Source organism: Paenibacillus sp. ACRRX (assembly GCF_022346885.1).
Taxonomy (GTDB): domain Bacteria; phylum Bacillota; class Bacilli; order Paenibacillales; family Paenibacillaceae; genus Paenibacillus_B.
The window spans coordinates 230,685-287,729 of sequence record NZ_JAKRNK010000007.1 but is presented as its reverse complement, the minus strand read 5'-3'; the positions used below and the strand labels follow the sequence as shown (position 1 = coordinate 287,729).

Annotated in this window: 58 protein-coding genes and 1 pseudogene (1 of these 59 cut by a window edge); 18 read left to right on the top strand and 41 right to left on the bottom strand. The window is 45.8% G+C overall.

Features of this window, described 5'->3' with window-relative positions:
* Positions 1–419 precede the first annotated feature (419 nt).
* A complete protein-coding gene (locus MH117_RS20465; RefSeq protein ID WP_239331877.1) occupies positions 420–1,334 on the bottom strand; it encodes a hypothetical protein in 915 nt (304 codons plus the stop codon).
* A gap of 164 nt (positions 1,335–1,498) precedes the next feature.
* Between MH117_RS20465 and MH117_RS20460 the strand changes: the two genes are divergently transcribed.
* Positions 1,499–1,954, top strand: coding sequence for a YgzB family protein (locus tag MH117_RS20460; protein ID WP_239331875.1), 456 nt, complete (start codon positions 1,499–1,501; stop codon positions 1,952–1,954).
* A gap of 205 nt (positions 1,955–2,159) precedes the next feature.
* Here MH117_RS20460 and MH117_RS20455 read toward each other — a convergent pair whose 3' ends face one another.
* From MH117_RS20455 to MH117_RS20380, 16 genes are all read right to left on the bottom strand, one after another.
* Entirely contained in the window at positions 2,160–3,866 is a 1,707-nt protein-coding gene (locus MH117_RS20455) for a glycosyl hydrolase family 18 protein (protein ID WP_239331873.1), read from the bottom strand.
* Between the two features lie 124 nt (positions 3,867–3,990).
* Complete coding sequence (gene perR / locus MH117_RS20450; protein ID WP_239331871.1) at positions 3,991–4,431, bottom strand: peroxide-responsive transcriptional repressor PerR; 441 nt, start codon at positions 4,429–4,431, stop codon at positions 3,991–3,993.
* Positions 4,432–4,581: 150 nt separating this feature from the next.
* Entirely contained in the window at positions 4,582–5,751 is a 1,170-nt protein-coding gene (locus tag MH117_RS20445) for a DUF4097 family beta strand repeat-containing protein (RefSeq protein ID WP_239331861.1), read from the bottom strand.
* Positions 5,752–5,787: 36 nt separating this feature from the next.
* Entirely contained in the window at positions 5,788–6,435 is a 648-nt protein-coding gene (locus tag MH117_RS20440) for a DUF6677 family protein (protein WP_239331859.1), read from the bottom strand.
* 24 nt (positions 6,436–6,459) lie between these two features.
* The gene (locus tag MH117_RS20435) at positions 6,460–7,074 is read right to left on the bottom strand and encodes an RNA polymerase sigma factor (RefSeq protein ID WP_239331857.1); all 615 of its coding nucleotides are present in this window, start codon (positions 7,072–7,074) and stop codon (positions 6,460–6,462) included.
* A gap of 150 nt (positions 7,075–7,224) precedes the next feature.
* Entirely contained in the window at positions 7,225–7,929 is a 705-nt protein-coding gene (locus MH117_RS20430) for an MgtC/SapB family protein (RefSeq protein WP_239331934.1), read from the bottom strand.
* Between the two features lie 66 nt (positions 7,930–7,995).
* Positions 7,996–8,463 carry a GNAT family N-acetyltransferase gene (locus MH117_RS20425; RefSeq protein ID WP_239331855.1) on the bottom strand — a complete coding sequence of 156 codons (468 nt, stop codon included), beginning with the start codon at positions 8,461–8,463 and terminating at the stop codon, positions 7,996–7,998.
* A gap of 146 nt (positions 8,464–8,609) precedes the next feature.
* Positions 8,610–10,052, bottom strand: coding sequence for an Asp-tRNA(Asn)/Glu-tRNA(Gln) amidotransferase subunit GatB (gene gatB, locus MH117_RS20420; protein WP_239331853.1), 1,443 nt, complete (start codon positions 10,050–10,052; stop codon positions 8,610–8,612).
* Positions 10,053–10,066: 14 nt separating this feature from the next.
* On the bottom strand, positions 10,067–11,524 hold the full coding sequence (gatA, locus tag MH117_RS20415; RefSeq protein WP_239331851.1) for an Asp-tRNA(Asn)/Glu-tRNA(Gln) amidotransferase subunit GatA: 1,458 nt from the start codon (positions 11,522–11,524) through the stop codon (positions 10,067–10,069).
* Between the two features lie 21 nt (positions 11,525–11,545).
* Positions 11,546–11,833, bottom strand: coding sequence for an Asp-tRNA(Asn)/Glu-tRNA(Gln) amidotransferase subunit GatC (gatC, locus tag MH117_RS20410; RefSeq protein ID WP_239331849.1), 288 nt, complete (start codon positions 11,831–11,833; stop codon positions 11,546–11,548).
* Between the two features lie 517 nt (positions 11,834–12,350).
* Entirely contained in the window at positions 12,351–12,788 is a 438-nt protein-coding gene (locus tag MH117_RS20405) for a threonine/serine exporter family protein (RefSeq protein ID WP_239331847.1), read from the bottom strand.
* On the bottom strand, positions 12,785–13,558 hold the full coding sequence (locus MH117_RS20400; RefSeq protein WP_239331845.1) for a threonine/serine exporter family protein: 774 nt from the start codon (positions 13,556–13,558) through the stop codon (positions 12,785–12,787). The genes MH117_RS20405 and MH117_RS20400 overlap by 4 nt, the downstream gene beginning before the upstream one ends.
* A 157-nt stretch (positions 13,559–13,715) precedes the next feature.
* Positions 13,716–14,099 (bottom strand): ATPase, encoded by a 384-nt coding sequence (locus MH117_RS20395; RefSeq protein WP_239331843.1) that lies wholly within the window; start codon positions 14,097–14,099, stop codon positions 13,716–13,718.
* A gap of 152 nt (positions 14,100–14,251) precedes the next feature.
* Positions 14,252–15,484, bottom strand: coding sequence for a M24 family metallopeptidase (locus MH117_RS20390; RefSeq protein WP_239331841.1), 1,233 nt, complete (start codon positions 15,482–15,484; stop codon positions 14,252–14,254).
* 51 nt (positions 15,485–15,535) lie between these two features.
* Positions 15,536–16,138: a TetR/AcrR family transcriptional regulator gene (locus MH117_RS20385; RefSeq protein WP_239331839.1), complete on the bottom strand. Its 603-nt coding sequence runs from the start codon at positions 16,136–16,138 to the stop codon at positions 15,536–15,538.
* A gap of 57 nt (positions 16,139–16,195) precedes the next feature.
* Complete coding sequence (locus MH117_RS20380) at positions 16,196–17,323, bottom strand: ABC transporter permease (RefSeq protein ID WP_239331837.1); 1,128 nt, start codon at positions 17,321–17,323, stop codon at positions 16,196–16,198.
* Between the two features lie 198 nt (positions 17,324–17,521).
* Here MH117_RS20380 and MH117_RS20375 point away from each other — a divergent pair, with 198 nt between their 5' ends.
* From MH117_RS20375 to MH117_RS20345, 7 genes are all read left to right on the top strand, one after another.
* Positions 17,522–18,685 carry a DUF418 domain-containing protein gene (locus MH117_RS20375; protein ID WP_239331835.1) on the top strand — a complete coding sequence of 388 codons (1,164 nt, stop codon included), beginning with the start codon at positions 17,522–17,524 and terminating at the stop codon, positions 18,683–18,685.
* A gap of 33 nt (positions 18,686–18,718) precedes the next feature.
* Positions 18,719–19,390, top strand: coding sequence for a response regulator transcription factor (locus MH117_RS20370; protein WP_275444744.1), 672 nt, complete (start codon positions 18,719–18,721; stop codon positions 19,388–19,390).
* Complete coding sequence (locus tag MH117_RS20365) at positions 19,387–20,751, top strand: HAMP domain-containing sensor histidine kinase (RefSeq protein WP_239331833.1); 1,365 nt, start codon at positions 19,387–19,389, stop codon at positions 20,749–20,751. Before MH117_RS20370 ends, MH117_RS20365 begins: the two co-directional genes overlap by 4 nt.
* 69 nt (positions 20,752–20,820) lie before the next feature.
* Positions 20,821–21,732, top strand: a complete 912-nt coding sequence (locus MH117_RS20360) for an ABC transporter ATP-binding protein (RefSeq protein ID WP_239331831.1) — start codon at positions 20,821–20,823, stop codon at positions 21,730–21,732.
* Positions 21,732–22,445, top strand: a complete 714-nt coding sequence (locus MH117_RS20355; RefSeq protein ID WP_239331829.1) for an ABC transporter permease — start codon at positions 21,732–21,734, stop codon at positions 22,443–22,445. The genes MH117_RS20360 and MH117_RS20355 overlap by 1 nt, the downstream gene beginning before the upstream one ends.
* Position 22,446: 1 nt before the next feature.
* On the top strand, positions 22,447–23,175 hold the full coding sequence (locus MH117_RS20350; RefSeq protein ID WP_239331827.1) for an ABC transporter permease: 729 nt from the start codon (positions 22,447–22,449) through the stop codon (positions 23,173–23,175).
* Between the two features lie 196 nt (positions 23,176–23,371).
* Entirely contained in the window at positions 23,372–23,587 is a 216-nt protein-coding gene (locus MH117_RS20345; protein WP_239331825.1) for a hypothetical protein, read from the top strand.
* An 803-nt stretch (positions 23,588–24,390) separates the two neighbouring features.
* On the opposite strand, the gene MH117_RS20340 is transcribed toward MH117_RS20345, so the two are convergent.
* The 3 genes from MH117_RS20340 to uptA form a co-directional block, all read right to left on the bottom strand.
* A complete protein-coding gene (locus tag MH117_RS20340) occupies positions 24,391–25,014 on the bottom strand; it encodes an MBL fold metallo-hydrolase (RefSeq protein ID WP_239331823.1) in 624 nt (207 codons plus the stop codon).
* Positions 25,015–25,150: 136 nt separating this feature from the next.
* Complete coding sequence (locus MH117_RS20335) at positions 25,151–25,717, bottom strand: thioredoxin family protein (RefSeq protein ID WP_239331821.1); 567 nt, start codon at positions 25,715–25,717, stop codon at positions 25,151–25,153.
* Positions 25,714–26,331: an undecaprenyl phosphate transporter UptA gene (gene uptA / locus MH117_RS20330; protein WP_239331930.1), complete on the bottom strand. Its 618-nt coding sequence runs from the start codon at positions 26,329–26,331 to the stop codon at positions 25,714–25,716. Before uptA ends, MH117_RS20335 begins: the two co-directional genes overlap by 4 nt.
* Before the next feature lie 173 nt (positions 26,332–26,504).
* Between uptA and MH117_RS20325 the strand changes: the two genes are divergently transcribed.
* Entirely contained in the window at positions 26,505–26,966 is a 462-nt protein-coding gene (locus MH117_RS20325) for a cupredoxin domain-containing protein (protein ID WP_239331819.1), read from the top strand.
* 185 nt (positions 26,967–27,151) lie between these two features.
* Complete coding sequence (locus MH117_RS20320; protein ID WP_239331817.1) at positions 27,152–27,463, top strand: dehydrogenase; 312 nt, start codon at positions 27,152–27,154, stop codon at positions 27,461–27,463.
* 75 nt (positions 27,464–27,538) lie between these two features.
* Here the strand turns inward: MH117_RS20320 and MH117_RS20315 are convergent, their stop codons facing one another.
* The 3 genes from MH117_RS20315 to MH117_RS20305 all read right to left on the bottom strand — a co-directional run bounded on the left by MH117_RS20315 (position 27,539) and on the right by MH117_RS20305 (position 31,936).
* The gene (locus tag MH117_RS20315; RefSeq protein WP_239331815.1) at positions 27,539–27,907 is read right to left on the bottom strand and encodes a hypothetical protein; all 369 of its coding nucleotides are present in this window, start codon (positions 27,905–27,907) and stop codon (positions 27,539–27,541) included.
* 80 nt (positions 27,908–27,987) lie between these two features.
* The gene (locus MH117_RS20310) at positions 27,988–30,108 is read right to left on the bottom strand and encodes an O-antigen ligase family protein (protein WP_239331813.1); all 2,121 of its coding nucleotides are present in this window, start codon (positions 30,106–30,108) and stop codon (positions 27,988–27,990) included.
* A 451-nt stretch (positions 30,109–30,559) separates the two neighbouring features.
* A complete protein-coding gene (locus MH117_RS20305; RefSeq protein WP_239331811.1) occupies positions 30,560–31,936 on the bottom strand; it encodes a hypothetical protein in 1,377 nt (458 codons plus the stop codon).
* A gap of 405 nt (positions 31,937–32,341) precedes the next feature.
* Between MH117_RS20305 and MH117_RS20300 the strand changes: the two genes are divergently transcribed.
* On the top strand, positions 32,342–32,794 hold the full coding sequence (locus tag MH117_RS20300) for a GNAT family N-acetyltransferase (protein ID WP_239331928.1): 453 nt from the start codon (positions 32,342–32,344) through the stop codon (positions 32,792–32,794).
* Positions 32,795–33,028: 234 nt separating this feature from the next.
* On the opposite strand, the gene MH117_RS20295 is transcribed toward MH117_RS20300, so the two are convergent.
* From MH117_RS20295 to yyaC, 5 genes are all read right to left on the bottom strand, one after another.
* On the bottom strand, positions 33,029–34,222 hold the full coding sequence (locus MH117_RS20295) for a class I SAM-dependent methyltransferase (protein WP_239331809.1): 1,194 nt from the start codon (positions 34,220–34,222) through the stop codon (positions 33,029–33,031).
* 57 nt (positions 34,223–34,279) lie between these two features.
* Positions 34,280–35,002 carry a DUF6483 family protein gene (locus MH117_RS20290; protein ID WP_239331807.1) on the bottom strand — a complete coding sequence of 241 codons (723 nt, stop codon included), beginning with the start codon at positions 35,000–35,002 and terminating at the stop codon, positions 34,280–34,282.
* A gap of 289 nt (positions 35,003–35,291) precedes the next feature.
* Complete coding sequence (locus MH117_RS20285; protein ID WP_239331926.1) at positions 35,292–35,567, bottom strand: autorepressor SdpR family transcription factor; 276 nt, start codon at positions 35,565–35,567, stop codon at positions 35,292–35,294.
* A gap of 105 nt (positions 35,568–35,672) precedes the next feature.
* Entirely contained in the window at positions 35,673–36,476 is an 804-nt protein-coding gene (locus tag MH117_RS20280) for an alpha/beta fold hydrolase (protein WP_239331805.1), read from the bottom strand.
* 457 nt (positions 36,477–36,933) lie between these two features.
* The gene (gene yyaC / locus MH117_RS20275; RefSeq protein ID WP_239331803.1) at positions 36,934–37,479 is read right to left on the bottom strand and encodes a spore protease YyaC; all 546 of its coding nucleotides are present in this window, start codon (positions 37,477–37,479) and stop codon (positions 36,934–36,936) included.
* 331 nt (positions 37,480–37,810) lie between these two features.
* On the opposite strand from yyaC, the gene MH117_RS20270 reads away from it, so the two are divergent.
* Positions 37,811–38,035, top strand: a complete 225-nt coding sequence (locus MH117_RS20270) for a DUF1128 family protein (protein ID WP_239331801.1) — start codon at positions 37,811–37,813, stop codon at positions 38,033–38,035.
* Between the two features lie 144 nt (positions 38,036–38,179).
* On the opposite strand, the gene MH117_RS20265 is transcribed toward MH117_RS20270, so the two are convergent.
* Both MH117_RS20265 and MH117_RS20260 read right to left on the bottom strand, forming a co-directional pair.
* Complete coding sequence (locus tag MH117_RS20265; protein ID WP_239331791.1) at positions 38,180–38,896, bottom strand: copper homeostasis protein CutC; 717 nt, start codon at positions 38,894–38,896, stop codon at positions 38,180–38,182.
* A 31-nt stretch (positions 38,897–38,927) separates the two neighbouring features.
* Complete coding sequence (locus MH117_RS20260) at positions 38,928–39,929, bottom strand: asparaginase (RefSeq protein ID WP_239331789.1); 1,002 nt, start codon at positions 39,927–39,929, stop codon at positions 38,928–38,930.
* 173 nt (positions 39,930–40,102) lie between these two features.
* On the opposite strand from MH117_RS20260, the gene MH117_RS20255 reads away from it, so the two are divergent.
* The 5 genes from MH117_RS20255 (at position 40,103) to MH117_RS20235 (ending at position 43,513) form a co-directional block, all read left to right on the top strand.
* Positions 40,103–40,774, top strand: coding sequence for a phosphatase PAP2 family protein (locus tag MH117_RS20255; RefSeq protein WP_239331787.1), 672 nt, complete (start codon positions 40,103–40,105; stop codon positions 40,772–40,774).
* A 113-nt stretch (positions 40,775–40,887) separates the two neighbouring features.
* The gene (locus MH117_RS20250; RefSeq protein WP_239331785.1) at positions 40,888–41,280 is read left to right on the top strand and encodes a YtxH domain-containing protein; all 393 of its coding nucleotides are present in this window, start codon (positions 40,888–40,890) and stop codon (positions 41,278–41,280) included.
* Positions 41,281–41,298: 18 nt separating this feature from the next.
* On the top strand, positions 41,299–41,772 hold the full coding sequence (locus tag MH117_RS20245; RefSeq protein WP_239331783.1) for a hypothetical protein: 474 nt from the start codon (positions 41,299–41,301) through the stop codon (positions 41,770–41,772).
* A 276-nt stretch (positions 41,773–42,048) separates the two neighbouring features.
* Positions 42,049–43,179, top strand: a complete 1,131-nt coding sequence (gene ald, locus MH117_RS20240; RefSeq protein WP_239331781.1) for an alanine dehydrogenase — start codon at positions 42,049–42,051, stop codon at positions 43,177–43,179.
* 142 nt (positions 43,180–43,321) lie between these two features.
* Complete coding sequence (locus tag MH117_RS20235; protein WP_239331779.1) at positions 43,322–43,513, top strand: hypothetical protein; 192 nt, start codon at positions 43,322–43,324, stop codon at positions 43,511–43,513.
* A 543-nt stretch (positions 43,514–44,056) separates the two neighbouring features.
* On the opposite strand, the gene MH117_RS20230 is transcribed toward MH117_RS20235, so the two are convergent.
* The 9 genes and pseudogenes from MH117_RS20230 to MH117_RS20190 all read right to left on the bottom strand — a co-directional run bounded on the left by MH117_RS20230 (position 44,057) and on the right by MH117_RS20190 (position 55,015).
* Positions 44,057–45,478 (bottom strand): amino acid permease, encoded by a 1,422-nt coding sequence (locus tag MH117_RS20230; RefSeq protein WP_239331778.1) that lies wholly within the window; start codon positions 45,476–45,478, stop codon positions 44,057–44,059.
* Positions 45,479–45,735: 257 nt separating this feature from the next.
* On the bottom strand, positions 45,736–46,497 hold the full coding sequence (locus MH117_RS20225; RefSeq protein WP_239331777.1) for a sigma-70 family RNA polymerase sigma factor: 762 nt from the start codon (positions 46,495–46,497) through the stop codon (positions 45,736–45,738).
* Positions 46,494–46,955 carry an anti-sigma B factor RsbW gene (gene rsbW / locus MH117_RS20220; protein WP_239331775.1) on the bottom strand — a complete coding sequence of 154 codons (462 nt, stop codon included), beginning with the start codon at positions 46,953–46,955 and terminating at the stop codon, positions 46,494–46,496. Before rsbW ends, MH117_RS20225 begins: the two co-directional genes overlap by 4 nt.
* Positions 46,956–46,989: 34 nt before the next feature.
* Positions 46,990–47,310 (bottom strand): STAS domain-containing protein, encoded by a 321-nt coding sequence (locus tag MH117_RS20215; RefSeq protein WP_239331772.1) that lies wholly within the window; start codon positions 47,308–47,310, stop codon positions 46,990–46,992.
* Between the two features lie 178 nt (positions 47,311–47,488).
* Positions 47,489–48,676 (bottom strand): annotated as a pseudogene (locus MH117_RS20210) (response regulator); the annotation flags it as partial.
* 17 nt (positions 48,677–48,693) lie between these two features.
* On the bottom strand, positions 48,694–49,530 hold the full coding sequence (locus MH117_RS20205) for a CheR family methyltransferase (RefSeq protein WP_481857289.1): 837 nt from the start codon (positions 49,528–49,530) through the stop codon (positions 48,694–48,696).
* A gap of 84 nt (positions 49,531–49,614) precedes the next feature.
* Positions 49,615–52,992, bottom strand: coding sequence for a response regulator (locus MH117_RS20200; protein WP_239331768.1), 3,378 nt, complete (start codon positions 52,990–52,992; stop codon positions 49,615–49,617).
* Positions 52,989–54,155 carry a SpoIIE family protein phosphatase gene (locus MH117_RS20195; RefSeq protein WP_239331766.1) on the bottom strand — a complete coding sequence of 389 codons (1,167 nt, stop codon included), beginning with the start codon at positions 54,153–54,155 and terminating at the stop codon, positions 52,989–52,991. The genes MH117_RS20200 and MH117_RS20195 overlap by 4 nt, the downstream gene beginning before the upstream one ends.
* Positions 54,156–54,340: 185 nt before the next feature.
* Positions 54,341–55,015, bottom strand: coding sequence for a DUF948 domain-containing protein (locus MH117_RS20190; protein WP_239331764.1), 675 nt, complete (start codon positions 55,013–55,015; stop codon positions 54,341–54,343).
* 353 nt (positions 55,016–55,368) lie between these two features.
* Here MH117_RS20190 and MH117_RS20185 point away from each other — a divergent pair, with 353 nt between their 5' ends.
* The gene (locus MH117_RS20185; protein WP_239331762.1) at positions 55,369–55,530 is read left to right on the top strand and encodes a DUF1328 domain-containing protein; all 162 of its coding nucleotides are present in this window, start codon (positions 55,369–55,371) and stop codon (positions 55,528–55,530) included.
* A 125-nt stretch (positions 55,531–55,655) separates the two neighbouring features.
* Here the strand turns inward: MH117_RS20185 and MH117_RS20180 are convergent, their stop codons facing one another.
* Positions 55,656–56,567, bottom strand: a complete 912-nt coding sequence (locus tag MH117_RS20180) for a DMT family transporter (RefSeq protein ID WP_239331760.1) — start codon at positions 56,565–56,567, stop codon at positions 55,656–55,658.
* An 18-nt stretch (positions 56,568–56,585) separates the two neighbouring features.
* Positions 56,586–57,045, bottom strand: partial view of a glycoside hydrolase family 2 TIM barrel-domain containing protein gene (locus tag MH117_RS20175; RefSeq protein ID WP_239331758.1) — the 3' end only. 2,882 nt of this gene lie beyond the right edge of the window; 460 of the gene's 3,342 nt are visible here — the last part of the coding sequence; its start codon lies beyond the right edge, outside the window — the gene reads right to left on this strand; its stop codon occupies positions 56,586–56,588.

Genomic DNA, 57,045 nt, shown 5'->3' with positions numbered 1-57,045 from the left:
TGTATTGCTGACGAGATAAATCTCGTGATTCTTAACATTCCCGTTCAATGCGCTTCATGATCAAGATCATGTCCTTCATTCAACGTTGCTCGTTGTTCAGTTTTCAAGGAACAATTGTAAGCTTAGTGATTGTTCATCACCTTCGCTTTAGTTCGTCGCATCGTTCAGCGGCGACTTTTATAATATATCATGTTAACCACTTTCGAGTCAAGCACTTTTTTTAAAAGTTTTTTCAGCCGTTTAGTTCAATAATTTGAACTGACGAACTATCAAAGCTTGTCTCGCATCCCCTATAAGAAGGACGAGTTCTAATTTATCATACCCTATGCGATCAAGTCAACACCTTATTTCAAGAAAATAATATAACAGCCTATTGCTTACTTCAGCCAAGTATACACTTGGCTGAACCACTATGGCAGTCAGCCGTGTACAACCTCGCGTTCTTCGTTCCAATGGTACACAGGAGCAAGACCAATCGATACCCACGCCTCTTCTGGCCGTGTTAATGTAGATTGGACGTAGCCCCTTCTCATCAACTTATCCATCAGCATCGGTAAGTGCTCCGCCACTACTTGCAGCTCAGCGAATTGCTCCATCTCCTGTAACGTAAGACCTTTCTCTGCCTGCTTAAGTATACGAATAAGAGGAGCCAAGCAAGTCTTCATCTTGGTTGTTATAGAAAACTCACAAGCAAGAAGCACTAGTTCAACACGTTGGTGTATCGTCTCTCCGCTAGTCGCCAATTCTTCATACAACTTATGAACACCCGGATTCAGTGACTTTACTTGGTGCCAAATATGAAGGTCCGGTACAAAGCCTTCCTCATATGCAGACAACTCCGCCCATTCCCTTAATGCTTTTGCAATTGAAGTCAATGCATCAAGCTCATGACCTGCATGCAGCATACGCTTGGCATTCAAATAGGCGTAAACGAATAATGTAAACTTGGAGAGCATCAATTGCTCTCGCTCACTATTAATACTGCGCAGCTTTTGCTGCAACGATTCAATATAACCGAATCGATCCCATTCAATGTTTCCCATAGCAATCACGCGCCTCATGTCATCATTTCTCATAGGGTCCCCCTCCATAAGCTCACTCGCAGACAAGCAAGTAATGATTATATGCTGGTTATCCTCATCAATTAACCGAATCGGACTCCGCGGAAGAGGCATAGAGGTGTTCTGAATCACAATCAGGTAATGATGCCACTCTACAAACTGGGGAATCTTAGATTCGACAGCTTCTCGGTCTATTGTAATGATACCGACAACTAATTCGTTATTTAGAAGATGATCTATTGGCAGTGAATACTTCCTAGTTCCTTTGTCCACACGTACCCCACACTTTTATTAGCGTTCTTCTTACTTTATCCAAAATTGTCGATTCAACATAATGGCTTTTCTTTACAGGTGATGATAGTTTATAATTCTACATAGATCGTCTCTTTCCTCCTAATTTGTATAAAACTATTCTATTCTTGATAGGAGTCGCTACCATGAACCATCTATCGAACAAACCTGTTCAACAGCCACGATTGTTCAAGTCCAGCAAGATTAATGAATTTAGACTATGGGGTTTAGTATTAACCATGGGCGGCATGGGGTTGATGGTATTAGGCACTGCCGGTATTCTCATGTGGGGATTGGCAGGCAGACCTTTTGCAGCGATATTTTTGATCATTGGGATGGTAGCTCTTTTAGGCAGCGTAGCTATTTACTTTTGGGCAGGAATGCTCTCTACCAGTGCTGTCATGCTTCAATGTCCTGAATGCGGAAAGCAAACCAAAATATTAGGAAGAACCGATCGTTGTATGTTCTGTCGCACCATACTGACACTTGATCCTGATCAGGCTACAGAGCATCCTTTATACGAGGATAAAGATTCCGATCATAGCGGCCACCTTCCAGTTTCAAGTCCAGCACAGGACACTTCAATCCCTAAATCTAACTAACCCACTAGCAGTAAGTCATGTTCCAACAGACGGAGTTTCTTCATCAACACTATTCCCTCTATAAAATTAAAAACAAAGAGCCGCTACGCTTTCTATCAGCTGAATGATGCTGACAAAGAAGATAACGGCTCTTTTTCTATAATAAAGTTATAAGTTCATGTCACAGGCTCGTGAATACATACGTTCATACTACCTTATATGCATCTTAGTAGTGAATGATTTTCCATATATCATCATCTCCTAATGCTCTTGCCCAGACCGCAACACCACCAAGGTTCAACTCTCTGGCCATCTTAATACGTGCTTTTATAGAAGTTTCATCTTCGATCCATACGCGCTGCTTCACACCTTTTTCTGTTACCTCGGCATAATGCTGTCCTTCTTGCTCTGAGAAAGTCGGTGTCAGCTTATATTTTTCCAGCCACTCCTTTATCGATCTCATCCCTACGGATTCAGACTTTACCTTTGTCTCGCCAGCCTCACTGGTCTCTGACCAAATTCGAGTGTACAACGGCATGCCAAGTACCATTTTATGTGCTGGAACGTTGTCTTCTTCTATAATACGAGCAACTGCACTTTTCGCCCATGGCAGTGATGACACAGAACCAGACTTCGGACTTGCTGCCCAATGTTCATCATACGCCATAACCATCATATAATCGACAGCAGTGCCAAGCGCTTTCCGATCGAGAAATTGTGACCACCTGCCACTGCTTGATTTGGCAGTTACATCAATAGAAACAACCAACCCTTTCATGTGGAACAAAGGTGTCAATTCACGAACGAATTGAGTCAGGTTATCCCGGTCCTCCACGTTTACGTTCTCATAGTCAATATTTATACCATCGAGCTTATACTGTTCTGCATATGCAAGGAGTTGGCGGATAGATCGATCTCTACGTTCAAAGGAACTTAATGCCTCTGTCGTTCGTTCAGGCTCAAAGCTGTTGCTAAATAACGCCCAGACATATTTCCCCTCTTCTTTCGCCCAATCAATAAGCCGTCTGTCTGCCTTGCTGGATACATTGCCTTCATTATCTTGCAGGCTGAACCAGGTTGGGCTGATTACATTGATACCGGGCATATCCGGCAGCGAATCGGGATTCGGGTTCCGTGAGTATACGGCCTCCCACGCCAAGCTCACAGGAATCTCTTCCTCTACAAATTGAGGCGGTGACAGTGGTTCTACCTTAGGCGTACTCTCCTTTTCCAACGACTCGACTTCATCTTCACGAACATAGCCGAGTCTGCCCCCATCATCTTGAATAAGAACCCAATCTTCTTGTTTCGACCATATTGTAATTGCGGTGTCAGCAGACAAATCTCGGACGATAGGAGCTTTTTTCTCCGGATGATAGCGCATTGCTATCGTATTTGTCTTGTCCTCCTGCTTGATCTTCCCAATTTGAATCGTATCTCCTGGGAATGTAATTCGGATGTTTCCGGTATCTGCAAATTCCTTAAACGTTGCCACTTGCAGTTCTTCCAATACTTTAGCTGGGACATATACTTGGTCACCCGCTACTTGAGCGCCGATCCCCCAATTCTTCATGTCCCCATCCAACCAACCTTTATCCCCTTCTGTAGAGACTGCAGCAACGTGTGATTGATTTGTAAGAATAACAAGTTTGGATCGTTCTTCATATATGGCAGTTGGCATTATTCGCTCTTGCACAGCTTTAAGCGGAATCAATAAACCTTCACCGCTGCCTTTAGCTCCATATCCAGAAGCTTCACCATTCCAAGTAATGGCTTGTTTGACGACTAATTTAGTATCTGCATAATCTTGATTGGGCAACCAACCCTTCCAGCCCTGCCACACACTGAATCCAAGCAGACATAAGCCGAATAATAAGAAGAGGCACCCTCCTCGTCTGCTTTTAGGTTTAGGCTTGTTTGTACTTCTCGACATGTGTCTTGACATATTGCTGTTTCCCATGTCAGCCTCCATTCTGATGGCGTTATTAAACGCATAATACACAAATTAAAAACGCGCAGGACCTCAGTCGCTGCGCGCATGTTAACCCTCATATTGTTTAGGAACTTACGCGATTATTCTGTGCGCAAGTCTGACACACTCCATACACTTCCATTCGATGTCCGCGAATGAGAAATCCAGTTCGTTCTGCTGCTGTCTGTTCAACCGCCTCAAGCGCTGGCATCGAAAAATCAGCAATCTTCCCGCACTTTTCGCATATCGCATGGTAGTGATCCGACACATTCGCATCGAAGCGGCTAGAACTGTCACCATAAGTTAATTCATGCACAAGGCCCGCTTCAATAAATGTCTTTAAGTTATTGTATACAGTAGCAACACTCATGCTTGGGAACTTAGGCTCTAGCGCTCGATAGATCTCGTCTGCAGTCGGATGTGTCATGGAATCCATCAAATATTCCAATATGGCATGACGCTGCGGTGTTATTCGTACGCCGGACATCTTTAAATGTTCCAATGCATGCTGTACCCGCGTCTGCATCCTGACCACCACCTTCTATCCTTAATCTTTGTTACTGACGGGTATCAATATTACATTATAACAATTATCAACAAATAATATATGTCCATTGTACGTCTTCTATTTTTATTTTGTCAATGTTAACTTGCAAGGGATAATATCACTGACAAGTTAATGTTCTACTTGAATGCTTCCGTTTGTTTTAATTTGAATCTGATAACGACCGTTACCCACAACACCTGTCATCCGTCTGTCTTGGATCGAAAACAGGTAATCACTCTTAATGCTGCCATATAACGATTCTGCAGTTATCGTCATATCTGCATGCTCTGGCAATTGTAAGACAACGTCGCTTGCCAGCCCTTGTATATCCCAATCTCCACTGATTTCCTCCGTGTCCGCTTCAACTTTACCATTTAAGCAGCTAACACTAAGGTTACCGTCGACATCGTGCACTGAAACATCACCGCTGCTGGCCACAATCAACGCATCACGTTCAATTCGATTGGCAATAATATCTCCATCTTGATTATGAAGCTGGACATTGCCTCTAATGTTCTTCACTTCCACATCACCGTTATAAGATTCCGTCTGCACTTTACCTAAGATGTCCATTAATAAAATATCGCCTTTATCGACGGTTACCATCGCATCTCCCGAGGTACCACGCATATAGACATCTCCACTTTCAACTTGAACATGACTTTCCATACGTATAGAAGACGGAATTGATATCTTAAGATCGATACGAGCTTTATGTCCCAAGCGATAAATCTTATCCGTCCCATTCGTGCGAATAGTCCAGCGCCGTTCTTGCTGGTTATGCTCAAGCTGTACCTCTATAGGATCGGCAACTGCCTTTGCTTCTTCCTTGGCAAGACCATATACCGTAATGAGAGATTCAACGATGATCTCATCGCCTGCTCCAGATTGAATATATACATCACCCATCTGCTGCTCTACTCGAAGCGATTCCGTTTCTACGGAAATACGTTCCTTCTGTATCGGTTGCTCGAATTTAACACCATCCAATGACACCATTTGTTTCATCATAGAAAAGTCGAACTGAACACTGCGAATAAAATCGCGAAACAGTTGTGGCTGCGCAACTGTAAAGACGGATATGGCAATCACTACAGCTGTAAACATACCAATAATATCAAATTTCCATTTTCGGCTTTTATTTTTCCAACCATATATAACAGCCTCTACTCCCCAACTCACTAATAGAAGCGGCCACCAGGTCAGTAGCAACGTAATGGTGTTGGCCTTCAAGAACTGATCAAGCAGCAGCAATACTCCAACGGCTACGAGAAGCAGAGCTGCCGTAATTCGCCCCACCCTTATCATGACGACCACACTCCTTCTCAGCCGCTATTATTTTTTCCTGGATTCCTTAAATAGGAGATATAGCCCACCTGCAATTAAGACGGCAGCCCCTGCAAATGACCCTGCATATTTGAACATCCATCGAAGCCAATTTGGGTCAATTGTGAACAGCAGCATGATAAGCCCTATAATAACTAACAGTACGCCAAGCCAAGGGCCTTGTTTAACTTTTTCAGACCCACCATAAATGGCTTGGGTATTTACTCGATCAGTATGCTGCATCGCGTCAAATAAATTAAAGAAATAAATCACTGGCAAAAACAGGCCTAACAGGACTATTAATGGTACGTTCTCACCCATGTTGGACGTAAAGTAAACAATAGCCACAATATCAAGTGCGATAAGCATCATGACAAGTAGTCCTCTTTGCATTAAGCCCAGATAAAAATGCCCTGCACCCGGGAACAAGAATGAAAACAACACAGCTACAAATTTGCTCTTACGCGGTGGCTTCTGGTTCATAAAAGGAGGTTCCGGCACATGTGCGTAAGGCTGACGTGCTTGTTGTTCGTACCATCCAAATTCTTTATTTGACATGTTCTGCTGCTCTTGAATGCGTTCAATCTCACGAATGCGTTGACGGAGAAACTGTTCTTCTTGGTCCTTTGCTGAAGATGTGGATCGATATTCACTCATGTTTATCCCTCCTTCTTGATCAATTTAAGTAACGGATGGTTCAGTCATCTGACCCCAGGCCCGCTTAAATAGCGACTTTGCACGGTATAATCGCGTTTCCACAGTACGAACCGGCATAGCCAGCTGTTCGGCAATCTCAGCATAAGATCTGTCACGCATGTGATACAGCACCATAACAGTGCGATATTTGATTGGAAGCTTGCAAAGAGTGTCCTGAACCTGCTCACAACGTTCACGCTTCAGCAAACGCTCTTCTGGAACATCGTCCCACAGTGACAGTGTTTGAACTGGAGCTGAATGCACATGGACATTCTGATCAAGAAGTTCTGTTTGATGATGATACTTCCACTTACGAAGCGTATCGATTAATTGATTTCGCGTAAGCCGGTATAACCAAGTTGTAAACTTTGCTTCGCCACGGTAAGTATGCAAAGAACGATATACTTTGACCCATACATCCTGAGCAACATCTTCCGCTAGATAACGATCCGGAACTGTGCGACAAATACAAGTTAACACAAAATGTTGATGTCTTTCCACCAATTCATGAAATGCATCCGTATTCCCCTGTTGAAATTGAGCCACCAATTGTTCATCTAACTCCCTAGACTGTACAGTAACAGCATTCTCTCTTTTCACCTGATTACATCCTTTCTTGTCAAGCTGTTCAAAGATTTCCTATCCGTGTTCTGCGCACTTTTTCAGTTAACTTCATTGTAATTGCAATCCAGAACGCAAAGAAACCTTCCTGGGTCTAGGAAGGTTTCACCGACTTTAGTCTAGGTATAACTATTCAATGGTCACAGAACGCACGCCTCGTAAACGTTCAATTTCAGATGCAAACAAGAACTGGTCTGTATGCTTCGGTATGATGATCACAAGTCTGATTTCTTTAGCCGCAGTCGTATAATCATCATCGTTATGCACTTTGCGGATAATTGTCATCTTTTTCACAGCAATGCCGTGTCCTAGCATACTCGCGTTAAGGTCTGGTACAATATCAATCGCTTCATCCGTCTCCAGCATTAATAATCGCGGTTTCTTGCCTACCATATACCGCTGTTCCAGCTTGCTAAATACGAATAAATTCACGATAACTAGTACCGTTGTCAAGATCGCAGCAAAGTAAAAGCCTGCTCCTACAGCCAGCCCGATTGCAGCAACTACCCAAAGAGACGCAGCTGTCGTTAGTCCCGCTATCGACTTCCCGGTAAAAATAATGGTGCCCGCGCCTAGAAATCCAATCCCTGTTATTACAGCTGTCGCAAGTCTTGCCGGATCAACCCTGACGTTGCCTTCTGTAATAAATTGCGAGAATCCGTAAATAGATAATAGCATGATAAGTGCGGAACCCATACACACAAGAATATGGGTGCGTAGTCCAGCCGGATGATTAGCTTGTTCTCGCTCCAGTCCAACCAGACCACCCAGCAGCATGGCCAGTAGTAACCGAATGGTCAGATGCACATTATCGATAAACCAAGGATCAGCCACATTGTTTGTTGCCATAGGTTGTCAACCTCCCTTGCTATCGAAGTTTGCCATGGCAAACATAAAGATCTACATAAATGAGGGAACTTTCATCTCAAGTGTCCGTAATACGACTCCAGGACCTACCTCATCATCGCATTTATATTGAAATCCGAGTTTTTCGTAAAGCGTCACAGCTGGTTCGTTTTTCAAGCCCGTGCTTATCGTAAACGTATGGATGCCATCCATGTTCAGCACGTGATCCATCAGCTTACGTGCAATCCCTTGACGAAAGTGGTCTGGGCGCACCATCAGCCTGCATATCTGCAATTCACCCGGTGCCTCCATTTCAGTAGACACTGCGCCTGCCAGCACATGATCATCGGTATACCATCCATAAAATTTCTCATTTGCTTGCGCAAGCTGCTCCATTGATTCCATAAGCGGCGGAATCTTGTCGAAGCCAATCAGATTGGCTTCGATACGATAAGCGGTTAACTGCATCATCCACAAGGCTTCCAATGTGACCTGCTCTTTTAGATCTAGTGATTTTATCATACATATTCTCCTTTAATGAAAATATGATTCAACAGCACACTTGCACAAACGGAGCAAACACCCCGCAAGAGTAAGACCACTCTAGCAGAGCATTGCTCCATCAGGCTAATCGTAAATGAACTGACATCCGCTTTTTTATACCAGAACTAAGCTTGCTTTAATACCGCTACAAGCAATTCATTTACAACTGTAGGATTCGCTTTTCCTTTTGTCTCACGCATCACTTGGCCCACAAGGAAGCCGATTGCTTTTTCTTTACCGGCACGGAAATCCTCTACAGACTGGGGATTAGCCGCAACGATCTTCTCCACAATCGCTTTGATGGCACCTTCATCACTGATCTGAACCAAGCCTTGTTCCTCAACGATAGTCTGCGGCGATTTGCCGCTCTCAACCATCTCTTTAAATACCGTTTTGGCGATCTTATTGCTGATCGTACCTTTCTCAATAAGTCCGATCATTTCGCCAAGACCTTGACCCGTTAATGCCACCTCTTCAATTTCTTTTCCATTCTGATTGAGGTAGCCTAGCAAGTCACCCATAATCCAGTTGGCAACGGCTTTTGCGTCCGTAGTATACGTCAAGCTCTGCTCAAACAAGTCGGCAATCTTCATCGATGAGGTGATCACCTCAGCATCGTAATTCGACAAGCCGTACTCCGCTGCATAACGTGCTTTACGTGCGTCAGGTAGTTCTGGTATCGAAGCTCGCACACGATCTTTCCATTCAGCTTCAACGATAAGTGTCACTAGATCAGGGTCTGGGAAGTAACGATAATCGTGCGCTTCTTCTTTGCTGCGCATCGTCAGGGTTCGTCCTTGCGCTTCATCCCATCGCCTTGTCTCCTGCACCACTTTGCCGCCTTCATCCAGAATGTCGGCTTGGCGTTCTTCTTCATATTCAAGACCACGCAGTACACCACGGAAGGAGTTCATATTTTTCAATTCTGCCTTCGTGCCAAACTCAGCTTGACCATAAGGGCGAAGACTAATATTGGCATCGCAGCGCAGTGATCCTTCTTCCATCTTAACGTCTGAAACATCACAGTACTGCATAATGGCCTTCATTTTCTCCAAATAAGCTTTTGCTTCTTCAGGCGAGCGAAGATCTGCTTCTGATACGATCTCCACCAACGGTGTGCCGCAGCGGTTCAAGTCCACTAGTGAACCGAAGCCGCCATCTATATGCGTCAGTTTACCTGCGTCTTCTTCCATGTGCAGGCGATTAATACGGATGCGCTTGGTGAGACCACCTACTTCAATATCGATCCAGCCATTTAAGCCGATAGGCCGAGTATTCTGCGAGATCTGATAAGCTTTCGGTGAATCGGGATAGAAATAATTTTTACGGTCAAAGTCGCTTATTGGCGATATTTCGCAGTTCAGAGCCATGGCAGCCTTCATCGCGTATTCAACCGCTTGGCGGTTCAATACCGGCAGCACACCTGGATGACCAAGGCAGATCGGGCACGTATGCGTATTTGCAGGCGCGCCAAATGCAGTAGAGCAGCCGCAGAAAATTTTAGACTTCGTATGCAGCTCCACATGCACCTCCAAGCCGATAACCGTTTCGTATTTTACACTCGGCATGTCAGATCCTCCTCTTACAACTGCGGGCGCAGCTTATGATGTTCAGTATGTTGTTCAAATGCATGCGCAGCCTTTAAAACTGTAGCTTCATCAAATGGTTTGCCGATAATTTGCAAGCCAACGGGCAGTCCGTCTGCCAGACCACAAGGCACGCTGATCGCCGGAACACCTGCTAAGCTGACCGGAATTGTAAGTATATCGTTCATATACATCTGCAGCGGATTGTTCACTTGCTCGCCAATCTTAAACGCTGTCGTTGGCGCAGTAGGTGCAATAAGAAGATCGTAACGGCTGAATGCATCGTCAAAGTCCTTCTTAATCAATGTACGTACTTTCTGCGCTTTTAAATAGAAAGCATCATAGTAACCAGAACTAAGCGCATACGTTCCCAGCATAATACGGCGTTTTACTTCCTGACCGAAGCCTTGGCTTCTCGATTGAACGTATAGATCCAGCAGATTGTCCGGATCATTGGCTCGTACGCCGTAGCGGACGCCATCAAAGCGAGCTAAATTCGAAGAAGCTTCTGAAGAAGCAAGCAAATAATAAGCCGCAACCGCATATTCCGTATGTGGAAGCGATACTTCTTCCCACTCCGCTCCTAGGGATTCATAGACACGGAGTGCAGCCATAATCGCTTCTTTTACTTTAGGATCAACACCTGCACCCATATATTCCTTAGGTACCCCAATACGTAGTCCCTTGACGTCACCTTGCAGGGCTGATACATAATTCGGAATATCTACGTTAGCCGAGGTGGAATCCATCGGATCGTGTCCCGCAATGGCTTGCAGCGCAAGCGCTGTATCTTCAACCGTACGGGCGAAGGGACCGATTTGATCCAACGAGGAAGCAAATGCCACCAGACCAAATCGGGATACAAGGCCATAAGTAGGCTTTAATCCAACTACACCGCAATACGCAGCAGGTTGACGGATAGACCCTCCTGTATCGGAACCAAGTGCAAACGGCACTTGGCCGGCAGCTACGGCTGCTGCTGAGCCACCGCTTGATCCTCCCGGCACACGTTCAAGATCCCAAGGGTTCCGGGTGACTTGATAGGCAGAGTTCTCATTGGAGCCCCCCATAGCAAATTCGTCCATGTTCAGCTTGCCAATCGTGATCATACCCGCTTCCTTTAACTTGCGGGATACAGTCGCATCGTACACGGGAATAAAGTTCTCCAGAAATCGGCTCGCACAAGTTGTACGTAAGCCATCTGTTACGATGTTGTCCTTCACGCCTACTGGAATACCAGCGAGAGAGGCAACTTGTCCTCCTTGCGCCAACAGCTCGTCAAGAGCACGCGCATCACCTAAAGCCTGATCTTCGTTCAGCGTCAAGAACGCCTGAATCTGCGGCTCCGTAGCCGCAATACGCTTATAAGAAGCTTCAACCAATTCAGTCGCTGATAATGATCGCGACTTCAGTTGCTGCTGCAATTCAACTAATGTAAGTTCCAATGGCGTCAACGCGTCTTCCTCCTTCAGTTATCAATCCAAGACTGCCGGCACTCTAAAGTGACCGTCTTCTTCCTCTGGCGCATTAGCCATCACTCGTTCTATTGGAAGCGACTCACGTACTACATCATCACGCATGACATTATGTATAGGAAGCACATGCGTAGTCGGTTGAACGTCGTCGGTGAGCAGCTCATTCAGCTTGTCAGCATATTTCAAAATGGCATTAAGCTGGTCCAAAAATTGATTCTTCTCCTCATCGCTCAGTTGCAAGCGTGCTAGTCGGGCCACATGCTCGACGTTATCCAAATTAATGCTCATGGGCTATTTCGTCCTCCTTACTGTATTCCAGCCATACCAGCCAAAATTCATCCCTTTATTATAGCGCAGAACGAAAATCAACTCAACGCATTATAATGGAATATTTTTCTATAATTACAACTTTACGATTGGAGTGCAATAACTGAACAACACTTTTTTATTCCCAAATAATAGTATGATTTAGGAATGACCAGAAAGGAGTGTCAAATAGTAATCATCTAGATTAAAAACGCAATTGTATTGATTAACGGTAATCTTAATCCGCGCTCATTATCCGACCCCTACCACAATTTCAAAGCCATAGTTTTTATCCACAACCCTTTACAAGCTATTTTTACAAGCAGTTCATGGGTGATTATGCCGATTAAACATAACGATATTTGAAAGCATACGATATGTCCTGCCTACAATACACAAAGAGGCTGTCCCAAAAGGTCAAATGACCTTAAAACAGACAGCCCCTGTTATTGTATCGTCACAAGCAACAACAACAAATGTTGAGAAGGGAATACTAGAACTATTTTTTAAAGGTGATCCGAAACGGTCGTTTCATACGAGCAATGCCTAATGTAAGAATAAAACCAAGTGATATACTTACCGCGGTAGAAAAGGCGAATATCGCCGAATTCCATGCTTCCTGCGGGTGACCTAACACAAATTCATACATCGTTCCGTACAATGCCGCACCCGGCACAAGCGGAACAAGCCCCGGAACAATAAAGCATATAGCCGGCATCTTGGCTCTTCGGGCCGTGACTTCGGCATAGATGTTCAATGAGCAGGAGGCAAGAAAAAACGAAAAAAACTCACTGCCCGTCAATAGCTTGGCCACATCAAATGTTAGCCAGCTTATTCCCCCAGCCAATCCGGAAAGCAGCATGCCTTTTAATCGAAGCTGAAACGCTCCGCCAAAGCACATGCTTATAAAAAAAGAGGCAAGGACTTTGATGATCATACTGCGCCACTTCCTAACCACTTCATACTTAATGCCACTACCGTACCAGAACCAGCAGCTATCGCTATCGCAATAAGCAGTGCTTCTGTCGTTCGCGCTACTCCTGACAAAGTGTCCCCTGCCATAATGTCACGAATCGCATTTGCCAGAATAAGGCCCGGGAATAAGTTCATCAGCACAGAGATTAGAATGGTATTGGATTGAACTCCAACTCCGAAGTAGACAAGCAGCAATGTGCTTACCGCAGCCACCGCGCCGCCGAGGACATGTATAAACACTACATTGTAATTGTCCTTCTCAAATAGATACATACTCAGTCTCATCACGGAAGCACTTATAAATGCATTAACCATTTCCAGAAAAGAACCTGCAAAAAACAGGACGTACCCGGCAGAGATAAATGAATAGAACAAGCTCGACAGCCATAAAGGATAGGAATTAGCTTGATCGATCGCCTTTAATTCAGCATACAGTTCACGTATCGTAATCGGCTCCGACTGAATCTTGCGCGACAGCTCGTTCACCCGCACGATCTTCTGCAAGTTAAAGCTGCGGTTCCTTATCCGTTTAATTACGGCTTTGGATTTGTATTCATCACTAACCGCAGACGTAATAATCGCTGTGGGCACAACAAAGCTCTCTACCTTCCGAATTCCGTAGGCATTACAGATTCGCCCAATCGTATCCTCAACACGATACGTTTCACCGCCGCTCTCAAGCAATATTTTGCCGGCATATGTCGCAACATAGATGATGCGATTCAGTTCCAAAGCTGCCCCTCTCCTTCAATGGCCAATCTATATGTGTTATTATGAAACTTTTTCATCGTTTTCATGATACATAAAAAGAAAGACGTGCAGGATTCCCGCTATTGCAGCATCGCCTCCTTACACGTCCGTCCTGTCTGCACTTCCTATGAGTACTCCATTATATCCAAGCTCGCAAATTCACTTTGCGTACAAAGTCTTCCGCGGACATCGGCTCTTGGCCTTCATCCTCTTCCTTCTCGACCTCTTCTTCGCCGTTATTCATCAATCGACGAAATAAAGATTCATTTCTTGTAGCGAGCGCATAATCAATGAGCGCTTCCCGTTCGACACGATCCGCTTCCTGCTGCAAGAGCAGGTCTTCGCATTCGACATCTGTTGCCGGTACAAAGAAGTTGCGGCTTGCTTTCGGAACACGAATCACATAATCAAATGCGTTATCCGCGTTGCGGTCATATGCAATAATATAGCCGTATTCCCCGATAGGCAATTGTTGCTCGAAACGGTCGGCGACAATGACTACTTTCTCTCCCAATTGTATCATTGTCTATGCCTCCCAGCCGACTTCTATATTTCACTTTTTCACTATCGTACTAGAAAAGTGTCTGGCTGTAAACGATAAGACAACTAGATTCTTGCTTGCTGCAATTACGACACTAAATACAATTCCACAAATTGGGATTCAAAAACGGCCGCTTACTCATTCCGTTCGATTATGGCAATGATTCCTTCCGGTGCTGTGGTTAGCTTCACATAGCCATCTGCCGTTATTAAGTAAGTATTCTCAACACCAACTACGCCCAGTCCGGGAAAAGTAAACTTGGGTTCAATCGCTAAAATCATTCCCGGCTCCAATGGCTGCTTAAAGCCACGCGCAAGGACCGGCCACTCATCAATCTCCAGACCGATGCCATGCCCGAGGAACTTCACCTGATCCTCACCATATCCCATAAAGTGATCGGCAAGCTTATAGGTTTCGGCCAACGCCAAAGCGTCGGTGTACAATGTCTCACTAATAGTCCCCGGCTTTAGCCGCTGCTCCGTATTCCTAAGTATCGCTTCTGCAGCCTCATATGCAAATTGCAGCTTTTCATCGAGTTTCCCGATCACAAGGGTTCGGGTCTGATCAATGACATAACCGTCAATACAACATCCGATATCCACCAGAATCGGTTCATGCGGAACGATAACCTTGCGGCTTGCTCCTTGTGGACTAGCAGGGGTTAATCCGCGGCCGCCTGCGGGGCCATCGAAATAAGTGGGCTCCGCTCCCGCTTCGCCGGAGGCAACCATCCCCGTCACGATTTCTTGGTTGTAGCCACGCATGCGCACCATGCCAATATGGCCTTGCATTCGAAAAATGTGCTCGATATGCGCAATAAGCTCCAGTTCGGTCATGCCTGCGCGCACATGAGCAGCTGCTTGTTCCAGCGCACGATGAGCTGCAATTGCTGAAATGCGAATTCGACTCACTTCATATGGTGACTTGATCATTCGAAGCTCACGGAATATCGTCGAACCATCCGTCCAGTCTACATCCGGAATGACGGCCTTCAGCCGTTCGAACTGCTGGACAGGGAGCACATCGTACTCCGTCGCCATCGTAATCCGGGTTCCTTGTTGCATGATGTCGCTGTAGTAGGAACGAATCGTATCACCCAACTGTCGAAAGGACCCCATACGTTCTACGCGGATGGACGATTCCACCTCCGCACGACTAAAGCTGCGCTTCACAAGAAATACCGGTTCACCTGCCTTCGGTACCATTACATACCCTGTCTGCATCGATCCAGTTAAATAATAAATATCCACGTTATGCGTGACGATAAATAAATCGATGCCTGCGCCTGACATATGATGTTGTAGTCGCATGAGTCGATCACGGTGCTCCCTTGCTTCCGTAGAATCATGATGATCGTTATTAGTCATAACAAATTTACCCCCATTTCAACAAAATAGTTCATCTGGTCATGCAGCTATCTATATTATCTCTCGTGTGATCCCTAATGCTCGTTTGACAAAGATTGCTGCTTCCTCAGACCAACTAAGAGCGGATGATTCGTCTTCAGCCTGGATCAAGGGTCTCCAATACTCCCCACGCTGGTTAAAGAGCAGCACACTAATTACAAACATTGTGGTCCGGTGCAAGCTCTCATATTGGAATATCCCAGCTTGTCGACCTTCGTCTAACGTTCGCATCAGCTCCTGCCATAGCGGCATCACATGCTCTTGAATCAAGTGAATACGTGGGCTGTTCAGTAAAATTTCATGTTGAATAATACGCACCATCTCTGGTTCCCGTTCTCTATAAACAGACACTTCCTTGATAATAAAATCCAGAGCTTGCAGCGGATCTCCATCAAACTGGTCCAGCTCAGGCAATCGTCGAATCGGAAAGAAGGCGACGATCATTGCATGAAAGAGCTGTTCCTTACCTCCAAAGTGATAAGAAACCAATGCAATATTTGCCGCGGCGGACTCTCCAATTTGCCGTACTGTAGTTGCATCGTAGCCCTGCTTAGCAAATAATTGCTTGGCCGCCAATAACATACGTGACTTCACGTCTATTTCCGTCTCGCTCAAATGCCAACACTCCGATCTACAAGACATACGACTCTCTTGAAGCAAGTTTGTTACTACTTACACATTGTTCACGGTCACCGTAGCCGTTTGATGCACATCCCGCTTCATTACTACTGCAGCTGCACCTAAAATAAAGCACGAAATCCCCATAATGGTAAGCATCCAGCTGTCCTGAGTTGTTCCGGTTCCACCGAACATTATATTTAACATTCCGTCCACCCCATACGTAGCTGGCAGCCACTGGCTTACATTTGCGTACCCTTCTGACAATAGTACTCTTGGGAGCATCGCACCTGATGTGACCAGCTGCATAGATAGCAGTACGATATTAATCAGCATTCCTGCTAGACCAAAAATAAGAACGAACAGCTGCGTCATAAACAAAAATGCTACCATTAGCAACGACAGAAACCCCATAAGCATCCAGAAGCCCCCAACAATCGGACCACCTAGCCACGCAACCATCGTTGCACCTACGGCTGACACGACAATTGCAACAATTAAATTGATGATACCACGAACAAAAAAGCGATGCCATCTGCTCGTTTTTCCTATAAGTGCTTGTGTTGATTGTTCTAAATTCATCGCCACCAGCATAGACCCGACAAATGATGCCAACACCAACATTAACGGAATCATCTGCCGATGCATGTCACCTGCTGGATGCAAGGTAACCACCGAAGACTGTACACCAGGGTCTGCAAATATATTACTATTACTGCCGTTCTTTTGCTGTGCAATCATAGACACCAACCGGACTTTTTTAATAGCATCTGTAAATTCAGATGCTACAGCAGTCATGATGGACTTTACCATCGCTGGGTTCGATTCATTCATATAATAAGTAAGCTGGATCTCTGGAGGCAGCGATGAGCCTGAGGGGGTTGATTCTTGCTGAACATTTACGATCATTTGGACTTTGCGTAAGTCAAGATCGTACAGGGCTGTCTCAATATCCTTATACCTAACTACCTCTATGGGCGAGCGGTCTGATAATTTCTCCAACAAGCTGGCTAACTGCCCTTCCTGTACAACTACCGCCAGCCTCACCTGTTTCATTCGTTCAGCTACGCCTTCGTATCCCGTCATCCAGACAGCACCAAATATAAGCTGAAAAATAATTGCAGCGGAAACGGCTACCCAAGTTGTTCTCTCTTTAAAAAATAATCGAAAAGTCTGTTTCACTCCTACCACACCCTATTCCTTAAAATGGTGATAATTTAAACAAATGTTTAATTAAACGTTTGTTTAATATAATAATTTTTACCATCACTAATGTCAATCCTTTGGCTTATCTATCTACAATCCTGAGCCGCAGCCATAGTCTCTGGTATAATAAGAGACTGATCGAATAGTTTTTGCCTATATAAGGGGTGTGCTTGCATGTCACAATTGGTGCAGCCGAGTCAACGGATTGATGCGCTGGACATCATTCGCGGCTTTGCTATCTTTGGTATTTTCTTCGTAAACGTCCCTGATATGATAGGCAATGGCGTGAATTTTGCAACCTCTTATACAGGTGCTGACGCTATGGTTCGCTTGTTATACGATATGTTCATTCAGACCAAGTTCTACACGATCTTTTCGTTCTTATTTGGTCTAGGCTTCTATTTATTTATGCAGAGCGCCGCGAGAAGGGCGCTTCCTGTATATCGTTTGTTCACTCGCCGACTCTTGCTGTTGTTATTGATCGGAATTGCCCATTATGTACTGCTGTGGCAAGGGGATATTCTTCATGCATACGGCTTATTCGGTTTTCTATTGCTCTTATTCTATAAACGCTCTGCCAAGACCATTCTGACATGGAGCATCACGTTATTAAGTCTATATGCGCTCCTTATCGTGTTGCTTGGTCTCGCAGCGTCATACACCGATGCTAGCGGAGACACTATCGGTTTATTTCCCCATGTGCCAGACATGCGGATGCGGATCAACCATTTGTTCAGTAACGGTTTTGAGAATTTGTCATTATTGGTCTTTGAAGTGCTTGGCTTGTTTCTATTAGGTCTGTATGCAGGAAAAAAACGCTGGTTCGAACGTTTGCATCTATATCAAGGCGCTATCAAACGTCTGCAATGGATATCTGCCGGGTTCACCTTGCTGTTGTTTATCCCAATGGTTGTCTACTATGCCTCCCATCCGATTTACAACACCTTGCAGAACTATGGATATACTCATTTAACAGGAAAAACATTAGCAGTATTTTATGTATGCACACTGCTTCGGCTTATTCACCGCTTCGGATCTTATCGCTTTCAGAGCTTGGCTGCCGTCGGCCGTATGGCGCTTACAAATTATTTAACGCAGACCCTACTCACAATGGGATTGCTGCGATTGCTATGGAACGACGCAGGAACTGCACCCTTGTGGATGGGAACGATATATGTTGTTATCATCCTTATCATTCAGACCTTTTGCAGTAAGTTATGGCTTCGCTTTTATCAAATGGGACCTGTGGAGTGGATATGGCGAGCCGGAACATATGGACAATTCTCTCCGCTTCGCCATAAGTCCAATGCCAATCAGGAGCCTAAGCGTGGAAGATGATCTTATTTCATTCAGGAGAGGAAGTCTTGAATCATGCATCGCATCTTAATCGTGGAAGACGACAACGAAATCGGCTCATGGATGGAACGATTTCTACAACAAAAAGGGTATGACGTCGAATGGCGCATATCCGGAGAAGGACTAGTTGAGGCCGCTACCTCCAAAAGCTTAGTGCTGCTTGATGTCATGCTGCCTGGACTGGACGGGTTTACGTTGGGCCAGCGGCTAAAGAAGGAGCACCCCCTGCTGCCAATCATGATGCTGTCTGCTAGAACAGCTATTGATGATAAATTGCAAGGGCTGCAATTTGCCGATGATTATGTGACTAAGCCCTTCCATCCTGATGAGCTAGCAGCTCGTATAGAAGTGCTGCTTCGCAGGCACGAACAGAATGCACCGGAGCTAATCTCGCTGCAGCACCTGCATATTTACCCGCATCAGAATCGAGTGGTTGATCAGCGGAACGGCGAAGATATCATCCTAACGGGTAAGCAGCATCATATTTTTGCGTACATGCTGCGCCATGCCAATCAAATCTTAACCAAAGAGCAGCTATATGAGAGGGTATGGGGAGAACCATACATTGACGGTGATAAGACCCTCATGGTACATATTCGTTATTTAAGAGAGAAGATTGAAATAGACCCAAGCCGCCCTGAGCTTATCGAGACCATCCGCGGCATCGGTTACCGGGTCAAACGATGAGCTCGCAAGTGCGTTGGCGCCAATCACTTCGAGCTCGCTATCTGCTGATCATTTTTTGTGCGCTAGCGTTATGGATTATTGTGTTTCCGGTATTGGCTATACTGATGCAACTATCACAATCCTTCACTGGTAATACTGAACCTAATCCTTATGCTAGCAACGAGCGAATGGAGAAGCATTGGCACGACACTGCCGCCAGTCTTGGACAAGCCTCACCGGAGCAGATCGCGCAGCAGCTAACACAGCTGAAGTCCGAGTACCCGAAAGCGAGCATGTTCTGGGTTGACGGGTCAGGGCATACCCGTAACATGCTGCCTGTACAAGCACAACTTCCTAAGTTATGGACAGCGGTGGACAGTATTTCATTTATGAAGAAGAGCTACGATCGCGACCCTTATACAATAGTGTCCTTTATCGGCAAGCAGCCGGAGAAGGGCTTTATGGTCATGCAGCTGCCAAGGAAGCTAATGGGGAATACGTTCAGTAAATCGTACAACTATAACTGGTTGCTGCTGGTTCAAGTCGCGATTTATATCTTATTTGTGATGTTATCTTGGCAATTTTTTAAGCGTATACGTAACCGGTTGGTTCGCTTGGAAGAGGCAATGACCTTTACGGACGACAATGGCATTCCTCATACGCTGCAAGTGGTACGTGAAGATGAGATCGGCCAAGTGGAGCATGCATTTAACCGCATGATTGACGACCTAAGAACGAGCAGGCAACGGGAACAAGAGGAAGAGCATCTGCGGAAGAAGCTGATTGCTAACTTGTCACACGACATTCGTACACCGCTCACGACGATAAGGGCACATGCCCATTCATTGAAAGAAGAACCTTTGTCAGCGCAAGGCGTGTCGTCCATTACGTTAATGGATACAAAAATAAACGACTTGGGGCATCTGGTGGATAACCTGCTCTCTTATACGCTGCTTGCCGCCAAACGGTACACCCTGCAGCTACAACCAGTTGATATCGTTCGGCTCATACGTGAGAGTGCCGCGAATTGGTATCCCGTATTGGAGCAGGAGAAGTTTGATATTGAAATCGATCTGCCGGATCACGCTATTATGTGGTGTATTGACCCCCAATGGATGAAGCGAATTATGGATAATCTCATCCAAAATGTCGTACGCCATGCCGCCAACGGCCGTTATATTGGCATTCAGGTACTGAGTTCGGCAGCTCGAGCACGAATTGTGATCACAGATAAAGGACCCGGCATGCAGCGATCAACAGACACTAAGGGAAGCGGGATTGGCATGAGTATCGTGACGGTCATGCTTCAGGACATGGGCCTAGTTTCTACAGTAAGAACCGGAGAATACGGCACAGTGATTGAGATTTCTCCTGATTTTTAAACAGAATTTAAACTTAAGGTCGCCTCCCTTTAACCTGTGCACGATAAGGTTAAACATGAGGTGATCACAATGAGCGATGCTTTCGTTCAAACTACACAATTAACAAAGCAATATGGTTCGCGAACGGCTGTTAATAAGATTAATCTGGAGTTAAACAAACAAGACATTTATGGATTCTTGGGACCAAATGGAGCTGGAAAAACAACTACCATCCGTATGCTATTAGGCCTTATCCGACCAACTTCTGGATCTATCCGCATGTTTGGCAAGTCTTTCCCGAAGTCACGAATCGATGTCTTAAAAAAGGTCGGTTCTTTAGTCGAATCCCCTTCTTACTATGGACATTTGAACGCATGCGAGAACTTGGAAACCATTCGTCGCATTATCGACGTGCCCATATCACGAATTGATGAGGTATTAAGCATCGTTGGGTTAACAAAAGACGCCAAGCGTGTGGTCAAAGGCTACTCACTTGGCATGCGGCAGCGATTAGGAATCGCCGCTGCGCTGCTTGGGTCCCCGGAGCTGCTAATCCTGGATGAGCCCACCAATGGCCTCGATCCTGCAGGCATTTTGGAAATGCGAGAACTGATCAAATCATTGCCCGCCCAATACGGCATTACCGTACTTGTCTCCAGTCATCTTTTAAGTGAAATTGAACAGATGGCCAATCGAGTCGGTATTATTCAGCACGGCAGCATCCTTTTCCAAGATTCACTGGAGATGCTGCAGAGAAAGGCAAAACACCATATCAGCCTCGCGGTGTCAGATCCCCGCAAAGCAGCTCATACGATATCCACATGGGGCATCCATGCCGCTGAGGAAGAAGATCTACTAACGATTACATACGTACCTGATGAGCAAGTAGCTTTAATTGTGCAGCAGCTTGTTCAAAATGGCCACAGCATATACCGAATCGTGGATCAAAGGCAGTCGCTCGAAGAGATCTTCTTGTCCCTCACCGGGAAGGAGCGATCGTAATGCTGCTAAAAGCAATGTCTGCTGATTGGCTTAAGCTTCGACGCACATGGATGGGTTGGCTGGTACTGTTGGGACCGATAGGCGTTATTGGCTTACAGAGCGTCAATTACGGTCTCCGCTACGATTATTTACTGAAGAAGTATGCAGATGATCCTTGGGGCAATCTGATCATTAACGTTCAGTTTCTGGCGGCACCTGCACTGCTGCTGGGAATTACTCTAATTGCATCCATCATTTCTGGGATTGAGCATCGGGAGCAGTCGTGGAAACAAGTATTGGCTCTGCCGATATCCCGCTCGACTGTGTTTGCTTCCAAATTTACAATTATCCAATTACTGCTCTTTGTGGCCTGTACTTTATTAAGTGGCGGCACGCTTCTGCTTGGCGGAGTGTTGGGATTAGGGATGGATATTCCGTGGGAAATGCTGCTGTTGAAATGTTATTTTCCGTGGCTTGCCGCAATGCCAATTATTGCGCTGCAATCGTGGCTGTCCATTACCAATCGAAATCAGGCGCTGCCGATCTCAATTGGCATCCTTGTCAGTATCTTCAGCATGTACGCTGCTCGCATGCCGGACTGGATGCCGCTCAAATGGCCGTTGCTCGTTAACGGAGCTCATTGTCCCATTTACTCGGTCATCGCGGGCCTATGTACAGGTCTCGTTATTTATATGCTGTCTTTGCTCCACTTCGCCAGAAAGGATGTGGACTAACATGCGGACTTTGCATCGGATCCTTTATGCTGAAATATTAAAGTTAAAGCGTTCCAAGCTAGCACTCATCCTGATTCTCAGTCCATTGATGGCTGCCATGCTCGGCTTAATGTATAGCCTCAACGTGGATCAGCCTTTCGCATGGAAAATACTGCTCTCCCAGATGGCTATGGCACACGCTGTGTTGTTCCTGCCGCTGCTATCGGGTGTGCTATCCGCCTTTATATGTCGGTACGAGCATGCTAACGGGGGTTGGAAACAGCTCTTATCATTGCCCGTCTCCCGCTCAGGTGTGTACATCTCCAAATATGTAATCGTAGCGGTGCTGCTCGGGGTCACACAACTCATCTTCCTGGGTGCCGTGCTATTGGTCGGCTCGCTTAAGGGGATCGCTGAACCGATTCCATGGATTATGCTGTGTAACAGTGTACTTAACGGTTGGATAGCTTCTCTGCCGTTGATCGCGCTGCAAATGTTAATGGCAATGGCTTGGGCAAGCTTTGCTGCTCCGCTCGCTGTTAATGTCATATTTACGCTGCCGAACTTGATGGTGATTCAGTCCAAGTACGGCATCTATTATCCATGGGGCCAGCCGTCGCTTGCAATGCTGCCTCAGAACGATTCATTTGGAATCAATGTCTCTTTAGAAACGCTGCTGTTTGTCATCGGAGGAAGTTTTGTTTTATTTGTCCTGGCGGGACTTTCATATATTAACCGCAAAGAAATCTAAAATCGTGCTCTTTCTTATCTCCATGATTCAGAGCATGTTATGCCATCCAAGCCTTTATATATATGTGTTCACTGCAACCTGACCCATTCTTTATTGGTGTCAGGTTGTTTTCTATTTGCGGAGTGGATCGCTTCCTTAAGCAAGAAAGCACTTTTTATCAAGAAAATGGTGAACTTCAGTTCCTGTAGATTCACTGATGCCAGGAACTTTAGAGCATATTGTATCAGCTACCAATCACCCCTATACGTTCATCGATATACGATATCGTGAAAATGAGCGCGGCAATTCGTGGATGTTCGAACGTACAATCGCTAATTACGAGGTGATGATCCCTATGCTGCTGGAGCCGAGGCAGCACATGGAGAGTTTTCTATTGATCGACAAAGTAAGGATGCCCAAGTATTTGCCATGACAGAATAAGTTATGGATATAATAACAACCTGTCCGTCGCGCTAGATTTAATAACAGTTATTCCGAAAAAATAATAAAAGGGTAATAACCAACTACCCCTTATAAATCAATATAAGCCTGTGATGTAATGCTCTTATAACGAATGTGATTGTCACAGGCTCTTTCCTTTTATTGCATTGATAATTCAATCCGCATTCTATCCTAATACGTTCAGTCTAGCTTAACTACTCTTCAGTTTCCTACGATTACTGGACACATTTTATCTAGTGACTATTTTCTCTTTATGATAAGTAATGAGATTAGAAAGATTAATATTATCCCTAGTAAACTTGAATACAGCGCAAAGTGTGCCGACAAAAGTTTACATTCAAATAAAATGATTATTATAAATAAATAGCCTAGAGAAAATAAATACGAATAACAGAAACTTGGTTGATAGTAATCCCTCCTAAGCGATTTTCTCGATCAACTCATCCCATATCATATTCCAGATCAATGATTTGATCTCTATTCCCTTTTGCCTTTACTTTTTTATATGATTTCTCCTACATTTGATGCAGCCGCCCTTGCTGTAGCTGCCCTAATAATTTCACGGTTTGAACTATGGCTTAACCACAATTCAAATCCCTACCAGAAGGTCTTCACTTCTTCCACTCCTCCTGAAACAACGAGAATAGAATATTCTGATCGAGTTTGGTTTTCACAGAAAAACCCTCTACATCCATCCCATACGTGAATCAAACATCTTCATGTCTGACCATAGGACGTCTATAGAGGGTTAATAAATACTATGCTTTCACTCAGCTATATAAACGGATTATACTGCTTCTCAAAGCCTATCGTCGTCGTAGGCCCGTGACCTGGATACACCGTAATGTCATCACCCAATGGCAGCAACTTCTCATGAATCGAACGAATCAATGTATCATGATCACCATCTCGTAAATCTGTACGACCAACAGAAGTACGGAATAACACATCACCTGCAAACAAATGCTTGCCGTACAGGAAGCTTACGCTGCCTGGAGAGTGTCCTGGTGTATGCATCACTTGGAACGTATATCCGATCAGATCAAGCGTCTGACCGTCTTCAAGCAAGTGATCAGCTGGCGCAAAGACCATCGGTGGTGATACGTGCGGCCACATAAGCGAGCCGTTTAGATCAGGCTTCAGCAGCCATTCCGCTTCGGAACCGTGGATATATACGGGGCAGCTATGTGCATCACGAACTTCCTTTAGCCCGCCGATATGATCAAAATGCGCATGTGTCAACAGAATCGCCTTCACTTGAAGCCCATCGAGTGCCTTCATAAGCGGCTCTGGATTCATACCAGGGTCAATCACGACCGCTTCCTTGGACTCTTCGTTAATGAGCAAGTAGGCATTGGTCTCAACAGGCCCCAGAGAAAAGCTTAATATACGAAACATCGTTGCTAAACACCGCCTTACCATTTTCTGTATCATAATCGGAACAATACTTCACGAAGAATCAGGCTCGACTTGTCAATATGGTGCCGCCGTTCGCTCGTATGCCCGATCTAGTTGCAGCCAACTCTGTTGTCGGTTAGAACGACGACAGCAATTCTCTCAATTCGCGGACGATACGATTATGATAATCCGTACCTTCTCCGTAAGTCTCCATCATTTGCTGGCGAACTACTTTCAGGTTGTCCTGATAGTCAGCAGCCTCGCGATCCGGATTCGCCTGTTTAAAAGCAATCATATGAGCCTGCACATCGCTAGGACGTGGCCCCCATTTGCCTAACACATGTCCTCCAGTATCCGTAATAATAACGACTGGAACTGATCTTCCACCCATTGTCAAATATTGGTCCATTAGTTCAGGAAATTGTTCCATGATCAGAACCTCAGTTGGAATGCCTGCAGCCTCCATCGCTTTGAATACAACTGGTACGTTGCGCACAACGTCACCGCACCAATCTGCTGCCAGAATCTCACAACGCAGATCATCACGGAACTGCAGCGACTCAAAGAAAGAGCGATCCTCTTCATCTGCCCATTCGAACTGTTTATACCAAGATAGGAAGGCATCCTGATTCTTGGTCATGCCATCCATAAAGGCTTGTGGTGATATGCCCTGTCTCAAATATTCAGCTATAGAGTTGCTCATTTGGATTGCCCCGCTTTCTTTTTCGAAATAGTATATTTAATGACAACATACACGATTAGAAGCGCAAGTGCAATCAACAGTATCGGCTTGACGTACGGCGCAGCAGCCTCATCGATGTGCTCCCATTTATCGCCGAGCATGAAGCCCAGGTAAACGAACAATAACGTCCACGGAATAACAGCCAATGTGGTTAATATCGTAAACTTCCATACAGGCATACGTGTGATCCCCGCTGGAATGGAAATGGCGTGACGTACAATCGGTACAAAACGTGCTGTGAAAATAACACCCGTACCGTACTTGTTAAACCATTCCTCCGACTTATCGATATGGTGCTTGTTAATTAATATGTATTTCCCAAACCGTTCCAGAAACGGTCTACCGCCGTATCTTCCGATCCAATACACTACCAATTGGGCAAGCACGCCCCCTACAACTCCGAATATAACAATCATAATAAAGTTCGCTTTTCCTAAAAACACAAGAAACCCGCCGTAGGCCAACACAATTTCACTAGGTATTACTTCCAGCATCAATCCAAAAAAGATGCCCCATTCCCCCAGACTTTGAATCCAGTGAAACAGCGTGTTAATAATCTGATGAATCGTATCCATACCTTCCCTCTTCCCTACATGCTTATTCATAGTTAATGATAACACTTGGAACGACTGCAATGATAACCATTCTATTCTAGCATATGGAAGGACATCACTCCAAGTTAGGAATTAGTGTACAACCATCCGCATACATATGGACTAGCTCAAGATTGGAAGAGGAGGTCTAGAATATGACTAAGTTATGGGTTGTATCCAAGAAACAATGGCGGATCGGATTAATTGCGTTGGCAGCTATTATGGTGGCTGCGGCTTATTGGCGTTATGAGTCACTACAGGTTAAACCGGAACCAGTTGCCGCTCAGCCCGCTGTAACGCAAACCAGAGTGCTCCATATGGTTACAGGCGAGTTTAAATCGGTATTGGAAAATGGAAAAGAGTCAGAAGTTTATGTGTTTAGCCCTGGGACGGTCTTCGCTAATGAAGGAGAGAAAGTGGAGCTGCGTATCCGCGGGGTAAGCGGCAAGCAACATGACTTCACGATAGAAGGACTCGACCTACACGGCTCGATATATAAAAATAAAGAGACAGTCGTTACCTTTCAGGCTAAGGAAGGCATATACCGTATCTTATGCCACTCCCATGGGGAGGCCAGTAACGAAGGGCCGATGATTGGATATATCGTAGTCGACTAATATTTCACTTAGAGAAATGACTGATCTGAGCATTGTTGATGCTTACTATTCTTTTCTAACACGAGTCACCCTATTAAATCTTATACCCTCTTGAAGCCGCTGAAAAAAGAAGATTCATTCAGGTTGTGACAGGCTGAAAGTCTGTGCATATGTTGATTCATAGGCCCGTGTAGAGAGGAGTCACCTTGTTGAGACCAAAAGAGCGCCACGAAGCCTCCTTGCCTTCCGCACGCAAAATTCGCCGTTCCTGCAGCACGGAGCTGTATCGTACGATCAAGCGGATGAAACTGTATATCCCGGATGAACTGCTAAAGCAGGGCGAGGAGTTATATGTAAAAAAGGTATTCGGTAATTTGACCTGGATTCATGAGAACAGCCAGAATCGCAAGCGACTTGCCGACTGGTGGGATGAAGCAGTCAGTGAGGAGCTCTCTCAACTGTGGAAGGTGGATCGCACTAAACTAAGTGCCTGCTTCCGAGATGCATTTGGTGGATAGCCCAAATAACTAAATCCACCTGCAACCAAAAGGCCCATGTGTTTCCCAAGGGAAACGCATGGGCCTTTTTTGGAATTAGCCAATAATGGCGAATGCTTCGACACCTCTAGGTACATTGCGTGTTCGAAACAATATACCGACTCTGTTAAACACCTGAATCGTAAGCGGTACGTTGGTCAAGACGCCGATATTGTTGAAGCGGACGACACCGTGGCGGTCAAAAGCTGCTGTAGACAACAAGCGCCCACCTGAAAAAACCCGGGCAAAAAATCCGGCTGTATTAAATGTAACGCCGTTGTTCTGCACCCATAATACAGTAAAGCGTGTAAAGTACAGGTTTGGAATCTGCTTTGCCTTAAACCGCTTTTTGGTCACTTTACTGACTACTTTTCCTTTGAGCTGCGGATCCTTGAGGGGAGGAGTGATACGTTTTACGATGCTCATGCGGATGCTCCTTTCTGTCCGTATCGTACAACGTATGCAGCTCGCTCCTGTCTCGCATGGTCCATTTGCCCGTTCTCCTGTTACTTAATTGGGATGGTGAGCAGGTACACAGAGGCCGCTGCACGCTCGGCCTCTTTCGTCATGGCAAACCGCTTGCCGTTTGCCACATGCTCTATCGCCGCGATGCGGCGCACTTCAGCATCGTAAGCGCTGAAGTGCCTTTCTGCATCCACAGCCAGCGTCAGCGCCAACGATGTCTGTCCTCGCTCGGCGGCCGCCTGCGCCATAGCGGCGAGCCGCACGATCGCTTCGGTCTGCAGCCTGCGATCGAAGCGATCGGCCTTCACGGCCGCCTGCCAGTAGGCGGCCGCTTGCTGCGAATTGCCGCTGCGCTCAGCCGTAAGCGCCAGCTCACGGCTGAGCGCTTTGCCGTCGCGTTCGAAGCGCTGCCCCTCCATCAGCAGGGCAAGCGCCTCTCGCGGCGGTAAGCTGCGCGCAGCTGCGATGCGCAGCACCGTATCGGCAGGCGCCAGCCGCTGTGCTGCGCGGAGCGTCACCGCGTTGGCGGTCGTGTGCTTTCCGCTTGCTGTGGCGTACAATACTTGCGCCACGCAGTGACTTAAGCCCACCGCCGCTACCACCAGCAGCGGTACGACAAGCGCAAGTGCTGCGAGACGCTGACGCAGCTTAACACGCAGCACCTGCTTCGTATCACTCTGCATCAGCTCTGCCTGTATCTGTGTTTCATCTGCCTCGACCTGCTCGCTCCACCTCTTATCACCTGCATAACCTAACGCCAGCCACGCAAGCCATACATAGATGACCCAACTGTATGCCATGTCAAAGTCAATCAAACTATGAGCAGCTATTGCTGCTGAAGCCATGCCCGCTGCCTGATAACGGCGCCAGCCTTGCCATATCGCCACAGCCGCTAGGCCCATCGTCAACAACGTACCGATTGCGCCAATGTCCAGCAGCATATCAAATAAACTACTATGTACTTCCTTGCCCACATACGGCTCGCTCTGGATAGATGAAAACTGCTGCCTCCAGGCATCTCCCCCACTGCCCAGCCAAGGGTACTCCTGCCACAATTGCCATGCATCCTTATAAAACAAAGTTCGAGCGGAAGCCGTCTCATAATGACCTGTTAAGCGATCGCCAGCCTCATTCGGCATGACATACAATGCTGCTCCTAACACGGCCGTTCCCACCACTGCTAGGATAACCTTGGGTAGCAACGGCTGTATAAATGATTCACGGTCGCCGTTATGAGTTCTTCTAGTCCTATTGCTGCTTCTAACATGGAGCATATACGGAATGACCGCGGCTCCTACTAGGCATAAGACAAGTGGAATCGCAATAAGTTGGCTCTGCTCCAACCATAATGATGCGGTAGAGGCCACTGCTAGTATCGCCCAGCTACCATGCCACGCAGCCCACCCGATAAATCGGAGTCTTGTACCTTTCAAAACAAGCCAAGATACAAACACAATACCAGCTGTAACAAGCCAGGCTCCCCTTGATTCCGTAAGACCCAGCACCGTTGCATGCAGCAATAAACAGACCGATTCCAACATCCATATTCCTTTGTTAGGTGATAATTCATTTAACCGTCCCAAGTGGTACAGCGCATATGCGCCCGCCAGCGCTCCAAGCGTATTCGGATATTGCAACCACCCACCAAGACGGAAGCCAAGCGCGGACAGTTCATCATTGGAACTGGACATGACGCCTCCGTTGTAGGGAAGCCAGCCGTACAACATACAAAGTGATCCAAAAGACATTATAATTCCGATGATGACTAGCACAATATGAAACTTCTTTATGGCTTGCCTGCACGTCAAAAAACCGTAGATTAGCATAAGCCATATGCCAAAAGAGCTCCATCGTATTATTTGCATCCAGCTTCCGTACACAGAGGCGGGTTCCAGCAGCAAAGTTATCCCGTAACAAACTGCCGCTGCTAGCGGGAACCATAGCGGCCAGGGGAAGACGTTATCTTCCAAGGCCGACGCTATACCTTTACGTATGATGTGATACACACCTATCCCAATGAGCAGCACAGCAACAGGCAGCATGCGATGGTTATAGAACAAACCTTGCTGATATAGCCCTATTCCTAATACAATTGCCGCTATCATCCACAGGATAAACGGTCTCGTTTCATGCATGGATGTATGCGCCGTTCCTTTCAACATATCATTTCCCCCTCTCAACATGCTGCCTTCTACCTGCTCGTATCTTTCCTATATCAACGTACGTATTATGCTGCTTAGAGCTTAGGTACGCCGCTGTTTTCATGCTTTACCTGTTCATCTATTTATCTATTTACTATTATATGATTGTTAATACAAAGTAAGATTGAGATCAATTATGGAGTCTATAAGCAAAAAACTATTAATGGGAGCAGCATCCAATCACTCCGTTTCTTACTTCTTTATACTTCTCTATGAGCTAAACTGTTACAACTAGCTTCACAATTGACAATGTGTGAACATGTCAAAAAGACCGCTCCAACGGAGGATACCGAGTAGCGGTCGATGCTAGACTAATTTAAAAGGAATTATTGATGCCTTGCTGTCTTTATATGATCTCTAAATAATTTCTGTCTTGCTCCTCTCAAGCTGCGATGTTCACTTATCTAATGGGCTACAAGATTGACAACGCAAGCTTAGCCCGAATAAAGGTATTATTTTCAGGCCGCAAGATCCATCTTCGTATATCAGATACATCTATCCCATTGGAACCATTAAGCTGATCAATCTCACTGATTTGTTGAATTAGCACCTGTTTATCCAGCAGCTCCACAACCTGAATTAGCTGTAAACGAGTAGAAGTTGGGTCCACATAGTATAAACCGTAATGCCCTGGTCCCAGCATCGGCTGCTGGTTAATGCTGTCGATGCGAAACGTAACGTCAGCTTGACCGGCTGCCGTATGTGCTTCTCGCGCACTCTTGACTGAACTAAGCAACGACTCAAACGGAGCCAGCCAATAACGTCCTGCTGACGTTACCGGCATACGCAGCACATTTTCAACACCCTTATATTGTCCTGTGTATTCGCTGTCAGCTACAGCGTGAACCTCAACCCTTACTTCCCCAACCGTTGATCCGCCACGGCCGTCGTCAGCCCTGACTTTAATCTTGTCTGCACCAGCTGCTGCTCCTTGGACAATCAATTCTGAACCTTGTAAGGAAGGGTTCACAATGCCTTTGTTCTCTGTCCCAATAAACGTATATGTAAGACTGTCCTGATCGGGGTCTGCAAAAAAGTCCGCCAATTGTATGGATTGTGATGAGCCTGCTACGATATGCCGCACATCACCCGGCCCTATATAACTTGGCTCAGTATTCATGGCAACCGTAAAGAAGTAGGACGCCTTATTACCTAGTCTATTCGTAGCTGTAATCGTTACGACCGTATGCGTGAACTTCGTCTGTTCCTTTATGACATAATACGCGTCTACACCGTTAAACTCCGACCCAGCCAAACCCAACGCTTTACTCGAATCTTGAATATCAAAATTGTTTCTCTTATAATCGATCGTTGAATCATTCGGAAAGAGTACTTTAAGATCAATCAGCTTACTTACTTGATTCGGAGCGAAATAATAATCGCTTAAATAATTCATGTTAATAGTCGAAGCGGCCAAAGGTTGTGTTGGGTCCACCACCATAACAGCAAACTTCTCCACCTGAATATGCCCTGACGGATCTGCCCACGTTACAGCGACTGCGGTGGTTCCCAGCTTGTTACCTTGTACTACATACTGCTGGAGCTTGAGATCAGCATCTACTGTCGCGATAGTAGGATCAGCATAGGTTATGGAATAAGTTACACCTGTTACTGTAGTGTTAACAGCCAGTGTATCGTTAAGCTTTACCGTCTTCGTGTCCGTTACAACCGTGTGAGGGAATTGGATTCCTTGCGCCTCAACTAGCTTGGGCATCATGGTTAAGGGGCATATCCCTATTATAAGAAGTAAAATAACAAACCATGATGATCGATTGCTTCGTACAAACATCCGATATACTCCTCCTCTATTATGCCGTTATCGCCATGTACGCATGGAGGTTAGGTAAGATTCGCCCAGTTCCTCTGTTATTGTACAACAATGAATCAGCAGTATGACTTCCTGCCGCTGATTCCATCCTTTATGTATCCGTCTAATAATTTACATGAGTAGCCAAACCGTCTCTGTTCAGCTCGAGTTGGATTTTCACCCGTTGTCCCTAATTCTAACCCATTTTACAAACAGTGACAATCTGTAACCGACCGCATTACGCAAGTGACAAAGCTACCTCCATATGGACTTGTACTGCTCAATTGTTCGTGACACAATAAGTATGAAGTAAAATCGATACCCCATTGTGTGTATTAATAATAGATGAGAGGAGGACTGCTCTTGCAACCCTTTCGAATCATTCCGATGAGAGAACACGATGCAGAGGCCATATGTAGTTGGCAATATGAACCGCCATACAATTTGTATAATTTCTTGTCCTGGGAGCAGATGAAAGCGCTCGAAGTTGAATTTGGTGATCCTGCGATTCGAGAAAGCCAATTTGCAGCTGTACTGGGGGCAGAGGATGAACTAGAAGGATTTGCGCAGTTTTTCCCGTTAGAGGGTGTAACACGACTCGGTCTTGGCATGCACCCTGGCAGATTAGGATTTGGAAGAGGCAGATTGTTTGTACAAACGATTGTGGAAGAGGCCCTGCGACGTAGGCCAGAGGATGAAATCGACTTGGAAGTATTATGTTGGAACTCTCGGGCAATACGGACATATGAGCATGCCGGATTCCGAATTACGGATACGTATGAACGCCCAACACCTTCCGGAACAGGCCTGTTCCATTGTATGGTCTATGATCCTGAGTGACGACTGTGCACCAGGAACGGCTGCTTCTGGGACCGATAAGATCATCTGGAAAAACCCTGCCGTGTATTTTGTATACGGCAAGGACAGTGTTATTCACAACTTCCCAATACTCTTCTCCGTTCCTTTAGCAACTACGTTCCTCATACAAGCACAGCGGTAATTCCCTTTAAGACAGGGGCACGGCTTGCAATGGCACTGCTCTCCTCATGATAGCCCTGTAAGCTTGCAGCTAAGTCAACGAGGTGAGTGCACCCCTTGTAATCCTTGCTCCGCAATCAGATCATGCAGTGCACCTTCTAGATATGGAGCTGCCTGCAGAAAATCGCGGAATGCCGTGTACTGCTGCCAATTCGCTTGGACGTCGCTTTCAGGCGCACGCACCGCACGAATTAGAATATTTTTAGGCGTATTCTCCATGTCAATAAACTCCAACAATTGCGTTTGATACCCTACACAATCCAGCAGCTTCGCCCGCACAGCATCTGTTGCAAGCGCTGAGAAACGCTCCTTTAATATGCCGTGGCCAAGCAGCGGTTCCAACACCGGAGTGTCTACCTGCCGGAACAATTCATGCTGACAGCAAGGTACAGACAATATGACACTTGCTCCCCATCTAACTGCTTTGTTTAAAGCAGCGTCTGTAGCTGTATCGCAAGCATGCAGGGTAACAACCATATCTACTGCGCTGGCTCCCTCATACTGAGCAATGTCGCCTACCGAGAATTGGAGTCCCTCATACTGTAATCTGCGCGCCAATGCCTCACAATGTGCAATCACATCTTCCTTCAGATCAAGTCCGTTGATCATCACATCACGCTCACACATCACATGTAAATAATGATACAGGGCAAATGTCAGATACGATTTTCCACAGCCAAAATCAATAATACGTATCATACGATCGCTAGGTAAGTGAGGCAGGATGTCGGCCACCATCTCCAGAAACCGATTGATTTGCTTGAATTTATCGTATTTAGAGGCAAGTACTTTGCCTGCATCACTCATAATGCCAAGCTCTGTCAGGAAAGGCACCGGAACGCCTTCTGCCAGTATATATTGCTTCTTGCGATTATGAGACAAGTCAGCCTGCACCGACTTTGTCTGTTTGGTCCGTATGTTTACCTTGTGCTTCTTGCTAATTAACACATGGTGTTCTGCCTCTGTAGTCCGCAGCAATGCTTGGCGGAAGTTATGTTCAAGCATACTGAACAGCTTGTCTGCTGCCCGCTCTGCCGTCACATTTTCATGTGTCACCTTATTAGCAAAGTGATAAGTGATCTGCACCATGACCTCGCCGCGCAGCTGGATGGGCTTAATCGTTGCTTTGACACAGCCTTCTTCCGGAGCCTGCCGCACTTGGCTAAACACAGCTGAATGCAGCGTTCCTTCTTGTAAAATATGTTGAACTAACTGCTGTAATTGTTCCATGATGATGCTACAACCTTTCAATCACATTGCTGTGAACTCATTAATTTTATTGGACTGTTAAGTATGGTCAGCATACTCGGACTCGTTAGAGCGGTCCACTTTCATCATCGTCTGTACGTCCTGCAGCCCTTGCTCCACCTCGTCACGAGGTAGCCCACCTGCTTCAAGCTCATCGTCTGGTAGTTCCAGTAACCGTTCATACCAAGCTGCTGCCAATGACAAGCGGGCTTCATCGCCAGTCATCCACTCATACAGCACATTTTCTGCCTCTGCATAACGCTGATCCAGATCATGCCATCTCCATATCCGCTCAAGCAGAGAGGCATCCAGATGATAAGGAGCCAATTTGTCGCTCAACTTCTCCACGACTTCTATTACAGGCAACAAGCTGCGATTGCTGCCATGCAGCATCGCTTCGACAAGCAGTACATAAACCTTCATTAGACGTTGGATATGATTCGCATCAGCGGTCTCTAATCCATCATGAGACGACGAACTTTGCTGTAGCTCATACTCCAACTCGGCTCGCTCCAACATTATGATAGCCAATGCCTGCAGCTCGTCCGACTGCAAATGACCGTGCCTATGGAACAACTTGATGATATCGTCAGGTGACAAAGTATCTGTCAGCTTGCCATTCAATCGGAACTTACGCTCTAGCAGGTCGTCCCATTCCAGTAACAATTCAGCCTTTTCTTTCTGTTCCTTTAAGCCCAGCGTCCGGGCAATCATGGCTGTCATCTCTTGAATCAGCCGTACCAGATAATCACGTTGATACATCTCATGCCTCCTATAGTAACATACAATGTTAGTACTGCTTTAACTGTCGTACTTCACATATGAGTAGATAAACGGGATAAGAAGTGTCACGGCGATTACACACCCTTAATCACATGTTAATCCTATATCATGCTGATCTGACAAACCATAAATATTATAATAACTAGCTATTATAGCGGGAAGCTTCTTTATAGGTCAATATCCATACGAGACCGCATACAATAACATTAAATGCACAAAACAGACCCTATAAGCACACAGAAATTTAAGATACCGCCCTTTCTCCACCTTATCCCTCCTTGTCATGTTGAAACTGAATCACATCAAGGAGCCAGCCAAGAGCCTCCTGCAATACCATCGTATTCAGCGAATACCAGATATGCTGTCCTCTCCGTTCATCTACAATCAGTTGGGCTTGTTTCAACGCATTTAGATGATGTGAGATGCTAGGCTTGGATATATTAAATTGGGCAGCTATATTGCCCGCGGTCATATCACGCTCTTTCAGCAGTGTTATAATCTGGCGTCTCGTCGGGTCTGCCAATGCTTTAAACGCATCGTTCATTTCTTCCTCCATCATAGTATCCTCTTATTTAGAAGTTTATCTAAATATAATGCCGATTATACCGAAAAAAAGCACCCCCTACAATAGAAGGCGCTTTGGACTCGTTTATGTTTCCATATTCGTAATTTCGTGAACGAAAGAAGATACTATCTCATTTACTTCTTCTGGTGTTTCCATCATCCCCATATGGCCAGCAGTTTCGATGACTGCTTGTGTCACGTTACTGCCCTCCGTCGTAAACAACCGGTCAGGCCGCACCTTCTGGTCCATTCTGCCAGCCACAAGCAGCAGCGGAAGCTTAGTTGCAGCCATCACAGCCGTACGATCTTCACGCTCACGCATCGCTAACGCCGCTCCAATCGCGCCTTGAGGCGGTGTATGGTACCCGATAGCCTTTGCAAGCCGAACTTCATCTTCTAATTGTTCCAACTTGTTCGGATTAAACAAAGATGGAATCAATTGATCGATAAAAGGCACAATTCCATGAGCCTGAATATCTTCAACCGCCTTCAAGCGGCCCTGCCTTGCCTCATCAGAATCCGCATACCCTGTTGAATGGATCAGGCCAAAGCCAAGCAAACGCTCACTGAATCGTTGAGCAAATGACAATGCAATATACCCGCCAAGCGAATGTCCTAACAATATAAATCGATCCAAATGAAGCTTGTCTGCCATTTGAAGAATATCATCGGCCATCTGCTCAATTGTGTAGGCCCCATTAGGCGCCTGAGTCTTACCATGACCGCGTAGGTCCGGTGTAATCACATGATATCGCTCACTAAGCAGCGGCACAACAGAATGCCAATAGTCGGAACTGCCGCAATAACCATGCAGCAGCACAATGGGGACTCCTGCACCTTGTTCTTTTACTTCCATGTGGAATCTGTCTGTTAGTTGAATTTTTGCCATCGTAACCCCTCGCTTTGCTTCATCGTGTTATGCCCTTTTAATCGGATTTATGCCTTCTGTATAAAATGCACAAAAAAATTTCACATTTTGCACAGCGAACGATTCTATCAACCGCCGTCCGCTCATAGATATACACTATATTACACAGGCATGATTTAGTTGAAACGCTGCTTATTCATTCCAACAGTGGTCCACTCATCTTAATGTCTCCCTAAATTGAAAGGGGGTGATGGTGATGAAGGATATCGAACTGTTCTTAGGCTCTTGTATGTTTATGATTGGTCTGATTCAACTCATCATTCAATTAAATGAACGTCGTAAAAAGTAATCCGCTCCTTGCGGAACGGATCGCACAGAATAACCGGTGTATCGTCAGGAGTCGGATGCCCCACATCCGGCTCTTTTGCTGTGGTCCGGCTTATGCCCACAACTTCATATTATGGAATGAAGTTAAAATTTATGACTGCAATGGGGCACAAAATGCTGCGCATATGGCATCTGAAATCTCTTGCGCCATCAACATCACCGTGTGCAGTGAAGTCGTCTGCAATGTCCAATAAGGCTTGGGCCCATGTTCGTTAACGACTGCTGCCACGCTGTAATGACCAACTGCCGGTAAGCCCTTGCCCACAGATTGGGCGGGCTGAAGAGACTGATTGCCCACAAGATAATACCCGACTGTTGCAGGCTGACCTAGGCATGCATCTATCGCTACAACCAGCTTGTCTTCCGAAATGGTAGCAATTCGCTCTTTCAGGTTAGAAGCATCACAGGGAAGCTCCAACGTGCCTATAACATTGTTAAACCCACGTCGCACTAATTCTAAGCCCACAATTGGCCCCAATGCATCCCCCGTTGAACGATCTGTTCCGATGCAGACGAAGGTTAATTGTGCTAAAGAATACTGCGCAGCAATTTGTCGGAAGAAACTCCGCAGCTGCTCCTGATTGCTCTTCTTCAGCTTGGGCCTGCTAATCGTATCCGATAAGATAAGCTCCTGCATACATGCACTCCATTTCCTCTAAGCAGATATTGGCCTTATTGTACTTGAAGTCCTGTACGTTGTCACTCCACTGCCTTGGTATTTGTAACAAGCAGGTTAAGCATCACATCACTGCATACTTACGTCATAAATCATTTCGGTACGGGTTCATCGTGTTAAGTTCCGTGTAAGATGATTTGGTCCCTCGTGAAACTTATTACTTAAATAGGATCCTTATGCTTGCTTGAAAGGCGTTTAGTTTTCGTGGAACTCATGTTACAATACGTTCAGCATATCGGACGAACCGATTGAAAAGATGAAATGAAAGTGGAATTAAAGGAGGTATGATGAAATGAGCCACGCAGATAATCCACAGGCACAGGTTGAAGCCATGATCGAAGACATAAAGGGACGCTTGAAGATGGCTACCGCCGCTGCTATGCAAGCATCCGCATTTTCCGTTGAACAATATGAGGATATTAAAGACATTCATGAGATTGTTATGAGCAAATCCAATTTTAGCATCAGCGAGATGGAAGCACTCGTCTCAGAGTTAGGCAAACTTCGCCGTTCCTAATCTGATACTCCTCCTAATCATGAATAATGCCCTGACTTCCTACTTGTCGTGACAAACGATAAGAGGAGATCAGGGCATTGCTATTCCTTGCTTTTCCTGTAAAGCGTCGTATCATCCATAAATCAAACACATCGAATCTTAATGTTAACTAATTACCCGGTCAAGCTCCGTCCGCATCATTTTGACTCGTGCGGGATCAAGCGGCATTAACGCCTTACCCGCTTGCCTCACGGTTGATCCAACGTGAACGTGAGTTATCTTCGTATTAGCTGTAAAGACAGCGATATTATCCAAGGTCAATCCCGCTCCAGCCATAATATGCAGACCTGTTTCTATGGATTCAAAGTGCATCTGCTCAATCATATGGATACCTTCTGGCGCCGTTGGAGCCCCGCCAGAAGTCAGGATGTCGGTAATGGAGGGATGACGTTTAATTACAGCTAAAGCCTCCATGATGTCGCTTGCTTCGTCTATCGCGCGATGAAAAGTTAATTTCATCGCGCCTGCAGCAGCGATAACTTGCTTCAACAGATGCTCATCAATCTGTCCGATCTCCGTTAGAGCCCCGAACACGATCGCTTCTGCTCCCACTGCACGTATATGTTCGATGTCTTTTAGGATCGTTTCACAATCATCAGCATCATACACAAATGATCTTGCATGAGGTCTCACCATAACACGAACAGGAATGGTGGATAACTGTACAGCTTGCTCTACTAACGCAAGACTAGGTGTAAGACCGCCTTCTGCTATTGCCGTAATTAGTTCAATCCGGTCCGCCCCGCTGTCCTGTGCTGCACGGACATCGCTTAACGTTGTTGCAATAACTTCTAAATGAATGCGGGATTGATAAGGCTTCATCTTTTATTTCCTCCCCTATTTGCATTTATCGTTATAAGTTAAATTGAAATACAGCTCTGCGATCCCCTACCACAACCCCTTGATCATTAATAATCGCGGACGGGAATGCCTCTTTGAGACGTTGAATCGTATCGGTTGTCTTATAGCCCATTTGCTCCAATAATGAGGTTATTACATAAGCACATTCCTCATCTGATCCGTCGGCAATCTTGATTGCAAATCCCAATTGCTCCTCACGAAGCGCGAAACCAAATATGCCCTTGAAACCACCTTTGGCTACGATGTTTGTGTCTTCCATCAGCACGGAATCCAACCGTCCTGTTCCCCCTACAAGTAGAGGATACTTGATCATTGCATCCCGGATACGTTGAACAGCTTGGCGTGTCGCTGTATCCTTAATGAATTCGGGACAAGCTAAATGTAAATATGCCTGCGCTATTGCCGGAAGAGGCAGCGCATATACGGGAAAGCCACATCCATCTGTGCCCACTCCCATCTCTTCGACGGTTACTCCAGAAAGTTCACAGATGATTGCTGTGATTTCCTGCTGTGCGGGATGATCTGGATCGGTATAAGATGCTTTGTCATATCCTGCATGTTGGCACCATGACAATACGCCAAAGTGCTTGCCAGCGCAATTATGGAACCTCCGTTCCCGATCGCCGCCCTCCCGCAGCCAATTTTCCTTTGTAGGTTCATGCAAAGGGAGAGACGGATTGCACACGAGCTCACTTTGGATCAAGCCGCTTCTTTCCATAATGGCATGCATCGTCTCCATATGAAAAGATTCACCCCGATGAGATGACATCATTAACGCCAATTCCCGATCCGTCAGTCCGTAATGCTCTAGCGTACCGCTTTTGACCACTGGAATGGCTTGGAATGGCTTTCCAGCAGATCGCAAGAAGCGGGGGCTTTCCATGTCCCCTAGCGCATAACGAATGTTACCGTCTTTGCCTACTCCGCATATTGCCCCTCTATGTTCACATTCGAGCCAATTATTGCGGGTTTCTTCAATTAATCGTTCATTCATGCCGATTTCTCCCTCATAAACAAGTGATACTTATGTGTAAATTATAACGAAACCAGAACCGAATTCCTAACGTAAGTTTCATATTAGTTAAATCATTCTGAACTCTTTGTTAATTAACCAATGGTTTTGAGGCAAAGATGCGGAGAAACAGATTAAAGGAGTGTAAGCTTAACATGACCAAGTCAACATCTATGAAAAGCCGTGCAGTTAATTATACCGTCAGTCTCATATGGGGCCTTGTCCTAGTTCCCCCGCTCTTGCTGGGATTGGGCTGGATTACTAAGGGCGTAATGAGCAACGACTTTAATCGAGTCGATACCGCGGTAACTGATTTTCTAAGACAATGGTCAAGCCCACTAATAACCAAAATCGTTATATTTTTTACCCATTTTGCTTCAAGCCACATAATTATTCCCTTGGCGATTCTGCTTGCGCTATGGTTTGCTTTTAGAAAAAGGCTGTATATGCATGCAATTACGCTGCTAATTGCTCTTACAGGAAGCTATCTTCTAAATGAAGGGATGAAAGCATGGCTGCAGCGTGCACGTCCTGAATGGGAGCATTGGGTGGCAGCTACTGGGTACAGCTTTCCAAGCGGACATGCCATGGTTTCAACAGCGTTCTATGGGATGCTGACGTACATTATAGTTCGTATTTGTAGGGCAGAAGGCAAACCATCTACCTACATATGGGTAGCAGGAGTATTACTCATTGTTGTAATTGGTTTAAGCCGTGTATATTTGGGCGTTCATTATATTACGGATGTGTCAGCAGGATTTATTGCAGGCGGCATATGGTTAATCGCTTGCATGTACGCACTCGGATGGATGACTCGAGAGAAATGAGTGTCCTCCTTCATAGTCATGCGACGTCACATTTGTTATCATAATAATGATTCAAAGTTCGCTAATAAGTGTATATGTTCATTAACTACTGTTACACAAAGGAGATAATCAAGATGACAACACAACAAACTTCCGTAAATGAAACATGTGATACAAGAGGATGTTCCACTTTTGCCAAAGGGGTTCTCATTGGGGGACTAATTGGCGCGGCGGCAGCCCTGCTGCTGGCGCCGAAATCAGGACGTGAACTACGTTCTGACATCAGTGATAAAGCACACGATGTTTCTGACAAGACTAAGGAAGTGGCCATTGATCTTAGCTCTAAAGCAGCAACTGCCGTCAAGACTGTTGGTGCCAAAGCAGAAGCTGTTGTATCGGGCGTAAAAGAAGCATCCTCCAATATTGTTACACAAGTGAAAGATGTGACCATTGATGCTGCAAATCAAGTCAAGGAAGCATCTGCTGACATCGCAGAAGAAGTTGTTGAACAATTGAAGAAAGACTAGACCTGGGGGATACATATGATGAACGCCTCAGCTGTTGTTACTGCCCCTGCCGATACGGTACGTCATGCGTTTCTGCAACAAGGCTATACAGGCATATGCTGTGCAGAGCAAGAAATATTTGTGCTCGGTTGGATGGACCCACATGCCAACAGCGAGCGCGCCACTCACATGTACAAAGTACCAGCGCAGCGGCTTCCTGACGGGCAATTACAGGTCAATGCGAAATTAGCCAGTTTCTCAGGGCTAAGCACAGTGCCTAGCCAACTCCAAGCCAAAGCAGACACAGAACTGCGCGAGCTATTGGTGCAGTTGTCTTTAACCGTCGGACTGGAACACAATCATACAGATGATGAGCCCACTACTATCGAGGAAACATGGAATTCAATGGCTCCTGATGAGGCGGCAATGAAGCAGCTCGGCCATGACATGAAACAAATTCAAACAAACAGTGAGTTAAAAAAGCAAGGACTCATTCCAGATCCTATGCAGTAAATACGAATACGTAAGCAAGTTAATGCTTGCTGCGATCATCAACCCAAGCTGAGCTCTAATCAAGTGCTCTCTTGGGTTGATGTATGTTTAAGGGGTATTTATGACACCTTAAGTGCAGTGCGGGTTTAATTTATGGGATTGAACAAGCAGTTTGTTAATTTGAACAAAAACGAGGTACACATTTTAGAGATCTAAACGAAGATATAAAGCGCTTACATTGTTATACTGATGGTACATCAACTGATGAACCTAACTTGAACAAGGGGGCTTACCTCAATGATTATTGGCGTACCTAAAGAAATAAAAAACAATGAAAATCGCGTAGCAATCACTCCTGCTGGTGTAATGGCTTTTAAAAAAGCTGGACACACTGTTCTAGTCGAGCATGAAGCAGGCCTTGGCAGCGGATTTACAAACGAAGATTATATCCGTGTAGGCGCTGAGATTGTCGCAGAAGCTAAAGATGCGTGGGCAGCCGAAATGGTAATAAAGGTAAAAGAACCATTGTCTTCCGAGTACGGGTACTTCAGAGAAGGACTGATCTTGTTCACTTATTTACACTTAGCAGCAGAGCCTGAATTAACGAAAGCTCTTGTCGATAAAGGCGTAACTGCCATTGCATATGAAACAGTACAAGTAGGCCGCACTTTGCCACTATTAACACCGATGAGTGAAGTTGCAGGACGAATGTCCGCTCAGATCGGAGCACAATTCTTGGAGAAGCCGCACGGTGGAATGGGTATTCTGCTTGGAGGCGTACCAGGGGTAAAACGTGGCAAAGTAACTGTAATCGGTGGTGGCGTCGTAGGAACAAATGCTGCTAAAATTGCAGCAGGCCTAGGGGCAGACGTAACGATTATGGATATGAACCCAGATCGACTTCGTCAATTGGACGATATCTTCGATAAGAGCGTTCATACGCTGATGTCCAACCCGCTCAACATCGCAGAAGCTGTGCAGGATTCCGATCTTGTCATCGGCGCGGTGCTTATCCCAGGAGCTAAAGCACCTAAGCTTGTAACTGAGGATATGATTAAGTCGATGAAACCAGGTTCTGTAGTCGTTGACGTAGCTATCGACCAAGGTGGTATCATCGAAACAGTGGATCGGATTACGACACATGACAATCCAACATATGTGAAGCACGGTGTTGTACACTATGCCGTAGCAAACATGCCTGGTGCAGTGCCTCGTACATCTACGATTGCACTCACGAACGTAACGATCCCTTATGCGCTTCAATTAGCAAACAAAGGTGTTCACAAAGCGCTTGAGGAGAACGCTGCACTTATGCTTGGCCTCAACACAGCTTCTGGCTCTGTAACATATGAAGCCGTAGCTCGCGATCTTGGTTATGACTATGTAACGGCGCAGGATGCCCTAAAAAAAGCACCTGCTCACGCTTAATTAAATACACACATATATAAAGAGAACACGTAATCATAATACGTGCAAAGAAAGTGGATGCGCAAAGTTTACAATGCAGAATAAACAGATAAAGAGACATAAACTGCACTAAAACAATCTATATTCCATAAGGATGTCCAAAATGGTTGAACGTATGGTTCCACAAATCAAACGTTCGCAATCGGATTATAATAGCAGCCCCGTTGTGCATATTTCAATTGCGCAGCGGGGCTGCTTTATGTACTGTACTTCTACCTTGATATTGTTTTGTAATGCCACAAATGCCACTAAGCAAGAACAAATGAATTGGGTAACGGCCGATATAAGTATTTAGCTATATGAACGCTGCAAGGCAGTCCCCTGATTTGTCCTTCCCTTCCATAAGCTTCAATCCCATTTTACAAACTCCAACACCCATATCTATATAAGATGTAACACGCACACAGTATTCCAAGCTACAAAGCAAACAACAATGCGGCAGCTTGCCTGTAATACGGCAGTCAAATTAAACTCGCCTCGCTATGCTCGCGTAATGGACTGTACTCGTTTGTAACGTAGTCCAATTAACGTAATACGATATAATGTAATACACAATTAACGTAATGCGGAGTAACACAATACAATCATGGAGCACTGCAAGTACTGCACACTGATTCTTTACATTATTGGATCTCGTAGCAGCTTCTATAACCACATGTAGTGCACAGCATAGCATGCAACCATCTCCTGGGCTGCATTGTCTCACCTCTACGGTATGTAAGTTGATACCCAAAATGTCATGTGTCCTGCCAAAACGAAAAAGCTGCTCGACCAGTCTATTCAGACCAGACGAGCAGCCTATCCATGCAACAGTGTAACCTAATCATTCGCATCCTTGCTATTCGTTGGATACTCTTAGTGAATCCTCTGTGCTGTCCGCGTCGCCTTTCTGTAAGTGGCTGTGACGTCTGGAGTAGCCAAAGTATACAATTACACCTAGCAGCAGCCAAATACCGAAATACAGCCAAGTTTGAAGCGGCAAATTCACCATCAAGAACAAACAGCAGCCTACCGAGATGATCGGGAGCAAAGGTACTAACGGCACTTTGAAACCACGTTTCATATTCGGATGTGTCTTACGCAAAATGATAACCGTAACACCAACCATCGCAAAAGTAAGCAAAGCTCCAATATTAGCCAAATTAGATAGTTCTTTCAGATCGATAAAGCCTGCAACGAAGGCACTCACGAGACCTGTCAGCCATACAGCTGTAGTCGGAGCTTCCTTCTTGTTCATCTTGGAGAACATTTTTGGAATAAGCCCATCTCGGCTCATCGAGTAAAATACACGGGTAGTTGCGTAAATATAAGCAAAAACGACTGCCATAATCCCGATGATGGCACCGGCAGCGATCACACCTGCTACTGCGTCTTGTCCAACAACATGCAACACGTGTGCCATAGCTTCAGGCACGTTTAATTCCGTATAAGGCACCATACCTGTCATAACCAAACAGACAACAACATAAATCACGGTACAAACTCCGAGCGAAGTGATAATACCAATTGGCAGATCACGCTGCGGATTTTTCACTTCTTCGGCTGATGTCGATAACGCATCAAAACCTAAAAAGGCAAAGAACACGGCTGCCGCACCGGACATTACACCTTCAAAACCGTAAGGCATAAATGGAGTCCAGTTAGCAGGCTTAACATAAAACACCCCAACAATGATAAACAGGAGAATAACACCAAGCTTAATTGCTACCATGATGTTGTTTACCTTCTTGCTCTCTTTCGTACCACGTGAGAGCAGCCAGGTAATAAACATAATGATAATCATGGATGGAAGGTTAACTAGCCCGCCTTGACTCGGAATCGTAATCAACTCTCTTGGCAAATCAAGCCCAAAGCCAGATAGAAAGTTATTAAGATATCCGGTCCAACCACTTGCAACTGCCGAGGTGGTTACGACATATACGGACAATAGTGTCCATCCCATCAAATGAGCGACAAGTTCACCGATTGTGGCGTACGAATAAGTGTAAACGCTTCCACTAACCGGAATTGCAGATGATATCTCCGCATAACACAGTGCTGCGAATCCGCACACAATCGCCGCTATAATAAACGAAAAGATAACGGCCGGGCCGGCGTCCCGGGCTGCTACAAGCCCAGTTAATACGAGTACGCCTGTCCCAATAACTGCTCCAATGCCAAGAAGCGTCAAGTCCATTGCACCTAATGACTTCGTGACACTCTTGCTCTTGCTTTGCAAAAGCATCTGCTCTACATTTTTCTTCCTAAATAGTTCTGCCATCTAGGTCACTCCTCACTAGACGCCAAAACGTCAACTATACGGTTCCACATTATTATTTTACCATGTCACGTATTATATGCGCAGCCCGCAATTATTGGAAACGATTACATTTCTGTGACACCTTAAGTTTTTTACTATTTTCACGAGCCTTTTTCTGCCCGAGTTTTCATAGACTTGAATTCTATTTCTATTCAAATAGGACAAATATGCACCAATTATACAGGCACACATTTGTCCTTATTCTTTGTATGTCCATCTCATTGTAAGTCCCTAGCCATCATAATCTGCTTCAGCTTCTCTGTTGCTCTTCTCTGAATACGGGAAACGCTCATCTGCGAAATACCAAGCTGCTCTGCTGCCGTTCGCTGCGACAGTCCTTGCTCAAACACAAGCTGCAGCACCTGCATCTCTTCCTGCTTTAGCTGCTTCATGGCTTCGAGCAGATCCATCTTACGTTCTACAGCGTCATAATCATTTACGTCAGAACTGATTAGCTCTCCAAGCGTGGCCGCACTCTCTTCTTGAGACAGCGGCGTGTCAAGCGAAACGTAATGATAGCACTCTCGACCTGCCAGAACCTCCAAAGTTTCTTCCTCGGACAGTTCCAGTTGCTGGGCTATTTCTTCAATGTTGGGTGAGCGTTCAAGCTTTACAGTCAGCAGATCAATGGTTTGCTGCACCAAAGCACCCTTTTCTTTGATTCGCCTTGGCACTTGGATATACCAAGACTTGTCCCTCAAATAATTTTTCATATGACCGATCATACTTTTCATTGCATAAGCCTCAAAAGGGACGCCCAGTGCGTGATCAAACTGATTCAGCAGACGGATAAGCGCCATATTGCCCACCTGCATCAGATCTTCGTAGAGGTCTGGGCGATTACGCGATATCTTGCCTGCAGCCATCTTCACCATAGGCTCGTACCTCTGAATCAAAATAGTGGCTGTATCGTTGTCTTTGGTGGTTTGATATTGGCGGATGAGATCATTAGCCGAATGGGACTGGGGAAGTAGACTCATCGGAGTTCCTCGCTAAACTGTTGGATGCGTTTCTTCATGCGGACTTCAGTACCGCGCCCCTCTATGCTGACAACCTCCACTTCATCCATGAGTGCCTGCATTAAGTAGAAACCTAGGCCTCCTGCCTGCACTTCATCAATCGACTTGTCATGCCACCCCAACAGTTCCTGAGTCTCGTGCTCCGCATGAAAGCTGTTGCCCTCATCACGAATCGTCAGACCCAGCTCGTTGTTACCAATGTCAAATGCGATATCCACCATACCGCCTTCCCGATTGTACGCATATAAAACTGCATTATTACAAGCTTCCGACACTGCAACCTTCATATCCTCGATCTCTTCGTAAGAAAATCCAATTTTGCTGGCGATTCCATATAACGTTAAACGAACCAAATCGACATAGTCAGCTTGAGCAGGCAGCGTTAATCTGACCTGCTGCTGTATTTTGCTATCAGTCATGATTCATGTCCTTTCAATTATCATTTTCGAGTCCTTATTGGCTTGACATTAAAAACTTTGAAATTCCTGTCATATCAAACAACTTTTGAACCTGCGATGGAACATTTTCCACGAAAAATGGTGCTCCTGCGGCTTTGCGAACTTTTACAATGGAAATAAGAATGCCAATGCCTGTACTGTCAATGTACGTAAGCTTGGATAGATCAAGTGTAAGCTGGTTAGTCGAATCGTTAGCTAGCGGCTCCATAAAAGAACGAAACTCGCCAGAAGCAGCCAAATCCAGATCACCTTGAAGTTGAATGGTTATTTGCTGCCCATCTTGATGTGTTACGACTGCAAATTGGTTTGTGCTCATATAGTCCTCTCCCATTATTCCACACATTTTATGAAGAAATGATGTACCTACTCGGCTATTTATTTTGTTGATTTCATACTTAGGTTCCTATTACCCGGTAGTTGAAACGCTGAAACATTTAAATTCAAAATAGTTGTCATCCGGATACGAATGCTAATTTCTCTCATTGCTCCAATTTACCCAGTACAACTGTAAATTGAAACATCGCCCCATGATCAAGCGCATACGCAGCAATATCGCCTTGCATCATCTGTACAATTGATTTGCTAATTGCAAGGCCTAAGCCGCTGCCGCCGTAGCGACGATTCATAGAGGAATCCAGCTGTGAGAATGGCTGAAATAATGCATTCATCTTATCTACCGGCAATCCAATGCCTGTGTCCTGTACCTCAATTTGCAGTCGACAAGTACTGTCGTCTTCATGGTCTGGAACCAGCTGAATACGAATACAAATCTCGCCATCATCCGTAAATTTGACAGCATTGCCCACCAGGTTAATAAGTACCTGGCGCAGCCGAATCATATCACCCAGCAGACAAGCCGGAACATCCGGCTTAATATCGACAGAGCATGTCAATTGTCGTTTGCTCATCTCCGCTGTAAACAATTCAAACACTTCCTGAATCAAAGCTTTGATGTCAAACGGGTACTCTTCAAGCTCCAACTTGCCGGACTCCATCTTTGTAAAATCCAGAATGTTGTTGATCGTCTGCATTAACGAATCCGCACTCTTCCGAATCATCTCCGCATAATTACGCTGCTCTAGACTCATCTCTGTATCTTGCAGCAGGTCAGCCATTCCAATGACTCCATTGAGCGGTGTACGAATCTCATGGCTCATCATTGCGAGAAATTGCGTTCTGGCTAGCGCTGCACGTTCCGCTTCTTCCTTTGCAATTGCCAGTTCGCGATTCATCCGTTCCAATTCCAGTGTCTTCTGATGAAGCAGCATCTTCTGGGATTTCAAGCGCTTCTGTGCAAGAAAGATCCCCACGAAGCTTTGGATCTTGGACCGCAAGATGTGCGGTACAAAAGGCTTGACCATATAGTCGACGCCGCCTGCAGAATAGCCCGCAAACAGGTGCTCAGATTCCTTATAGTTAGCCGAAATAAAAATAATCGGAATATGCTGCGTTTTCTCCCTGGCTTTGATCCACTTGGCTGTCTCAATGCCATCCATGCCAGGCATCTGCACATCAAGCACAATGACAGCAAATTCCTCTTTCATAAGATGTCGCAGTGCTTCTTCTCCTGAGGTAGCCTTAATGAGCCGATAATTCTCTTCCGAGAGCACAGCTTCCAAGGCGAGCAAGTTCTCCGGACGATCATCGACCAACAGAATGTTAATAGGCTCTAACGTAGGCATGTGGCCTCCTCGATCAGTTATCGAATTTTTCGATATATTTTCTCCAAACGGTCTACTTCCTCGTAATGCGACTCACAGGCTGTAAAATGGATCGATTCTTTGGATCCCAGCACCAACATTCCTAGTGGGGCCAGACTCTCATAGAACAACCGATGGACTCGGTCCCGCAGCGGATCATTAAAGTAAATCATCACATTTCGGCAAAAAATAACGTTAAATTCATTAAACGACATATCCGTAGCCAAATTGTGGTCCGAAAAAATAATGTTTTTTCTTAAAGACGGATGAAAGATCACACTGCCGTCTTCCGCTGCGTTGTAATATTCGGAAAAGGAGCGATTTCCCCCAGCCTCCAAATAATTAGTCGTATACAGGCGCATCTTATCTAAAGAACAACGGCCTTCCTTCGCTTTTTGCAGAACAACAGGGTTCATATCAGTCGCATACAATCTAGCTTTCTCATACAGTCCTTCCTCTTGTAAGAGAATCGCCATCGAATAGACTTCCTCCCCTGTTGAGCAGCCCGCATGCCATATGCGAATATAAGGATATGTCCGTAAAAGGGGTACAACTTTATCCCGGAAAGCAGCATACATCTTAGGATCACGAAACATCTCCGTAACTGGTATCGACAACGTATGAACCAAGCGCTGCACATAATCGCGGTTGTACAATACTTTTCCCTGAAGCTCTGATATCGAGGTCAACTGTTCATCGTATATCTGATGCCAAATTCGACGTCTCAAGGACGGATACGCATAATCTCGAAAGTCGTAGCCATACACCTTGTACATCCCCTCTAACAACAATTCAATCTCAATGCGTTCGCGATCAGCATCCCCATGTCTACGCATGTCCTGCGCAGATACTTGATCAGATTCATGCTCGTCCATGCTCGACTTCCTTTCCGAATCCCCATACGGCTTACTTTGTTTATACTAGGTGCTGTACAGCCACACTCTCATTAGAGACAGCAATTGCTCGGTTTGGAATGGCTTGCTGACATAATCAGATGCCCCTGCCTCTATACACTTATTACGGTCTTCCTTCATCGCTTTGGCTGTAAGTGCGATAATCGGCAGCTTCTCAAATGCAGGCATTTGGCGAATTTTCCGCATCGCTTCGTAACCGTCCATCTCCGGCATCATCATGTCCATCAGGACGATATCGAAGGTTGGTTTTCGTTCCAGAGCCGCCAGTGCCTCTACTCCATTTTCCGCATACTCAATCACCATATCAAACTGCTCGAGAACACTCGACAACGCAAATACATTCCGTACATCATCATCTACAAGCAGTACTCTTTTGCCTGATAACAACTGATCTTTCGGCTCTAATGCACGCTCGGACGGATATGACCTATCCTCCTCTAATTCGACGCGGTTCAAGAGCAGCATCGTCTCTTGCAGCAGACGCTCCGGCGACTTCACGTTCTTGATAATAATACTTTGTGCGCGCTTGCGCAGCTCCAGCTCTTCTTTGTTATCCAGCGACTTGCCTGTATAAATGATGATAGGCAGATGAACAAGCTCTGGCAGCGTCTGTTCGATACGCTCCATCAGTTGGAAGCCAGTCATATCTGGCAGCATCAGATCAAGTACCATACCGTCTATCTTCTCTTGCGCAAGGTGTTCTAGCGCCTCTGATCCAGTAGATACGGCGGTCACAGACACATTGGCTCCTTCAATAAGGGCAATCATTGATTGCCGCTGAGGACCATCATCTTCAACAATCAGGAGCCTTCTGCGCTCGAACATCCATGGCCGTACCTGAGCAAGCTTGGGCTTGCCAGCAGAGTTATCCTTCTTCTTTGCATAGCTGGCCGCCACCTCGGACAACATCTGTGTCTGTTGAAGCTTCACGCTCTCTTTCTCTTCAGACACTCCGTCCTCAATCTGCTTCGATACCTCCCTAACCAACTGCTCGATCTCCGACATGTGGATGCTGTCAGCTGTAACTTGCAGCTTGGCTAGCTCCTCAGCCTCTGTATACATCGGAAGCAGCAAAGTAAATGTGCTCCCTTGCCCTGGGATGCTGCTAACTGTCAAGCTACCGCCTAAGAGCTGGGTAAGTTCTCTGCTGATCGATAATCCTAAGCCAGCGCCACCGTATTTTCGGCTTGTTGTGCCGTCAAGCTGCTGAAAAGCATCAAATATAAGTCCCAGCTTCTCCTGTGGGATGCCGATTCCTGTATCTTTGACCTGAATAGCCAAAAATGCTGGTGATTCTTCGCCCTCAATAGCATTTGGGTCCAAGGAAGGAGCCAATGCAAGCTCAATGCTGCCGGAATTGGTAAACTTAAATGCATTGGACAATAAGTTCCGAACAATTTGCTTTAGACGATCGGCATCCGTATAAATAGATGCTGGCAGTCCCTCGGCAACATGAAGTTGGAATGCAATACCTTTCTGGGAAGCAATCGGTTCAAAGCTATCATACATAAAGCTAGTTATCTCTTGAATATGCATCAGTTCGTAGTCTACCTTCATCTTGCCCGCATCTATTTTGCTCAAATCTAGAATCTCGTCAATCATCTTTAATAGATCCGCCCCAGACATATGAATCGTCCGCGCATATTCAACTTGTTTCTCTAGTAAATTGCCTTCCTTATTCTCCCCCAGCAACTGCGAGAGAACGAGAAGACTGTTAAGAGGTGTCCGCAATTCGTGAGACATATTGGCTAGAAACTCTGACTTGTACTTAGACGCAAGCGCCAATTGCAGCGTCTGACGCTCCAATGCGGTACGCGCGCTTTCCAACTCCTCGTTCTTCTCTTGCGTGCTCAGCATTGTCTCTTCCAGCGCTCTTGTCTTGGCAATAAGCTCTGTGTTGTAATGCTCCAGTTCCTCCTGCTGCCGTTGTAAAAGCTCTTCTGAACGCTTCAGCGCCTCGGTTTGAGCTTCTAGGTGCTCGTTCGAACGACGCAAGTCTTCTTGCTGCGTCATTAATTCTTCCGACTGACACTGCAGTTCCTCCGTCAGTGCCTGTGAATCCCGCAGAAGGTCTTCCACACGCATCTTACCTGATATCGTATGGATAATGACCCCTAAATTGATCATCAGTTGTTCTAACAACTTATGTTGTGTATGCGTCAGTGGCTTAAGAGACGCCAGTTCGACAACACCAAGCACCCGCTGCTCAAACGTTATCGGGTAAAGCGCCAGCTCCATTGGCGAAGCTTCGCATACGCCAGATTGAATACGGAGAGAGCAATCTACCATATCATGAATAAGAATTGGGCGTTCGTCAGCGGCGCACTGGCCAACCAGGCCTTCTCCGATGTCAAAGCTGTGTTCAGCCTCCAATTGATGCTGTGCCGCATACGTGCCATATAGGCGCAGCTTATTGGATGCTCTGGCTTCATCACGGATGTAGAGTGCACCATACTGGGCGCTCAGGATTGGTGTGAATTCGTTGATAAAAGTCTGGCCGACTTGCTGCAGCGTTGTCACGCCATTTAACAAATCCGTTACTTTTGCAATGTTGCTATCTATCCAGGCTTGCTGCTCTTGTTCCAGTTGAAACTGCTCTTCAATCTTTTTACGTTGCTCCAGATCAGAGACCATAGACTTAAATACTTCAATGACTTCCCCAATCTCATCATTTGTATAAGCCTTCATCTTACGGATGATTGCCGTGCGGCCACGTGAAAGACTACGTATCATCAACGCCATCGTGTTCAAATTACGAGTTACTCCTGGAATAACCCATACCATAACACCTATACTTAATAGAATGCCTAATCCCATCATCCCTACCGTCCAAGCAATAGACAGCTCATACATCTGTTGGGATTTACGAAGCTGGTCATCCATCATCATTTCATGATAACTGGCAAGGCTGTTTAGATCCTCCTGAAGCTTCTTCAGATAAGGCAACCCAACACTGTTCCGCAGTTCATTGGCTTTTGCCACATTGTTAGATGCACTCAACCGTTCCGCTTCTTCAACGAATTCAATGTAATTAGCCCATGATCGGTTCACCTGGGAGATATTTTCCTTCTCTTGGATGGTGAGGACGGTATTCTCCAGTAATTGAAGCGCTTGAATTACTCGTTTCTTATACCGTTGAATCTCTAGTGCTGCCTCTTGTGTACTTGTACCCCCATTTAGCAGTTCATTAACAAGCTCGCGTGCCATATTATTGGAATCGTCTCTGGCACCTGAGGCCGCTTTTACCTTTACAAAGCGTTCATTATAGAAACGTTCAATCTCGGTTTGCATACCGCTCATCCGTACATAAGAAATCAAACCGAGTCCTGCCAAAATAATCATAAATGAAGCAAAACCTATGATTAACTTTGTCTTTAACTTCACGCTGTTTCCCCCTCCATGCTCCGCACAGAAACCCATACCATGCATTTATCATCCTCACGTGCGCAGGGGTTGCCAAACAATGCTGACCATGCATCCGCATCAATGGAATCCTCTTGCTTCATTAGCTCCGTAAGATGCTCAATTGCATCATCCAGTTCATCTCCGGCAGCCTCCACAAGACCATCCGTATAAAGAGCCATCCGGTACTCATTCGTACACATAATCATCTTTGACTCTACCTCCAACTCAGGAAACATACCGACAGGATGGCCCGTAGACTCCAGATGGACGACCGCACCATCGCTCATCACGACGATGCCTGGCGGATGACCCGCATTGGCATACTGAATCAAGTGCTGCTTTGTATCCACAATGGCGTATATTGCCGTCAAATAATACATCGTCAAGCTGTCGCTCATATGCAAGTAATGAAACTTACTGTTCAGACTGCGCAGCACGCCATCTGGTGTCTCCTCACTCATGACCGTATTACGGAGCGCCGAAGCAATAAACATACACAGCAGTGCGGAAGATACCCCGTGGCCCATCATATCTAAAATGAGCACGCCGTATTTACCATTTCCTAATGGAAACCAGGCATACAGATCGCCTGCCAGCTCTTCAGAAGGCCTGTATATTGCCTGTATCTCTATCTGCTCATCTGAATACGGTTCAGTTAGAACAGAGGCTTGTACACTAGCCGCCAAGCGCAGCTCCTCCCGGATATGCCGATCTCTTTCCTTGTGCCAGTCCTTCTCTTTCTTCAGGCGTAAAGCAAGTCGAATCCGTGCCAGCAGCTCAATGCGATTTATTGGCTTGGTGACATAATCAACCGCTCCTGCATCCAGCGCCTCCGCCAATGTATTGGAGTCCCCAATAGCAGTAACCATGATGATTGGAATATCACGGAGCAAGGGAAAGGTTTGAACATGCCTGCATGCTTCCAATCCATCAATCTCCGGCATCATCATATCCAGCAAGATTAGATCGATATCCGGTTCTTTTAGAGTATCTGTGCTGATGCCTGACTTCTTTAGTCCCAATACCTCATACATCTCTCTTGCGGAAGAGACTGTCATAATGCCGGTATAATCAGCTTTACGCAATATTTCTCGTATAAGCATCACATTCGTCGGGTTATCATCGACAACGAGTACGTTCAATTGCGTTTCTCCCCTATCTTTGCAGCGTCATCTCAACTATACCTAAATTAGTCAGGTGAGGGCATGCCATTTGAAAAATTCCACTAAATAACAACATGAGCTGCATCTGTGCGTGCCTTAACCTAATTCGTACACTATATCCCTAATAAAAACATAGCCGGCTATCTAATGATAACCGGCTATTTCTATTTCGAGCTGTTGCGGAACAATTGCCACGCCTGCACTCCGATATCTACCCACGACTTCCAGGCTTCTGAAGAAGCCGCTGCGCGCGCAGGAGCCGCCTTGGCAGCAGACTTCGCCGCGGCAGCCTCAGCGATCGCCATTGGCATCATCATCTGTGCTTCTATCTCCGGAGCAGCGTGTACCGATTCTGCTGCAGTAGCTTGCACTGCTGCGGAAGCTAGCGCGAAATCGACAGCCGCTGCGGGTCCCCCGTCACCATCCCTCACCGCATCTGACGCAGCGTCCGCCGCTGCCGGTGTCTGAACGCGTGATTTACGCTTCAGCTTATCTGTGTCAAAACGTGTTGCTGCCTTGCGCACACCGTTTACTACACCAACAGATACTTGCCGAGCTACGGCAGTTACTTCATTCAGCGCTTCACCGATATTTTCAATGGAGTCAACGAGCGGCTCTATCTTCTTCACCTGCTGCTGGATGCCGGCAGTCATCTCATTTGCATTGCGGGCAACCGCCTGCAAGTCTCCACTTAATGCCTCAACCGTGCGCTGTACTTCCTCCAAAGTTGCCGATGCACGGTCTAATGAACGCTTGGCTGTTACCAGCGTCTGAATTAGAAATATAACAAGGACTACAAAAGCCAACGATGCGATTAAAGCACTGATTTCCAGTATCATTGTGCACCCTCTCTTCCCACAAATAATATGTATGTCTGCTAAGAAGTCTATCATAGTGGATCTTTACTCTTATTGTATATGAATATGTACATATTTGCTGCACATAGATCGAAATGTTACTACATTAGCCATACAGTACTCACCCCTCACAGCGCATAAGACTACAAATCCGCGTTTGTCGCGTTTGTACAGGGAATAGAGCTAACAATGTATACCCCTGAGCAAGACTATTGAATCATAAATTTGAAATAAAAAAGGAATGTTTCAAACCGATTTTGATTCGGTTATACAATCTGCAACAAACCAAAGCAACTCAACAGACATTTTCTAACGAGGAAAAAGGAGTGAATATGATGTTAAGATGGGCTCTGTTATTTTTTATCATCGCAATCGTGGCAGGTATATTCGGATTTTTCGGTATTGTGGAGGCGGCAGCCTCGATCGCAAAAGTACTATTCTTTATTTTCCTGATTCTGTTTGTGATATCGTTGCTTACTGGCAGAAGGACATCCTGACTTGACACGGATTGTTACGACTGAACAAAAAAGGCTGTACCGAAGTAGATCGATCTACTTCGGTGCAGCCTTTTTATTGTATGTCCTTCTTATCCGCCCCTGTTGGATAGCATGGAAGTGAACAGCTAAGCTGAAAGCGTAGATTTTTTTGTCTTCCAGCGAATCTCTACCAATATCATGCCTCCGAAAATAAGCGCACAGCCAACAATTGCCCAAATCCCCAGTGTCTCATTTGCAAATGTGACGCCTGTAATGGCCGCAAACACGGGTTCTGTGGCATAAATGATCGCCACTCTTGTCGCCGACGTATACCGCTGACTCCATGTCTGAGCCCAGAAAGCAAACGCAGTGGAGAGGCCAATGGATACAGCAAGCGCAACCAGCACATCTGAATTGGTAAGCGAAGTCCACAGTTCAGCAGGTGAACCAAGCGACTCTGTTAATAACGAAAAGACGGCAGACAGCACACCCACTGTGCCCAATTGTACGATAACAAGCGGCAGCGTATCATATACGGGAGCATATTTACCCGTCAGTGCAATCTGCAGTGCAAAACAGATCGCACAGAAAAACACGAGCAAATCCCCTTTGTTAAAGGTTAACACCCCGCCATTAAACGTAAGCAGATACAATCCTATAAAGGCGATAACTGCCGCAGCCCATGTGGACCAAGAAAGATGCTGCCGCATGAACAGCAGCATCGCAAACGGAACAAGCACAACTGAAATACCAGTAATAAAGCCCGTGTTTGTCGTAGTTGTATGCAGAAGTCCAATCGTCTGCAAGGCATAGGCCCCGAACAGCCAACAGCCCAGCAAGCTGCCATGAAGCAGCAGCTTGCGCGACCAATTGTATTTCCGACGGCGGTACATCATCATCATGATGATGACAAATAAAAGCGTTGCGCCCAAAAAACGAACAGCGTTAAATGCCAGCGGCGGCAGCGTCTGTACCGCCTTTTGCACAATAATAAAAGTGGAGCCCCAAACAAAGGCAACCAACAGCAAACATAGATTCGCAATCCAAGCACGTGTCATTCCGTCGGGTCACCTCTTTCAATCTATTGCAGGCTTATCACCCGTGAAACAGGTGCTGCCGAGCGCCACTAAAGATGTCTCCTCAGTTTGAAAAGCCTGAAGTGAGATTGCAAAAGTGAATGGCTCAGGTTTCAACGCGTATGCCGGCAGCTGCGCTGGACCACAACTGTTGCTGCCAAGTCCGTTCTGGCGATAGTCCAAATGCAGCGTGATGGTATCCCGCTCCTTCAGTTCGTGTAGATGCTTGGCCTGTTCCAAATCGGCAGTGGTATAGGGATGCGCGCTGAACTCCAGCACGGGGTCTCCCCACGCCATCAATCCTGTGCCGCGCAGATCGTGCAGCCCCACCCAACGAACGTCTGTACGATTGCCGCTCTCTTGCGGGTACACGTACGGGAAAGCCAATTCGCGCACCGAAGTGGTGTAAACACCAACCTCACTCGCCAACTTGCTATCTGCATAGTTTTCACCCGGGCCG

What these genes read in the sequence shown, in the direction of transcription:
- MH117_RS20270 (WP_239331801.1), top strand. Translation starts at nt 37,811, where the DNA reads ATGAGCCACGCAGATAATCCACAGGCACAGGTTGAAGCCATGATCGAA.
- MH117_RS20310 (WP_239331813.1), bottom strand. Translation starts at nt 30,108, where the DNA reads ATGTTGAAAGGAACGGCGCATACATCCATGCATGAAACGAGACCGTTT.
- MH117_RS20350 (WP_239331827.1), top strand. Translation starts at nt 22,447, where the DNA reads ATGCGGACTTTGCATCGGATCCTTTATGCTGAAATATTAAAGTTAAAG.
- MH117_RS20185 (WP_239331762.1), top strand. Translation starts at nt 55,369, where the DNA reads ATGTTAAGATGGGCTCTGTTATTTTTTATCATCGCAATCGTGGCAGGT.
- MH117_RS20460 (WP_239331875.1), top strand. Translation starts at nt 1,499, where the DNA reads ATGAACCATCTATCGAACAAACCTGTTCAACAGCCACGATTGTTCAAG.
- MH117_RS20440 (WP_239331859.1), bottom strand. Translation starts at nt 6,435, where the DNA reads ATGAGTGAATATCGATCCACATCTTCAGCAAAGGACCAAGAAGAACAG.
- gatC (WP_239331849.1), bottom strand. Translation starts at nt 11,833, where the DNA reads ATGAGCATTAATTTGGATAACGTCGAGCATGTGGCCCGACTAGCACGC.
- MH117_RS20230 (WP_239331778.1), bottom strand. Translation starts at nt 45,478, where the DNA reads ATGGCAGAACTATTTAGGAAGAAAAATGTAGAGCAGATGCTTTTGCAA.
- MH117_RS20395 (WP_239331843.1), bottom strand. Translation starts at nt 14,099, where the DNA reads ATGATACAATTGGGAGAGAAAGTAGTCATTGTCGCCGACCGTTTCGAG.
- MH117_RS20375 (WP_239331835.1), top strand. Translation starts at nt 17,522, where the DNA reads ATGTCACAATTGGTGCAGCCGAGTCAACGGATTGATGCGCTGGACATC.
- MH117_RS20205 (WP_481857289.1), bottom strand. Translation starts at nt 49,530, where the DNA reads ATGCGTAGACATGGGGATGCTGATCGCGAACGCATTGAGATTGAATTG.
- MH117_RS20225 (WP_239331777.1), bottom strand. Translation starts at nt 46,497, where the DNA reads ATGAGTCTACTTCCCCAGTCCCATTCGGCTAATGATCTCATCCGCCAA.
- MH117_RS20180 (WP_239331760.1), bottom strand. Translation starts at nt 56,567, where the DNA reads ATGACACGTGCTTGGATTGCGAATCTATGTTTGCTGTTGGTTGCCTTT.
- yyaC (WP_239331803.1), bottom strand. Translation starts at nt 37,479, where the DNA reads ATGCAGGAGCTTATCTTATCGGATACGATTAGCAGGCCCAAGCTGAAG.
- perR (WP_239331871.1), bottom strand. Translation starts at nt 4,431, where the DNA reads ATGCAGACGCGGGTACAGCATGCATTGGAACATTTAAAGATGTCCGGC.
- MH117_RS20295 (WP_239331809.1), bottom strand. Translation starts at nt 34,222, where the DNA reads ATGGAACAATTACAGCAGTTAGTTCAACATATTTTACAAGAAGGAACG.
- MH117_RS20250 (WP_239331785.1), top strand. Translation starts at nt 40,888, where the DNA reads ATGACAACACAACAAACTTCCGTAAATGAAACATGTGATACAAGAGGA.
- MH117_RS20290 (WP_239331807.1), bottom strand. Translation starts at nt 35,002, where the DNA reads ATGTATCAACGTGATTATCTGGTACGGCTGATTCAAGAGATGACAGCC.
- MH117_RS20340 (WP_239331823.1), bottom strand. Translation starts at nt 25,014, where the DNA reads ATGTTTCGTATATTAAGCTTTTCTCTGGGGCCTGTTGAGACCAATGCC.
- MH117_RS20190 (WP_239331764.1), bottom strand. Translation starts at nt 55,015, where the DNA reads ATGATACTGGAAATCAGTGCTTTAATCGCATCGTTGGCTTTTGTAGTC.
- rsbW (WP_239331775.1), bottom strand. Translation starts at nt 46,955, where the DNA reads ATGACTGATAGCAAAATACAGCAGCAGGTCAGATTAACGCTGCCTGCT.
- MH117_RS20305 (WP_239331811.1), bottom strand. Translation starts at nt 31,936, where the DNA reads ATGTTTGTACGAAGCAATCGATCATCATGGTTTGTTATTTTACTTCTT.
- MH117_RS20455 (WP_239331873.1), bottom strand. Translation starts at nt 3,866, where the DNA reads ATGTCGAGAAGTACAAACAAGCCTAAACCTAAAAGCAGACGAGGAGGG.
- MH117_RS20390 (WP_239331841.1), bottom strand. Translation starts at nt 15,484, where the DNA reads ATGACTAATAACGATCATCATGATTCTACGGAAGCAAGGGAGCACCGT.
- MH117_RS20315 (WP_239331815.1), bottom strand. Translation starts at nt 27,907, where the DNA reads ATGAGCATCGTAAAACGTATCACTCCTCCCCTCAAGGATCCGCAGCTC.
- gatB (WP_239331853.1), bottom strand. Translation starts at nt 10,052, where the DNA reads ATGCCGAGTGTAAAATACGAAACGGTTATCGGCTTGGAGGTGCATGTG.
- MH117_RS20235 (WP_239331779.1), top strand. Translation starts at nt 43,322, where the DNA reads ATGGTTGAACGTATGGTTCCACAAATCAAACGTTCGCAATCGGATTAT.
- MH117_RS20255 (WP_239331787.1), top strand. Translation starts at nt 40,103, where the DNA reads ATGACCAAGTCAACATCTATGAAAAGCCGTGCAGTTAATTATACCGTC.
- MH117_RS20335 (WP_239331821.1), bottom strand. Translation starts at nt 25,717, where the DNA reads ATGAGCAACTCTATAGCTGAATATTTGAGACAGGGCATATCACCACAA.
- MH117_RS20280 (WP_239331805.1), bottom strand. Translation starts at nt 36,476, where the DNA reads ATGGCAAAAATTCAACTAACAGACAGATTCCACATGGAAGTAAAAGAA.
- MH117_RS20285 (WP_239331926.1), bottom strand. Translation starts at nt 35,567, where the DNA reads ATGAACGATGCGTTTAAAGCATTGGCAGACCCGACGAGACGCCAGATT.
- MH117_RS20245 (WP_239331783.1), top strand. Translation starts at nt 41,299, where the DNA reads ATGAACGCCTCAGCTGTTGTTACTGCCCCTGCCGATACGGTACGTCAT.
- MH117_RS20355 (WP_239331829.1), top strand. Translation starts at nt 21,732, where the DNA reads ATGCTGCTAAAAGCAATGTCTGCTGATTGGCTTAAGCTTCGACGCACA.
- MH117_RS20345 (WP_239331825.1), top strand. Translation starts at nt 23,372, where the DNA reads ATGCCAGGAACTTTAGAGCATATTGTATCAGCTACCAATCACCCCTAT.
- MH117_RS20300 (WP_239331928.1), top strand. Translation starts at nt 32,342, where the DNA reads ATGAGAGAACACGATGCAGAGGCCATATGTAGTTGGCAATATGAACCG.
- MH117_RS20370 (WP_275444744.1), top strand. Translation starts at nt 18,719, where the DNA reads ATGCATCGCATCTTAATCGTGGAAGACGACAACGAAATCGGCTCATGG.
- MH117_RS20425 (WP_239331855.1), bottom strand. Translation starts at nt 8,463, where the DNA reads ATGATAAAATCACTAGATCTAAAAGAGCAGGTCACATTGGAAGCCTTG.
- MH117_RS20215 (WP_239331772.1), bottom strand. Translation starts at nt 47,310, where the DNA reads ATGAGCACAAACCAATTTGCAGTCGTAACACATCAAGATGGGCAGCAA.
- MH117_RS20360 (WP_239331831.1), top strand. Translation starts at nt 20,821, where the DNA reads ATGAGCGATGCTTTCGTTCAAACTACACAATTAACAAAGCAATATGGT.
- MH117_RS20365 (WP_239331833.1), top strand. Translation starts at nt 19,387, where the DNA reads ATGAGCTCGCAAGTGCGTTGGCGCCAATCACTTCGAGCTCGCTATCTG.
- MH117_RS20265 (WP_239331791.1), bottom strand. Translation starts at nt 38,896, where the DNA reads ATGAAGCCTTATCAATCCCGCATTCATTTAGAAGTTATTGCAACAACG.
- MH117_RS20325 (WP_239331819.1), top strand. Translation starts at nt 26,505, where the DNA reads ATGACTAAGTTATGGGTTGTATCCAAGAAACAATGGCGGATCGGATTA.
- uptA (WP_239331930.1), bottom strand. Translation starts at nt 26,331, where the DNA reads ATGGATACGATTCATCAGATTATTAACACGCTGTTTCACTGGATTCAA.
- MH117_RS20260 (WP_239331789.1), bottom strand. Translation starts at nt 39,929, where the DNA reads ATGAATGAACGATTAATTGAAGAAACCCGCAATAATTGGCTCGAATGT.
- ald (WP_239331781.1), top strand. Translation starts at nt 42,049, where the DNA reads ATGATTATTGGCGTACCTAAAGAAATAAAAAACAATGAAAATCGCGTA.
- MH117_RS20405 (WP_239331847.1), bottom strand. Translation starts at nt 12,788, where the DNA reads ATGATCATCAAAGTCCTTGCCTCTTTTTTTATAAGCATGTGCTTTGGC.